Origin of the sequence: Rubrobacter aplysinae, assembly GCF_001029505.1 — a bacterium.
In the GTDB taxonomy this organism is placed as follows: Bacteria; Actinomycetota; Rubrobacteria; order Rubrobacterales; family Rubrobacteraceae; genus Rubrobacter_A; species Rubrobacter_A aplysinae.
Map to the genome: position 1 here is coordinate 1 of NZ_LEKH01000009.1, position 57,671 is coordinate 57,671.

Consider the following 57,671-nt stretch of genomic DNA (forward strand, 5'->3'; position numbering starts at 1 on the left):
ACCAAGAAGACTCTAGTAGAGGCGATGGGCGCAGCGCTATCCGCAATTACTGCTGCAGAGGCCCTGGGCTTTTTCGAGCACGCAGGGTACCGGCAAACTGCGGTTCATCTACTGTGAAACGCGCTGTTAAAACACCGTATCTGTACTTGATGCATCTTTTAAGTTCTCGGATACTGCGGGTATGGATATTGGATACGCGCAGGTATCGACCGGCGATCAGTCTCTTGAGTTGCAGAAGGAAGCGTTAGAGAACGTCGGCGTCGAGGAACGGTACATCTACACTGACGTTACCGGAGGAGCCAACTTCGAGCGGCCCGGCCTCGAAAGAGCCAGGGATCAGCTCCGCGAAGGCGACACCCTGGTGGTCTGGAGGCTGGACCGGCTGGGGAGATCTCTCAAGGACCTGATTGAGACGGTCAACGAGCTGGCCGACCGTGGCATCGGGTTCAAGAGTCTTACGGAGGCTATAGACACGACCACCTCTGGAGGCAGGCTCGTCTTTCACATCTTCGGAGCGCTGGCTGAGTTCGAGCGGGAGATCATCCGCGAGAGGACTATGGCCGGGCTCAACACGGCTAGGGCGCGCGGTCGCTACGGAGGGCGGCCAAAGGCCATGGATGATAAGAAGGTCAGGATGGCGAAGTCCATGCTCGTCGATCAGTTCAATACTGTGGCCGACGTGTGCGAGGCGCTTGGGGTGTCCCGCTCCACGCTGTATAAGTATGTAGGTCCGGGAGGTACCGGACCGGTTCACTGGCGCGAAGATTCATCTGAGGAATCTGGAGACAAGGGAGACTCAACATGACCATGATGACCGCCACTACGGTACCTACGGTAGCGGAGCCCGAGACCTCGACCGTGACCGGCACGCGGACGATGCCACCCTACAACGTAGTGCTCTTGAATGACGACGATCACAGCGTGGACTATGTAATAAGGATGCTAGGGGATCTGTTCGGGCACTCGCGCGAAAGAGGAGTTAGGATAGCACAGGAGGTACACACCACCGGCAGAGCTATCGTTGCGACCACCGATCTGGAAGAGGCGGAGCTCAAGCGGGAGCAGATCCACGGCTACGGCCCCGATCCGATGATCGAACGTTGCAAGGGATCTATGTCTGCGGAATCCACCTCCGGCTGACCAGTGGGAACTACCCATAGGTACTCTACACCTTCTTTTGGGCCTCCTTGAAGAGCCTGAAGGAATAGCTACGTGGATGCTGTTGAGGCTACGGATAGAGCCGCTCCAGGTCCGTTGGATGGGCCTAGAAATGGTACGAGCGGGCGAATTCCAGTACAACAATACGTGGTAAACCTTCTTCCCCATTCTCAAGATGCTAGCAGAGCGTGCGCGATATGCCCCAGATACTCTTCCTTGTTTGACACCGTATACGGTATTAAGATGTTGACACCATAAAAGGTGTCAAAAGCGCGTCATGAGCAGCGACTCGGAGGAGAAGTCATGGAGGACCGTCTACTACAAGAACGCTTCGGGCAAGGTTCCAGTGAGGGAGTTCATCGAGGAGCAGGACGCGAAGACTCAGGAGCGTATTCGAGCCGATCTCGGACGGCTGCGGAGGTTTGGAACGGCTCTGGGTTTTCCGTATGTACGCAAGCTCGAAGGCAGGGAATTTTGGGAGCTCAGGACACGGGTCGGCGGTGAAGTCTAACGGACTTTTTACTTCGCTTACTCGGGGAGGAAATTCGTGCTTTTGCACGCTTTCCAGAAGAAGAGTCAGAAGACCCCGCAGAAGGAGCTGGATACTGCGGAGGCGAGGATGAAGGATTACATAGAGCGCCACAACAAGAGCCGCAGGAGGAAACAATGATCGCAGGAAACCCCCGGGACGACATAAATCCGGAAGTAGAAGAAGACGTAGAGGGGCACTTCGAGGGCCTTTACGAGCGGGACGAAGAGTTCCGTAGGGCGTGGGATTCGAGAAGGCTGCAGCGCGAGCTGGGCGACAGGCTCCTACAGCGCAGGCTCGAACTCGGGTACTCCCAGCGAGAGCTGGCCGAGAAGGTGGGGACGAGCCAGAACCGGATCTACCTCATAGAAAGCGGTGAGGCTAACCCGACCCTCGATACCCTCGGCAGGCTAGCCGAGATCCTGGATGCACGTCTGACGGTGGATCTCAACGCACCCGCCTCATGACCTCCGTCTCCGAGGGTAAGTCGCTGCTTTACACTACCGTCGGAGGCTTGGATGTGTAGCGTCCTAGAACCCGTCTATCTGGACAAGGTCAGGAACTTGGATTCGGGAAGGGAGTACGGTAATGCGAGGAGCGCCCACGGGCTATCTATGCGCCCCTCCCCTGCCTCTTCCCGCAGATCCCCGTTTTCCGCACATCGGTAGCCTCATGCTTTCCGTACCACTCTTGCAAACTTTTTCTGGTACGAGTCTCCCAACCTTATTTAGCCTACTGCGGATCCGCATTAGGAGCATGAGAGCAAAAACTCGTAACGTAAGGAGTGTCCGTTACGAGTCACGCCTAGTGGTGGCATTGACGCTCAATGTGTCCAGTTGGTAGACGGATATGGTTTCGTTCGCTCACTCGCTGCCATCTACCTACCCTCCTAGACACGGAGCGCGATGGTAAGCACGGCCGCCGCGGCGAGGCTGGCTACGACCCGCAGATGGTTCCATGCGGTCCACTTCCTCACGTACTCGTTCCAGCGATCCATAGCCTCGGCACTTTCGGGGTTCAACGCTGCGAGCCTATTATTGAGCGGGACATTGCGCGCGGCCGTTACCCCGATGGTGCCTACTAGGTAGAGTATTCCTCCTGCGAGTACCAGGGCCGCTGACTGCTCGCCCAAGGAGAGCACCGCCCACACGATCAGCACGAGGCAGGCTGCGGCCGTCCCGAACAGTGTCATCATGAAGGGAGGAGTGACGGCCAGGATGTTGATCGACTGCATAGCGGCGATCCCCTGCGCGGGCGGTAGCCGCTTGAGCGCAGGCATCACGAAGCTGGAGAAGGCGAAGAGGACCCCCGCGTTTAGCCCGCAGCCAAGTGCCGAGAGGAGTGTCAGTACAAAGAGAAAGCCATCTATCATCTGAACCTCCGGGTTAGCCGAGTGCGACAACAAAGCACGCAAGCGCCAGCAGCAGTGCCATCGGTCCCCACAAGAATCTCTCCCAGGGACTAGACGAGGCGAAGTTCGCGACCGCGCTGAGGGTCATCATGGCGACGAGTGCCCAAGTCCCCAGCGGGGGATATCGAAAGGCGGACTGGCTTCCCAATACCCGGCCCGACCGAGGATGACGAGGAAGCGGCGACCAAGAGCACCACGTACGAGACGGCACTTGCGATCCGGAGCCTTGGCGGCAGCACCCTCATGAACACCGCCCCGTCGCCCTCGAAAACGAGCTCATGGGCCATCCCTCGGTCGCCGAGGCAGCCGTCATCGCCGTCGCCCACCCGCGCTGGCAAGAGCGTCCGCTGGCCGTGACAGTGCTCAAGGAGGGCGAGAGTGCGACGGCGGAGGACCTGCTCTCCCACCTCTCGAAAACCTTCCCGAAGTGGTCGCTGCCAGACGCCGTCGAGTTCGTCGCTGAGATACCGCGCACCTCCACCGGTAAGTTCAAGAAGCTCGCCCTGCGAGAGCAGTTCGAGGGCTATGCATTGCCCGATGCCGAACGATAACAACCTCGAGAGCAGCCCAGCTCATCCAGTGTAGCTTCTGTTTATAGTGTGCTCAGCGTCGTCCACTACTCCCCTTTCTCCCCTTCCCGGAGCTTCCCGGAGATAGGCCACCTGCGATGCTAGTCATTCGACCGCTCTATACAGAACGCTCTACCGTCTTCGGCTGCCCCGGTACCGCAGAGAGACAAGAAGACCAAGGCCGCCAAGGGCTCCTGCGAAGAGCAATAACATGGCGTCAGGCACGCTTCCGAGGCCCATACCCCCGGTATCCGGCATCACGATGGCTTCGCTGGACTCACCCGTGCCCGCCCCCGAGCCCTGGAGGCCCAGGCTCGCGAGCATCGCGTCGTGGATATGCGTATTTTCGTAGACTCCCACGAGGCTCTCTCCGCCCGGACCCATAGCAGTTACGGGCACGTCCTCGGCGCTATGGTTGGCGGTGGTCCAGTCCACGAGGAACTCCGCATCGGAGTTGGCCACGGGGAAGGGTCCATCTTCGGCCGTGCGTCCCTCACCCGATTCGTTAGGATAATCCGGGTCGTCCTGGATCTCGTTCGTGTCTTCGATGGCTAGGCCGCCGGTCTCGTGATCGGCGGTAACTATTACCAGCGTGTCGGGGTGGCTCTCGGCGTAGGACTTCGCAACGCCGACAGCGCCATCAAGAGCCTGCCCGGCCTCTACCGTAAGCGGAGCATTGCTCTGGTGGGCCATCTCGTCTATGCCCTCACCCTCGACCATGAGGAAAAAGCCCTCCGGGTTCTGTGAAAGCGTGCCGATGGCTTTCTCCGTCATCTCTGGCAGCGGCACCGAAGGATCATAGGAGGCACCTTCGTCTTCCGGCCCTGCCTGGAACATCTCCTCGTTTGCGAAAAGTCCGAGAAGCTTCGAGCCAGAAGCAGACTGCAGACTCTGAGCGTCCGTGATGTACTCGTAGCCAAGCCCCTGCGCCTGCTCGACCAGGTTACCCTCTTCTCCGGCGCTCTTCTCCTCCGGGTCCGCCGCCGGCTCGTCCGGGAAAGCTCCCGCGTTCCCCTCCGGATACCAGTAGTCCTCACCACCGCCGAGGATCACGTCTGGCTTGCTCCCGGTCAGGTACTGGCGGGCGATCTCGCTTTGCTTATCCCGGTCTTCTACGTGGGCACCGAACGAGGCCGGGGTAGCATCGGTTACCTGGCTGTCGGTAACCACCCCGGTAGCCTTACCCGCGGCCCCGGCTTTTTCGAGCACGCTGGGCACCGTGTTCCCGTTCTCATCCACGCCCACGGCGCCGTTGAAGGTCTTTACCCCGGTTGCTATGGCCGTACCCCCGGCTGCGGAATCTGTAACGAATGCCTCCGGGTCGCGCGGCGTGGTCTCGGACCTTCCAGCATAGGGCATGGAGTCCATGGCCAACTGTCCTTCGGTACCGACCGTCGAGTAGCGTATGAGATCCCGATGGGATGTGCCCATCCCGTCACCCACGAACACGATGACATTTTTCGCGGTCCCGGTAGGAGTATCAGCGACATTACCGACCTCATCGGCTTCATCAGCCTGTGCGAGGCGCTCTGAAGGGCCGGTCAGCATCAATATGCAGAAAACGCAGAAAGCCAGACCGAACAGAAATCCGGTAACTCTTATAGCATGAAGCAAAACTGCTCCTCCCTTAGCAATCCCCAAATCAACCCGGCCGCCATAAGCCACTACGATAGTATGCTCTTTGAGAACACCGGGCACAAGTATAAGAGTGCCTGACGGCGCAAGCAATTCTGAAACGCTGAGGATTACCGAGGATCTAGCGTGTCAAATACAGTGGCTTCTAGCCTGCTCACAGGTCTGTGGTGGATAATCCGTGCTTGCTGCTTTAGCGGCTCTAGAGACATCCATACTCTCGTGCTAGAGGCTAACGGGGTAACAAGGTTAGGCCCAAAGATAGCGCGTCTATACTTATACTCACCATTCCTGCTCTCTGGTAATCTCCCGCATGTATTAGGAGAAAAGCAAGCTTTGCGGAAAATCTACCGGAGGGGAGGGTGAGAATATGAGCCAGGAGGAAGGCTCTAGAAGAGAGGCTCTGGAAGAGCCCTACATACCGGCCTCACAATCGTTGCCGGAGATCACGGTCAAGGCCATCGCGCTCTGCATACTGCTATCGGCGCTTCTGGCCGCGGCCAACGCCTACCTCGGACTGAAGGTTGGCCTCACCGTCTCGGCCTCTATACCGGCAGCCGTGATCTCGATGGCCGTGCTGCGCTTCTTCCGTGAGCACAACATCCTGGAGAACAACATCGTCCAGACCTCCGCCTCCGCCGGGGAGGCGCTCGCTGCAGGCGTGATCTTCACCCTGCCCGCGCTGGTCCTGCTCGGCTACTGGCAGAGCTTCGAGTTCCTGCCGGTTGCGGCCATCGCGCTGTGTGGCGGGGTACTCGGCGTAATATTCACCATCCCTTTGAGGCGGGCCCTGATCATAAACGCCCGGTTGCGCTTCCCAGAAGGTGTCGCAACCGGTGAAGTTCTCAAGTCCGGCACCGAGGGAGGCCAGGGAGCGAGAAATGTTGCCCTGGCCGGGGTGGCGGCCGCGCTGCTGAACCTGTGCCAGACGGGCTTTGGGGTAGTCTCCTCTACGGTGGCGGGCGGCTTCTCCGCCGGACGGGCCGTCTTCGGCGTCGGCAGCGGTCTCGGGGTGGCGCTACTCGGGGTCGGCTACATAGTCGGGATCAACATAGCCGTGCTCGTTTTCCTCGGCGGAGCGGTGGCCTGGCTGGTAGGGATCCCGCTCTACACCGCGTTCGCAGACCCGGCTGCCATATCCGAGCTTACGGGTGGCGCGGGGGGCTATGCCGCAGCAGAGGCTATCTGGAGCGAGCGCATCCGCTACCTCGGCGTCGGCGCCATGGCCGTCGGCGGGGTGTGGGCCCTGGTCTCCGTATTCCGCCCCGTGATCGACGGCGTCCGCTCCTCCATTGAGGCGGTACGCCGGGCTCGCCGGGGCGAGGATACCGGCCTCGCGCGCACCGACCGCGACACCCCGATAAACATCCTCCTCTACGGGACGCTCGCGCTTACCGTGCCGATCTTCCTGGTATTCTTGCTCGTCGTCGACCCCGCCGCCCTCGGCATCGGCGGTGGCTCCTACGCGTTGGTCATCATCTTCGGCGTGGTCTTCGCCTTCGTCGCCGGCTTTCTGTTCTCCTCTGTCGCCGGCTACATGGCGGGCCTCGTAGGCTCCTCGAACAACCCGATCTCCGGCGTGACCATAGCAACGGTGCTCGCGGTGTCCCTGATACTACTCGCCTTGCTCGGCGGCCAGATAGACCTCGGCGTCGACAGCTCCGAGGCAACCGCAGCGGCGGCGACAGCAATCCTGGTCGCTGGCGTGGTCTGCTGCGCCGCGGCCATAGCCGGGGACAACATGCAGGACTTGAAGGCCGGAAACATAGTCGGGGCCACGCCCTTCAAGCAGCAGATAGTGCAGATAGTCGGCGTCGTGACGGCGGCCCTGTGCATAGCCCCGATACTCGCCGTCCTGTACCAGGCCTACGGCCTCGGAGACTCGCTCCCGAGAGCTGGCATGGACCCCTCACAGGCCCTGCAGGCCCCCCAGGCCACGCTCATGGCCTCGGTCTCGCGCGGAGTGCTAGGCGGCGGGCTTCCGTGGGGGATGTTCGCGGTTGGTGCTGCGCTCGCGGCGGCGATCATAGCCGTGGACCAGACGCTTGCCCAGCGTGGGGCGAACTTCCGCACCCCGGTACTCGCCGTGGCGGTCGGGCTGTACCTCCCGCTTGAGCTGTCGGTCCCGATCTTTATCGGGGGCCTGGTCTCCTACCTGGTGGGACGCAGGCTCGCGGACCGGGGAGAGACTAGCACCTCCCGCGGCGGCATCCTGTTCGCCTCCGGACTTATAACGGGCGAGGCACTCATGGGCATCCTGCTAGCGATTCCATTCGCCGCCGCCCAGAGCGCGGAGATACTCCTCATAGCGCCTGACACCCCGGCCTTTACGCTCATCGCCAATGTGCTCGGCGTCGCCCTGTTCGCAGTCTTCGCGTTCTGGCTGTACCGCGTGGCAACGGGCAGGCGTTGAGAATTTTCCGAGTGGAAACAAAGTATCTCCGAGGTGAAGCATCTTGTGAAATAGCTTGGGTATTCTTAAGAAAGCGGACGGCAGAGGCAATGGAAATGGGAGCATGCCGTAAATTTCAGGGACAGTGATTACGTGCATGGTGCCCTGGCTAAGGGTTAACGACGCGCCGCGTTCAGGCTCCGTGCCTAATGCACTTGCCTCCCTACGGAGCGATCTACACTAATGACGCGAAACGCGAGCCACTTGCTATGGGAGATTCGGTTACGGTCAACTTGGCTGGACCACGGCCTGCCCGATTACTATTGTGTCTTTCATGCTATCCTGCCGGTCTTGGGGAGCCAAGCGAAGGAGGGTTTCGAGATGCCCGGCAACAACGAGATATGTAGTATGGAAGCCGTCGAGCTCAGGGGTCGTATACGAAACAAGGAACTCTCGCCGGTTGAGGCTGTGGAGGCGGTGCTCGACCGAATGGAGAAACTAGACCCCACTCTCCACGCCTTCTGCACGCCAACCCCTGAGAGGGCCCGCGAGCAGGCTCGACGCGTGGAGGACGAGATTCACCGGGGCGAAGATGCCGGGCCGCTCGCTGGAGTGCCCGTGGGCATAAAGGACCTCGTGGCCACGAAAGGCGTTCGTACGGTCATGAGCTCGCACGCATACAAAGACTTCATACCCGGGGAAGACGACGTCGCGGTCGAACGCCTCAAGGACGCTGGCGCGATAGTCTTGGGCAAGACCAACGTCCCGGAGTTCGGCTACAGCGGCGTGGGTCACAATCCGGTATTCGAAACTACTACCAACCCGTGGGACACGAACCTTACGCCTGGCGGATCCAGCGCCGGTTCCGGGGCCGCGGTGGCCTCTGGCATGGGACCTATAGCGGTGGGTAGCGACGGCGGCGGCTCGGTCCGTATCCCGAGCAGCTTCTGCGGACTCTACGGCATGAAGCCTTCGATGGGGCGGGTCCCCCTGTACCCTGGCTGTCGCGACCAGCAGTTCCCCGGTCTCTCCAGCTGGGAGTCCTTGGAGCACATAGGCCCGATGAGCCGCACCGTCCGTGATGGCGCGCTGATGCTTTCCGTGATGGCTGGCCCGGACGATCGGGATCGTCACAGCCTGCCCGAGCCTCACTTCGACTGGATAGAGACGCTACAGGGAGACTTACGTGGGCTGAAGGTAGCCTACAGCCCGAACCTGGGCTACGCTCCGGTCGATCCGTGCGTGCGCGAGGTGGTCGGAAAGGCCGCGAAGGTGTTCGAGGAGGATCTCGACTGTACCGTCGAGGAGGCTAACCCGGGCTTCGACGACCCTTACGATGCCTTCTGGGGGCTGGTCGCCCTGGATACGGACCTCGCGGGTATGCGCGAGATGGCCAGCGAGCTTGGAGACAGGATGTCGCCGCATCTCGTGGATTTCCTGGAGCAGGACTGGAAGGCGGAAGATCTCACGAATGCCGTGATGAAACGTAAGGCCGTCTACAACAAAATGTGGCGTTTCATGAGTGACTACGACCTGCTCCTCACCCCCACACTACCCGTACCGCCGTTCGAGACCGGCATCCAGGGGCCTGGAGTAATAGACGGGCACGAGGTCGAGCCACTCTACTGGCTCTCTCTTACCTTCCCGATCAATATGACAGGCCAGCCCGCCGCCACCGTGCCTGCGGGGTTCACCCCCGAGGGACTGCCGGTCGGGATGCAGATCGTGGGGCGGCACCTGGACGACCCGCTGGTACTGAGAGCCTCTGCCGCCTTTGAGAAGGCAAGGCCCTGGGCAGATCGCTGGCCGTCGCTGCTCGATGAGGTGAGAGCGTAGGAACCCGCGGGGCTCTCGGTAGGGGCTTGCGAATGATATCCAGCAGGCACCCGGGGTCGCCGAGTACGGTAGGAAAGGTTACCTGACACTCGTTCTCGACGGCCTGTCTGGGATGCAAAAATTCGCGGCATGGCCGGGACCCGGAGGTCCAGAGAAAGGATTTTAGTATGGCTTATGAAACGGGCTTTGGAGCAGTCCCGGAGAATCTGGGTGCGATACGGCAGGGCCGCCTCCACCATCCTGGTGACCATGTCGAGCCCTCGGGCCGCACTATTTTGAAAGGCGGTAAGGTGATCGACCCCGCAAACGGGGTCGAGGACGAGTTGGACGTCGCATTCCGGGAGTCCCGCATCGAGGAGGTTGCCGGAGAGGTGAGGCCGGGACCCGGCGACCGCGTCTACGACGTGAGGGGGCTGCAGGTGTGGCCCGGGCTCATAGACATGCACTTACACCTCGGCGACCTTTTCGAGGCGAGCTCTTCCCCAATCTTTGAATCCGTAGCCGACGGAGTTACGGTTGCCCTCTCACCAGGAGCCGGCAACTCTTTCATGTCACCGGCTTTACTAGGCGCCGAGGTAGACCGTGGCGTGCCGCTCGACATGGGTCTTTATCTCGGAGGGCCCAACGTAATGGGAAGTCGGCTCTCTGTGGATGAGCTAGTCCCCCTGTTCCAGGGTGATCTTTCTGAAGAGGTCGCTTCAGAGAAAATGACGCGCAACCCTGTTGCTTACGCGACCGCTCCCCTGACAGTGGGCCTCAAGGATCACATGGGTCACTTCATTGCAGATGACGAGACTTTGGATAGTCTATTCGAGGTCGCATCGCGCGCCGGGCTGGTCTTCATGAGTCATGCCCAAGATCCCGAGCACGGCGAGCGGCTGGTCGAGCTTTCCAATGGCCGGCCGCTACATCTTACACACTGCACCGCGGCGGGTTCGGGCAGTCATGGCGACGCTAGAGAGGGGATGCAACGCTTCATAGAGATGATGAAGCAGGACCATATCTCGGGTGATCTGATGACCGCCCACCTACGGCCGGGGCTGGGAAACCGCGAGGGCATCCTAATAGATGCCGGCGCGCAGCAGCTCGCCCACGAGGCTCTGGCGGATGGCACCGTCGAGGTGCTTATCTCCGATGGACAGTGTGACGCGACGATGAAGGGCTTTGGAGATACCCGGGACAATGTGCCCGCGCTACTGGAGCTGGTAGAGCAAGGCGTCTTATCATCTTCTCGCTCTGTAGCGACGATGACGAGCAATGTGACCAGACTGCTCGCAGACCTGACTCATCAGGAGTGGTGGACCAAAGAACTTGGCCATCTGGGCAACGGTGCGCGAGCCAATATTACCGTCGTAGACCCATTCGACAAGATGCCCACCTTCGTCTTCGTAAATGGCTCTATGGCAGCCATGGAGGGTCGGCCCATTAGAGAAGCGAGCGGCGCGGGTGGCTGGGTCACGAAGTTCGGTATTCTGGAGCGTACCGGGGTAGGCGATCTCTCCGCCTTTCGCTACGAGACCGGATAAACACGAAAGGTACTCGGTCTAGCGTACGATCGTTTCGGAGCTTGGCAGTCCCAGGGACCTCCCGACAGCGAGCAACTGGGCCTCGTTTCCCGGTCGGGCCGCTACCTGAACAGGACCGTCCTCCGTGGGCACCGCAAGGGCGGGCCAGCCGAGTTCGTTGTAGAGAGGCGTGTGCCGCAGGAGCCTCAAGCTGGTTATGAACTCATCGTGCTCAAAGTCCGAGAGTGCAGATTCGAGCAGAGGCGCGGCCCCGTCTAGCAGAGGACCTACTAGCACTTCCGCTCCCTCCACGGCCTGTAAGAACCTGCTACGCCAGGCTTCGATCGTTTGGCGCGCCTGGTCCGCGCCATCGAAGGAGAGGTCGAATTTCCAGCGTAGATCCTTGCCGTAGCGTTCCGGATCCGCTTCGTAACGCTTCCCATGAACCTCCCAGACCTGCTCTCGGAATAGGGTCCAGTGTTCCGCTGGTAAGTCCGGCACCTCTAGATCGACGCCAATACGGCTCACCCGGAGATCGGAGGGGTCGGGCAGCTCGTCTAGCCCTAGTACCTGCTGTAGATCTTCGATACCCGCAGCCAGGTAGCCTAGAGAGTCATATGACGCCGCGAGAGGGAAGATACCTCCCATCGGCGCGGCACCGTTGGTGAGCTTTAATCCGTATACACCGCAACACGCGGCCGGTATACGTACGGAGCCACTAGTATCTGTACCTACGGCTAGTCTGCAGACGCCCGCCGAAACGGCCGCGGCTGAGCCTCCGCTAGATCCTCCGGCTGTTCGAGATCTATCTCGAGGGGTGAAGATTGCCCCATAGTGTGGATTGTAGCCACTCACGCCGTAGGCGAACTCGTTCAGGTTGGTCTTGCCGAGGACTATAGCTCCCTCGGCCTCCAGAGCGTCGACTGCGGGCGCGTTGCGCTCCGGTACATGGTCGGCGAAGATCTTCGAACCGTATGTGGTCCTAAGCCCTGCAGTATCCACCAGGTCCTTTACGCCTATCAGGAGGCCGGAGAGTCGTCCGCCCCGTGGAGCTTTCGCCTGAGCTAAAACCCGGTCCCGGTCCACCTCTATGAAGGCGCCGAGATCGGGGTCCATGAGATCTAGCGCCGCCAGAGCCTCATTCTGCGACATAGCCATCCTCCCTGTTCGACTCTCTCCGACTTCTCCGCCCCACCGAGGCGCGCTCAGTCTTCTGAGTCTAAACGATTGCTTGTTCTTACGCTGTCCGCTACATTTCCCGCTAAGGTTCTCTGGGATTGTCGTCTTGGCAAGTACCACTAGGGGCCGGGCGGAGGGAGCGTCAATATTCGGTGACGCGTGATCTACGAAGGGCACTTGCCGCTTCTAAAGTGTGATCGGCGCGTGAGGGAGGGGCAAGATGAGAGGTAGAACACGGATATTTCCGGAATTTCTTGCGGTTGTAGCCGCTGGCTTCATCCTGTACGGGGTCATGCTGGCCTTGGAAGGACCGCTCGGGCGGAGTTCACCGCTCTTCTCGTTCGAGACTTGGTTGGCAAAGGCTCCAGACAATCTTCTATACCGGCTGCTCTGGCTCCTTGGCGATGTCTCTGAGGCTGAGTTTTACGCTGGTGTGTTTGGCGGCGTAGGTCTCCTGGCCTTCGCCTTTATCGCTTACCGGCTTGACCAGGCTGGCTCTAGATGGAGAGGATTCCCCATATCCTACGGTACTGGACTGTGGCCCTGGGTCCTGGCCGCCTCGTCTCTGGGGCTCATCATTTCCGTGTTTTTGTTCGGCGGTTTCCTCTCCGGTGGGTGGGTCCCGACATTCGTGCCGTTTGTCAGCGTGCCCGCCGGTGTCGTCTTCATCTATGGTAGAGGGTGGAAGAACGTTTTTACGGGCGGCATTCTGGGAGGCCTGGTCACGTTCCCCATCGCCTACCTGACCATCCAGTATCTTCTGGCACCCTTTGGGCTCCCGCCAGTGATAGGGGCCGTGACCGGTATGTGGCTCGGGGCGATCATCGTCTTCGAGCTTTGCCGCTTCCTGCCCTGGATGACCCGCGAAGATGCCCCCATCGAAGGTGATGATATCCCGGAGACGGAGGCGGGGGCGAGCGTCCAGGAATCTTCTCCGCTCAATGTCCCGGGTACAAGAGGCTGGTTCGGTCGGAGAGTGCTCGCTGAGTTCTCCGAAGCCCAGCTCTATGGCAACGAGTTAGCCTCGGCCGGCTTGATCCTGGGCACCCTCCTAACCTGGGCGCTCAACCCCCTGCACCCGGCGCTAGGGTCCGGCCTCCTTCCCGCTATCATCCTAAGCCAGGTGCTCACCGCCGCCATCGGCCTTCTGCTTTACTACGGCGGATGGCAGAGCAACGAGTGGTACCCGACGTTCGTGCCCGTTGTGAGCGTGGCCCCCGCAGCGGTCTTGACTTACGGTGGAAGTATGCAAAGCATAATCGCCGGCGCCGTGCTTGGAGCTATCGCCGGACCTCCGGTAGCGCAAGCCATCATAAAGCGGTTACCCGATCACTGGCACCTCTTCATTGGTAACACGTTCTCGATGGCAATCTGCACGCTAATCATAATCCCGATACTCGGGCTCCTGCCAGGGTTCGAAGTAGTGTCAGCTTAACTGACGCCGGAATAGCGCATGGGAGTCTATGCTTGCCAATGTCAAAACCGGGTTGTTATAGGACGCGTCGTCTCGTAGGCTTGGATGGCCTGCAACACGAGCGCATCGGCATACCTGGTTCCTGCAATCTGTAGCCCCATCGGGAGCCTGTCCAAGAATCCGCAGAGTACGGTGGCTGTCGGCTAATGGCTCAGGTTGAGTGGGTATGAGAACGGGGTCCACTTTGTCCAGCGTTCTCCTGCTTCTTCTGGGCCGGGCGACTCGACACCGGTATCGAACGCCAGGAGCAGGACAGTGGGGATTAGCAAGAGGTCGTAGTAGCGCGGGAGGAATCGCCCTCAGGACCGTGAGTTCTCCGCGGCGCTCGCCTGCATTCAGATACTCCAGGACGGAGCAGTTCTCGTCTTGACCCGCGATTTCTATCTACCTCGTTCGCCTAAGGCGTGCTCAAAAACTCTTGCCAGCTGGAGAACGCCCAGCTCGTTCTTGTACCTTCCTACTATCTGCAAGCCCACGGGCAATCCCTCGAGCGTAAAGCCACAGGGAACCGAGATCGCGGGTAACCCGGTAACCGTGATGTAGTAACAGGAACGCATCCAGTCTATATACGTTTCTAGCTCCACGCCGTTTATCTCGGTAACGTAGCGTTGTTCTATGTCGAAAGGCGGGACCTGTGTGGTAGGCAGGATGAGGAATTCGTATTTCTCCATGAACTCGCGCGCCTTGTGGTAGAGGCTCCCGCGCAAGCGCTCGGCTTCTCCCACCTGACGCCCACTGAGTCGACGGCCTTCCTCTATGTTCCAGACGACGGTATCCTTGAGCGCCTCCCGATTACCATCGAGCAGATGTCCGTACGAGAGCTCGAATTGCCAGGCTCTCCAGACCTTGAACACCTCATCTGCGCCGGAGAGGTCTGGCTCGGCCTCCTCGACAACGCACCCGATACTCTCGAAGACCCCGCGCTTGGACTCAAAGCTATCCGTCACCCGGGAGTCGAACGGCAAACCTCCAAGATTCCTGCTCCACGCTATACGCGTGCCGCCAAAGTCGCGTTCGAGCAGGCTTCCAGAGCCTTTAACGGTCTCGCTGATGGATAGTGGCGCGCGGATGTCCGGACCCGAGATGGCTTCCAGAACCAGCGCCACGTCTCCGACGGTACGGCCCATCGGGCCGTCAACCGAGAGCGGCGACCAGGGGGCATCCGAGGGCCAGGTGGGCACCGTACCTGGTGACGGTCGCAAGCCGACCACGTTACAGAAGGCGGCGGGGTTCCGGAGCGAGCCGCCCATGTCGCTACCGTCGGCGAGCGGGATCATGTCACAGGCGAGGGCGGCCGCCGCCCCGCCACTCGACCCGCCGCACGTTTTGGAGAGGTCGTATGGGTTCCTGGTCTCACCAAAAACTTCGTTGAAGGTCTGCGAGCCCGCGCCGAACTCGGGGGTGTTGGTCTTGCCGATGGTAATGGCCCCCGCCCCTCTCATCCTCTGTACTATGAGGGCGTCCTCTTCCGGAACGAAGTCCTTGAAGACCTGCGAGCCGTAGGTGGTCCGGATCCCCCTGGTAGGGAATAGATCCTTGTGGGCCACCGGCAGCCCGTGGAGCGGACCAACGTCTTCGCCCCGGCCAAGCGCCTCGTCCGCAGCCCGAGCATCACTCATGGCCCGCTCGGGGACCAGGGTGACTATGGCGTTGACCCGGGGGTTGAGCCGCTCTATGCGTTCCAAGTACGCCCCCATGACCTCGACCGCGGAAAGCTCTCGGCTCCGTAGACGGTGGGCCAACTCCACGGCGGTAAGGGGGCATATCTCGGACACCCGCCCGGCATCCTTTTCTCCCGTAACACTGGGGATGCTGGATCCCGGCTCCCTAGACGGCTTAGACAACCCCCAAATACTCCTCGGCGAGCGCGACGTAGAACCGGATACCCTCCAGATACTTCTCCACGTCTATCCACTCGTCGGGCTGATGGGCCATGCCGGGCTCGCCCGGGCCGTAGATCAGCGTCGGTAAACCTAGTTGGGGGACGTAGACAGAGGCATCCGTGTAGTATTTGGCGCCCTCTGGGGTGAGATGCTGACCGAGACGCCTCTTTGCGGTATCCAGACACAGTCCTATAAAAGGATCGTCTTCGGGAGTGGACACCGGGGCCATGTCGTTAACCACCCTGACCTCGTAAGAAGCCCCCGTACTGCTACATACCTCCGCAAGCGCCCGTTCGATCTCCGAGAGCACCTCTTCGTGGCTCTGGCCCGGCACCGTACGGAGGTCCAGGGTCGCGCTACACCCGTCGGCGACCACGTTGGCCTTGACGCCGCCCTCTATGGTCCCGACGTTGATGGTCGGTCCTCCGAGTAGCGGATGCTCCTCGTGGCTGAAGGAGTGGCCCTCCAGCCAGTTGAGAAAGTGCCTCATCTTATCAATGGCGTTGACGCCGTTCTCCGGCATCGAGCCGTGGGCCGTCCTACCGGAGATCGAGACCTCCACCCACAGCGTCCCCTTGTGGGCGACGAAGGCGCCGTTTGCGCTGGGCTCGCCCACGACTAGCGCCGTGGCGTCGTCCATCTGACCCTTTTTCACCACCTCATGGGCGCCGAGGCCGTCCACCTCCTCGCCGACGGTGCCGACGAACCGCAGCTCCCCCCCGAGCCGGGTGCCGGAACGCCGCAGATATTCGAGGGCGAGCACCATGGCCGCGACGCCGCCTTTCATATCCGTGGTGCCGCGGCCGTACATCCTACCCTTGGCAGACTCTCCGCCAAGAGGCTCGTGCTCCCAGCTAGCGTTCCCTAAAGGCACGGTGTCGAAGTGTCCGCTGTATACGAGTACCCGGCCCTCTATGGAGGCCTCACCGGGAAGACTGGCCAGTAGGTTCGTGCGACCTTTCTGCACTTCATGCATCTCGGCGGTCACCCCGGCCGCCGCGAGACGCTCCTCGATCTTCTCGGCTACCGCGTGCTCGTCGCCTGGCGGGTTGATGCTCTCTGTCTGGACCAGCGACTGGAGAAACGAGACTGCTTCATCTCTATCAAGTATGTCGAATACTCTTTGCAATTACGGTAGCCCCCTTCACGATATTAGCGGCAATTAGCGGCAGCCAGGTGGCTCTGGATTCTAGAGCTTCGCCGTGTCCGGTGTCTGCTTCTCCAGATATTCCTGATCGTCGCTGGCATCCACGTATTCGTCCACGGTAACTTTATCCTGGGGCGACGTAAGATACGTCAGGGCGATCACGACCACGATATTCGCCAACAGCCCCATGATGCCCGCGTTGATCTCGAACGGGGCGGCCACGCCGGAGAATTGGAAGAAGTAGTTGATGGCTACCCCCACCGCCAGTCCGGTGGCGATCGCCACGGGGGTGGCGCGCCGCCAGTAGAGGGCGCTGTAGACGCCCGGAGCGAACTGCACTATAGAGCCGTAGGCCCCGAGCAGGAGAGCTATGAGCCCCTGACCGCCGAAGATGGTCACGAGATAGGCCAGTGCTCCTATGAACACGACCAGCAGCCGCATCGTCCTGAGCGTAGCCCTTTCGGACATGTTGGGCCTGGTGGTTTTGACGACGCCGTCGTGGAACTCCAGGGCCGCGCTGTGGGTAATGGCGTCGGCCGAGGACATGGCGGCGGCGAGCGCCCCCGCCCCGACCAGCCCGTAGAGCCATCCCGGAAGCTCTAGCACGGTCGTGATCAGGTACGGGAGCACGTTGTCCGGGTTACCGTCGAGCTGGGCGTTCGTGACTACCCCGACGGCCGCGAAACCCACGAGCAGGAGCGGCACGACGAACAGGGCGAAGATCGGGTATGCGAGGACCGTCTTCTTTGCGGTCTTCGCGTCTGTCGCGTAGGACTTTGAGAACAGGTGGGGCCACATGATAAGCCCTACGCCGGAGACCAGGATGATCGTCGTGTACGCCACGGGGGACATCGTGGACCCCTCCGCGCCGAGCAGCAGGAAGTCTGGCTTCTCTCGGGCGACGCTGGCGAACATCTCCCCGACCCCGCCGTGGAGCTGGTAGACGATGGTAAGCCCAACCGTCCAGGCTATTACGATCATGAGCACGCCCTGGAACACGTCCGACCACGCCGCCGCCCTCAGCCCTCCGGTCGCCACGTACAGCACCACTATGCCGTAAGCGGCGAGGGCGCCGAGCCATATCGGCACTCTGTCTTCGGTCATGACGTTGAAGATGATCGCCATCCCGGTCATCTGGGTGGCCAGATACTGGATGAACGCGAGCAGGGCGATGACCCCGATCAGCATGGAAAGCGCCTTCAACCGGTATCTTCCGTAGAAGAACCCGGTAAGAGAGTACAGGCCGTGCTTGCGGCCTATGGCCCCTATCTTCGGTGCCAGGATATACCAGGGGATGATGGCGAAGGCGGTGTAGGTCAGTATATAGAGCGCCGGAGCCCCCATCGAATACGACCAGCCGGGCGCCCCGAGAAAAGAGAAGGCGCTGAAGATAGCGCCCCCCATCAAGAACCACATAACAATGAGGCCGAGCCCCCGGCCCGCGGTGGTGAACTCGCTGACCGAGGCCCTGCTGTGCCCCCTGCCAGCAAGAAGACCTACGGCCATGGCAATTACCAGGTAGATGACCATTATGATGAGAGCTATCTGCCAGTTGGGCATGGCTGGTCCTCCTACCTATCCGGGTCCATAAGGTACATGAGCAAGAGTAACGAGAAGACGACGAGTATCCACAGCACGACCCAGAAGAAGACGAACGGCAGACCGAAAACAAAGGGCTCGACCCTGTTTGCAAGCGAGAAAATCGGAAAAATGGTCGGCAAAAAAGCTAGCACCATGACAACTATAAAGATCGTCTGGAACCTTCTACGGCTCATCTGCACCTCCCCATTGGCCTGTAACCTCTCTGTGTCTCTACGTGCCTCTACCCGCTAGGAAAGATCCGGGATCTTTCCTAGCCCTAGCCAGGGCACGAAACTCGACTAAAGTTAGCGGCGGCAACTCTCCCCATTCGTCCAAGCTAACACTAAGGTATATAAGCTATCAAGCGTGATCTGGTATTTTCTATCAGCCCTTGGCGACCATTATCTCGCCCTCTTCGAGGCTCTCCGCCCCCCCCCGGCCTACCATCGCCTTTGCTATGGCTCAGACTTGGATCTACCGGGCACTAGCATTCCTTACCAGGTAGGCTCGGCGGCGAGGATGGCTTCTGCTCCTTTGGTGTTCACCGGAGGGGAGAAGCGGGCGCCCTGGACGTAGTCAAACTCCATCTCGGACAGGAGCCGTAACTGCCCCGGAGTATCCACTCCCTCCGCGAGTACCTCCAGCCCCAGCTCGTGGGCCACGGTGAGCACGGTACGGGCGAATTCCACCGATTTTCCGGCTTCGGGGCGTATGTCGTTCACGAAAGAGCGATCTATCTTCAAGATGTCTATCGGCATCCGGTGCAAGAAGTCTAGAGAGGTTCTGCCGGTCCCGAAGTTTCCTACGATCAGCAGTACCCCGAGCAACTTGAGGCGTTCGAGGACTTGCATTGCTAGCTCGGACTCTTCGACGGCTACCTTCTCTGACACTTCGATCATCAGCGCGTGTGCGGGGAGACCGCTCCTTTCCAGTATGCCTGCGACCTCTTCAGGAAGGCTTTGGCGCAAGAAGGTGCCGGCAGGGAGCTTGAGGCTAACCTTCGGCGGAAAGTGGTTAGAGAAGCGCCCCCGCCACGAGAGTGCCCGCCGGCACGCCTTCTCTAGCGTGAGCAGATCCAGCTCCTGGATGAGCCCGTTGCGCTGTGCCATAGTCGCGAACTCTCCAGGGGGTAGTAAGCCTCGCTCGGGATGGTCCCACCATGCAGCGGCTTCAAAACCTACCACTCCGCCGGTCGCGAGCCACACGATTGGCTGATAGTGCAGGCTTAACTCGTCTCTCGCGACCGCTTTCCTGAGATCCGTCTCCATCCTGAGCATGGAGACTGGTCTCGCGCGCATCGAGGGCTCGAAGATGGCCGGGCGTCCCTCTCCGGCTTCCTTTGAGCGGAACATCGCCGTGTCGGCGTCTCTCAATATCTCCTCGACGGTCCGGTATCCGGAGCAATCCGGGAGAATGCCGATGGAGGGTGTCGTATACAGCTCGTGTCCGTGGAGCATTACGGGCTTTTTGAAAGCCTTCTGTATGCGCTCGACCACGATGTCCGCCACCTGGTGACTTACCTCCCCAGCTCTGTCTACGGTTTCCGTGACGCCCAGGACCAGAACGAACTCGTCGCCCCCGAGGCGGGCCACCATATCTTCGCTTCCGGGACGCACGCAGGCCAACAGTCGCTGCGCCACCACCTCCAAAAGCTCATCCCCTATGTGGTGGCCCAGGGAGTCGTTGACGTTCTTGAACCGGTCCAGATCCAGGAAGATCACGGCAAAGGATCTGGCGGCGTCGCTTGTGGCATTCGGGTGGTGCTTGGAGAGCCGGTGCTCCAACAGCGCCCGGTTTGGTAGACCTGTTAGAGGATCGTGGGTAGCATCGTAGCGCGCCTGTTCCTCGGCGCGGCGGGTTTGCTGCAAAGCGCCCATTAGACGAACGCGAAATTGCCAGAGCAGGAGCAACACTATCGCCGCAGCGGCCATCAGCGTCGAGGCGCCAAATACGAACTCAAAAGCTGAGATCTCTGCCCCGGATGATCTGGCCGCTAGTACCGGGCCCGCCACTACGACTACTACCACCGACACCCACGCCGCGACCATTAGCAGCTTGAAGATGCGCTCTCTAGCATAGGGGATGGCGAGCGCTGCAGCGACCAGCGAGGTGATGGCCGAGGTGGGGAGCAAGGCTGGCTGCAAGGGGACAAGCGCCAAGGAGGCACAGAGTATGGCTGCACAGACCAGGACGATCGCACTCTGTCGATTGTCCTGGCTCACTTGGCCTTTCGCCACCGTAGCTACCAAGGAGAATGCGAGGATCACGGCGCCGCTCAAACCAACCGTGAGATCACCCGTGTACAAGAACACCGCCGCGCAGAACAGTACGAAGGCCACGGAGAATAACTGCAGTGCCCCGAGAACTTGCCAGAGCTGGATGAGCTGTACCTCTGGGTGATCCGCCGGAGCGGTCCCCAGGTCGCCGCCTTCATTACTATTCCCCTCTGCCCAGCCGGCCATTCGCTCCCCGATCTACAGTGCTCTGCGATATGTGAGACGTCCCGGACGACGCCACGTTATCGCCCTGATCCACCTGATTAGCACCCGGCTTACCTCCCAAATCCAGTTTGAGAGCCTGGTTTGAGAGAACTAACCAAGAACCAACGGCTAGTCTCTGCGTACAATAGCCTCCCGGTAGCGTGCGGCACAAGCCTCATGCCAAATGATTACGCCACCTACCCGGTTACGGAGCATACGCTCATACCATTCAGCGGCGCTTCCCCACGAACCTTCCATCGAGCGGACCTCGGCTCCGAGCTCGACAAAGGTCTCGATCTCTTCGAGGATCATCCGCTCGGCTACATCTACCGCCTCGGGCAGCGAGGTGCAGGTGGTCTCCGGGTCTTGCTGGAGGACGATAACGAGGTTGTGGACCTCGCCGCTGGCAAGCTCCTTGTTCAAGGACACCATGTCATTGTGCCAGCAACAGATGTTGTGGGATGCCGCGCTCAGGCGCCTGACGCTCGGCTGTTCGAGAAGCCTTTTTGGCAATCGGACTCCATCCAATGCAGCGAGCACGAAAGTCAAGATGTCTAGCCCCCCGGTTACCGAGCGCATCTCTATGTACTCCGAAAGAGCCGGGCACTCCCCGCGGCGCTGGTAGGAGGTCTCCCTGATGCTGGCGAAGAAGAACTCCCGCATGACCGCCACCAGCCGCCGGTCTACTGGGTTTGCTATCCTCTCCTGGCGGCCGCGGGTCCGCAAACGCTCCAACAGATCCGCTAGCGCGCCGTAGAGACCTTCTCCCCCATCTGGATCATTGGCGCGGATAGCAGCGGGATTAGTAGACTCAGTCACCGGTAAAGAGCTCTGCCGCATCAGGCGCAGATATGCCCGGTCTAGCTCGGCCAGTCGCTCCCACTGTACCGGATTATCCGTGGAATCCCACCGGTCGTCGCGCAGCAGCAACCAGGCGCACCAGTCTGCCACTAACCGCGCGTCCCCTGGACCCGAGGCCTCCGGGTGCAACAGGCTCACTAGAGCTCCTATGTCCATGGCCGAAAAGCGACGCCGCTCGAGCTCGGAGTGAAACACGCCGTGCTCGTCAGCCCACTGCATGTGCCTTTTCTGAACCAGCTCTGCGTACGGCCCGGAACGCACCGGGAACGGGACCCCGATCTGCGGAACCTCAACGGGGCCGTACCCCCTCTGCTCGTGCCGCTGGACGCCTCTGTACTCCTGCATGGCCTTACCTACCTTTCTGACCACCGGCGCCTCACTGGACCCAATCGTTGGTTAACTGGAAGCCAAGGCGAGCCAGAGGTGCCTGTGGTCATCGAGTTGACATCGACGATACGAGTATGTACCAGTGTGGGCTGGTGTCTACGGGTACACTAGGGCCACGGCTATGTAGGCTCGGGTGATACGAGCTCGTCTGGTTACACTGATACTCTTCGTGCCGAAGACCTGTGCAGGCGGGCTTTTCTCGTTAAGACACTCCTACCAGGTACTAAAGCGCAGGTCCGTAAGCTCCGAAAGAACCGATGAAGAACCGATAACGAATAGATAAAGCCCCCAACCGCATCTCGTGAGTCCATGACCTTGTAACTACTATGACCCCAGAGAGTGGTCTTGAAAGATATAACCTGATATACGTCGTTGTGATCGCTTTTTAGCTATTTAGCTAGTCCAGTTGAGGAGTGTGAGGGCTTCTGAGTATGGAGGAAGTGGGGCGCACATCCGCCAATAACCTGGGTCGCCTCGGAGATTTGGCGTCCAATAGATCCGCCTCGCCGGTAGAGAGCACCTTGCAGATAGCCAGGGAACAGCTCGGGATGGACGTCTCCTTCGTCTCCGAATTCGACGGAGACTGGCTCGCCTTCCGGGACTCAAAAGGTGATATGGATTCATTCGCAGGCGCTGGTACCGCAGGGGGTATGCCTCTCGAGGCGGCGTACTGCAAGCGTACCGCCCGCTCGGAGAGCCCCTACCTCATAACCAACGCGAAGACGGACGAGGTCGCCCGGGAGATGCCCGTAACCTGGGAGGCCGACGTAGGCTCTTACGTTGGCGTGCCCATAGTGTTCTCGGACGGAGAGGTGCACGGCACCTTCTGCACTATGAGCCACTCTCCGGCCCCCTCCATAAGGGACCGCGACATAGAGTTCATGAAGGTCCTGGCCCGCATAGCCGCAGAGCAGCTTGAGAGAGAGGCGATACAGGCCGAGAGAAAGCGCCTGGCCGCCGAGTCCTCGGGGCTCAGGGCCCTTGTCGCCGCCCTCAACGCCCGGGACGGCTACACCGCAGAGCACTCCGAAACCGTCGTGGAGCTCGCCTCGCAGGTCGCCGAACAGATGGGCCTCTCGCAGGCTGAGACAAGCGAAGTGCGCCAGGCGGCCCTGTTGCACGATGTCGGGAAGATAGCCGTACCCGATGAGATCCTGAGAAAGCCCGGCAAGCTCGATGAGCACGAGTGGGCGATAATGCGCCAGCATCCCGATACCGCAGAGAAGATCGTCTCCTCCATCCCCGAGCTGTCTCACCTGGCACCCGTGGTGAGGGCCGACCACGAGCGGTGGGATGGCACCGGCTACCCGCGGGGCCTCAGGGGAGAAGAGATCCCGCTGGCTAGCAGAATAGTCTTCGCCTGCGACACATGGGACGCCATGAGCACGAACCGTCCGTACCGCAAAGCTCTGGGTATCCGGGAGAGATTCGAGGAGCTGGAGAACGCCTCGGGTGGACAGCTCGACCCCGACGTAGTCACGGCTCTGAAGCCGGTACTAGCGGAGTACGGCTTCCTCGATCCAGAGTAGTCCTTTGAGCTTCGAGACAGCTCTTTGACTATTTTTGAACCATAGTCGTTTGAAGCATACCCGGGGAAACACTGAATCAGCTCTTCAATCAAGCGGGCAGGAAGACATACTTTCTGGAGCTATATTGGTAGACACTGTTCAAGCGGGATCTCAAGGCTGTTAGCAGGCGTTCACACCGGGCGTTTGCTTGTTGGACTTCCGCTAACGTAATCTGGTGGCGGCTAACATCTTGCTATTTCAGTAGGCTAGTAGGTCGACCGTCTTGTCTATACTATCCACCGGCGTGGCCCCGGCGGAGACTAGATGCTCTAGCAACCGCGTACCCTTTCCACTGGTGTAGTCTTTCCGGCTAACCCACAGCGGTAGACCGTTACGGACCAGCGCGACCGGGACGCCGGTTCTTTGGGCTTCGGAGGCGGCCTCGAGGTTGCGGAGATTACCGTCGCCGACGGGCATGTCGCAGACGACCACGAGCCGGACGCTTTTTGCGGCCGCCACGTTTGCCTCGTGGGCCTCCTGTGGGATCGGCGCGTAGGACTCGGCCTCGATCAGGGGAGCCCCGAGCGAGCGGGCCACGGCGTGGTCCGTATCGCCGATGCTCAGGACGCCGGCCGAGAACGGCACCCCCTCCTCGTGCAGCCGCCGCATCAAGCCGGCCCCCGATCCGCCGCCGCAGACGACGTGTACCTCCGGGGACTCTTGCTGATCCCGGAATACGCCGACCGGCTGTATCTGGAGCGCGCCGGTACGGGGCGAGATCGAAAGCTCCACCTCCGCGCCGAAGGCGCTCTCTACCTCCTCTGGCCTGAGCGCCACGCTCGGCGGGCCGGCGGCGCGGATCCTGCCTCTATCCAGAACCACCACCCGGCGGGCGTAGCGGGCGGCCAGGTTGAGGTCGTGGACGACCATGAGTACCGTCCTGCCGCCGGCGTTCAGCCTGAGAAGCGTCTGCATGAACTCGACCTGGTGGCGGATGTCCAGGTGGTTCGTCGGCTCGTCGAGGAGCAGCACCCCCGGCTCCTGTGCCAGCGCCCGCGCCAGGGTTACGAGCTGACGCTCCCCACCCGAAAGCCCGCTCATCCTGCGCTCCCTGAACCCCCACACCCCGACCTCCCGCATCGCCTCCTCGACGACCCGCGGCCCCTCGGGGTCGGAGAGGAGCCGCCCGGTCCGCGGCGTGCGGCCGAGCTCGACGATTTCCCGTGCCGTGTAGTCGAAGGCCGGGGAGCCCTCCTGGGAGACCACCGCGACCCGCCGGGCAAAGGCTTTAGGCTTCCAGGCTTCCACCTGCCGCCCGTCGAGCAGCACCGCCCCGAGCCGCGGCTCGAGAGCCCGGGCCATCGCCCGGAGCAGGGTGCTCTTGCCGCTACCGTTTGGGCCGACGACGGCGAGAAACGAGCCTTTGGGGAGCTCCAGGGTAACGCCGTGGAGCTTGTCGTCCGCGCCGTAGCCGACCCTGAGGCCCCGAACCTCAAGCGTCATTTCGGGGTTCTCGGGGGTTCGTGGGTTACCGGGCTTCTCAGAGGTCACGCTTGCGGCTCCGGCGCAGGAGGTACAGGAAAAACGGCGCGCCGCAGAGGGCTGTCACGATGCCGACCGGGATCTCGGAAGACGACACGCTCCGAGCCGCGGCGTCGGCCAGGATCACGAACGCAGCGCCCCAGAGGCCGGAGACCGGGATCAGGAGCCCGTGACGGGGGCCGACCAGCAGGCGGGCGACGTGCGGCACGATCAGGCCCACAAACCCGATCACTCCGCTCACCGCTACCGCCGCCGAGGCCGCGAGCGCCGCGAAGCCCACGCACAGCATCTTGAGCCGCTCCACCCGCAGCCCGAGATATCCGGCCTCCTCCTCTCCCAGTGAAAACACGTCCAGGTCCCGGGCCAGGACGAGCAGCCCGGCCGCGGCGATCACCAGGTACGGCGCGGCGGATACGACCCTATCCCAGTCCGCCGCGGAGAAGGACCCCAGAAGCCAGAACAGGACGCCTGAGATCTCCTCGCTGTCCAGCGTGAGGATGAGAAAAGAGTACACCGCTCCCGCGAACGCCCCGACCGCGAGCCCGACGAGGAGCAGGTTCGCGACCGGAAACCTCCCGCCCTGCCGGGCCAGAGCCACGACCGTGAACGCGGCCCCGATTCCCCCGACGAACGCCGCGAGCGGCACGGCCGAGAGCCCGGCAAAGCTCGCCGAGAGCCCGAGGGCCGTCGCGAGCACCGCCCCCAAAGCGGCCCCCGGCGAGATGCCGACGATGTAGGGGTCGGCCATCGGGTTGCGGAAAAGCCCCTGCATCGCCGCCCCGCTAACGCCGAGACCGCAGCCCACCAGCGCGGCCAGGACTATCCGGGGCAGCCGGATGTCGAGCACTATCGCCCTTGAGGACTCCTCCCCGCCGCCGAGCAAGGCCCCCACGACCTGCGCCGGCGAGAGCCAGGCCGGCCCGATGCCAAGGGCGAGCACCCCGGCCGCGGCCACGGCGCACACGGAGCCGAGCACCCAGGCCGGGTAGACGCCGTTCTTACCACCGCTCTTGGTACCTTTTTTACCGCCGCTCACTCCGGGCTCACAGTATCGCGTGGTTCGCCAGGGCGGCCAGGGAGAGGAGGGCCACGACCTCCCCGGCCTCGGAGAGCGCGCCGTAGGTGTCGCCGGAGAGCCCGCCGAGGACACCGGACATCCAGCGCGCCAGCAGGTGCGTCGTCGCGAAGACCACGACCAGGACGAGCGCGCCCCAGAGCGGGAGCAGGACGGCCCCGATCAGGAGCGCGCTCACCGTCGCGACGACGAAGTACCGGCTGCGGACCTGCTCGTGGAAGTTGCGTCCCATGCCGCCCTCGCGGGCCGCCGGGAAAAAGAAGATGCCGTAGATGTCTGACCAGCGGCCCATTACCGGCGCGAGCAGCGCCCCGGCCCACCAGGCCCCGCCGAGGCTGTAGATCGCCGCTATCTTCAGGAGTACGGCCGATATCAGGGCCAGAGACCCCATCGTGCCGATGCGGCTGTCCTTCATGATCTCGTGCTTCTGCTCCCGCGAACGCCAGGAGAACAAGGCGTCCGCGCTGTCGGCGAGCCCATCTAGGTGCAAGCCCCAGGTCACGACCATCCAGGCCACGACCACCGCCACCGCCCGCACGGGCTCCCCGAATACAAACCCGGCCGCCAGCCCTGCTCCCGCCCCACAGGCCCCGATAAGCAGCCCGACCAGCGGAAACGCCGCCATCGCTCGGGCCACGGAAGCCTCCTTCATCGGCGGCAGTCCGGGAACCGGAAACGCCGTCAGAAAGCGGACCGCCTCCCCGAGGGGCTGTAGCGGTCCCCAGCGGTTTCTACTGCCGGACTTCGGACTATCCGGCATCTGTCTCCTCACCTGTCTCACCAGTGGAAGGGCTCCTAACCGGAGAAGCTCGCCGTGTGTCTGCCTCGTGTGCCTCGTATAGGGGCGGCACCTCGTTCATGGTTCTCAGGATGGCCGCCGAAGGATAGATGTCGAGGGCGGTAACGCCGCCGAGGTCCGTGCGGAACCGCCAGTGCTCGCTGAAAGGGACGCCGAGCAGGTGGCACAGGAGGAGCCGGATCGGGGCTCCGTGCGTGACCACCAGCGCCCGGCCTCCGGCATGTTCCCGGAGCAGGTCCTCCCAGGCGGCCCCGACGCGCTCCCACAGGTCTGCCCCGCTCTCTCCGCCGTGGGCTTGGCTGTTCCAGAAATCTCCGAAGCGCCGCCGAGCCTGCTCGCCGTACCGGGCGGAGACCTCGTCGTGGGTCAGGCCCTCCCAGACGCCGTGATCCACCTCCCGCCACCGCTCGTCCCGCTCCCGCCTCTCGCCTTCCACTAGGTCGGCGAGGCCGTCGGTGCGGGAGAGCCCGGACGAGACCACCGCCGTGTACACGCCGCGCTGTAGCCGGGCGGCGGCCGCCTCCGCCCGTGCCCGGCCGAACCGTGTCAGGGGCCGGTCTGAGCGGCTCTGGTAGCGGCCCTCCCGGTTCCAGTCCGTCTGGGTGTGGCGTACCAGCTTTACGTGCGTGTGAGCGGAGCCCTCTCCCACTCGTATCATCCCCCGCCGGTCGTGGACTCCCCATCGAAGGCCTCCGGATGGATAACCTCCGCGATCTCGCGCACGCCGTCCACGATCCTGGGCCCGGGCCGGGTAACGAGGTCGTCGTTTATCACGAAGACCTTGTCCTGCTCAACGGCCGTGAGCGAAGAGTACTGTTGGCGGCTCTTTATACCTTTCACGGTGGCGCCGGAGCTCTCGCCGGCCAGATAGTATCGCGGGTCATCCTCCAGTATCTTCTCGACCGAGTACTGCGGGTATGCTTGCCCGGCGTCGGCGGCGATGTTCTCTCCCCCGGCGAGGTTGATGGCGTCGTTTACGAAGCTGCCCGGACCGGCGGTGAACAGCGGGTCGTAGCCGACCTCGTAGAACATCTCGGGCTCCGGCAAGCCTTCCACCTCCGACCGGAGATCGTCCAGCTCGCTCCGGAGCCGCTCCTCTACGGCCTCTGCCTGATCTTCGTTGCCGACGACTTCCCCGACCGTACCGATGCTCTGTATGGCCTCGTCCACGCTCGTCGGGTTGATAACCACCACCTTCGCCCCCGTCCTGTCTTGCAGGCTCTCGGCCTGATCTTCCGTGGTCGAGTCGTAGGAGAGGAACAGGAGGTCCGTCTGCAGGGAGGCGATCTTCTCCGCGTTCACCTCGTTGTAGTTACCGACTTCCTCTATGCTCTCGACCTCTTCCGGATAGTCGCCGGCCTCGGAGACGCCGACCACCCGATCCCCGGCCCCGACCTCGAACAGCGTCTCGGTAACGCTCGGCACCATGGAGGCGATCTCCTCCGGCTCCTGGCCGATCCGGACCTGCCGATCCAGCGAGTCTTCTATGGTAACCGGAAAGGAGGCGCTGGCCGTGGTGCCGCCGCCCGCCCCGCCGGAACCACCGCTAGTGGCGCCCGAGGAGCCGCTACCAGAATCGTCATTAGAATCGCCACCAGAGCCCTGGCCGCAAGCGGCTGCCACCAGTACCATTGCCGCCACGACGAATATCGCCGGCAACGTTGCGCCCGGCTTCGCGTTAGGCCTCTCACCAACTCTACGCAAGAAAATCCTTTCGAGCTTGCAAAAATTTCCGCAGAAGTTGCGGTAACGTTGGCGCTATCCCTCGGACTCTGCCGTACTTACCTTGCGCCTCTTTCGCCGCTCTGAGCGCCCCGCTCCGGAGGCGGCCCGCAGAACATTCGAGAGGCGTTAGAGCTAGCCTGCGGATGCCGAGTGCTGCTCGGCGCGCGGAAATCGGTCTCTGCACGTGTACCTCCTTCGGAGTCCTCGCTCCGGTTGGGCAGCTTGGGGCGTTGGAACAGTCTCCTGACTCCCGGATCCCCGCTTTCCCCGCGCCTTCCCGCCCGCTTGGGGCAGTGGCTACCGTCGAGGCTAGCTCCCCGGATACAGTGGCGGGACCGTGCCGGACTCTCACCGGCTTCCTGGACTCCGCCGCCCGCTGTCTGTGTACTTCTGTGTATCTCTATGTAGCGCGCGTCCACCGCACGCTACCATTGCTCGTCTATTAGCCGCGTAATGATAGCCAAGTCCGAATTACACTTCAAACCGGGTTAGCTTTGTTCCAGCACACAACCCTCGACGTCGGGGTCTCCTAGAGGCGCGTCAGCGGGCTCCTGCCAAAGTACACCCTTTCCCCAGCAGCATAGAAGGTTGGACCGGGTTAGCCTCGGTCTGGTACTCATCTCTAGGAGTATCAGGAGCGGATCCGGCGAATACCGAGACTATCAGCGAGTGCCCCGGAGCACGCGAACTCCCTCATCATCTTCCGCAGTGACCACCCCAGTGAGCCCGCCAGAGGCGGCGTGTACAGCCAGCATGTCCGTCTCCGGGGCGCTATCTGACGAGGGAGATCCGACCGGCAGGAAAGGCGCTACGCGGACAGGCATCATCACGGGTGTCGGCACGTTTAAACGAGCGAGCTTTCATGCACTGCCGTTACTGGTTCCACGGTTTCACTTAGCTTTTGTCCTCGTGGTGTCGGTGGTTATCATCGAGTTGTTCGCCAACGGATGGGTGATGTGGCGACTAGCAGGCTATGTAGCCAGAAAGGGCAGTATGTAGGGGTACGTCGGTCAGCAGCTCTCTGCCTGACTTGCCGCCATCAATTCCGACGGTTGGTTTTTTGGGCGTTGCCGCGCCTAACCGCTGGCGTGACCACGCAAGTGCTAGACTTTACCCTACAATAAAGCAACGAGTGTTGAGGTGAAGCTATGAGCGACGACCGGTGCGACCTGCTGTGCATAGACGCTCCCCGGGCCGAGGCCATCCGGGAGAAGCTGCTCGGAGAGGAGCGGGCGCAAGAATCTGCGGAGGCGGCGCGGGCTCTTTCGGACCCCACACGGCTGACGTTGGCCGGGGCGTTAGGAGAGGCCGGTGGCGTTGGCGGGGAGCTTTGCGTCTGTGATCTGGCCTGGATCTCGGGCCGCGCCCAGAATCTAGTCTCCCATCACATGAGGACCCTGCGTTCTCTGGGGCTGGTTCGTTCTCGTAGGGATGGCAAGCTCGTCATGTACCGGCTGACCGGGCGTGGCCAGGCCCTGCTCGGCGCCGTTATCGGCGAGGAGCCGGAAGGCCGGGCGTCCGAGGAAGAGGTGAGCGTGTGAAGGACAAGAAGAGTCTTACCGTCTTTCAGCCCGACGAGTCACCGGAGACAGGAGGTGCCCCTGCTCAGGAGGCGGGGAGAGGCCCCGCGCAGGAGCCTGTTTCCTCTTGCACCGACGACTGCTGTGCGCCCTACGGCGATGGAGGAGTAGGTGGCGGAGCAGGAGGATCGGAGAGTGCCAACCGCACAGTGGTGCGGGTAGAGGGGATGGACTGCGCCAGTTGCGCCGTGACCGTCGAGCGGCGGGTCGGCTCTCTTTCCGGCGTGAGCCGGGCCACCGTGAACTTCGCAGCCGGGAGACTCGACGCATACCACGACGACTCCGTAAGTGTGGAGCGGCTAGAGCAGGCCGTTAGAGGCGCCGGCTACGACGTGGGAAGGAGTGCGGAGTCAGAGCAGATATCGTTCTGGCGTACGCGGAGGTTTCTATTTACCGTGGCCTCCGCGCTCCTGTTCGCGCTCGGGGCCGTTCTGCAGCTAGCCGGAGCTCCAGAGATCGCCCGGATCCTCCCCTACACCGCGGCGATCATGGTCGGCGGGCTGCCCATCTTCCGGGCGGCCGTATCCGCCGTGCGCGCCCGGCATCTGGACATGAACGTCTTGATGAGCGCGGCGGCTATCGGGGCAGCCGGTATCGGGGCCTGGGGCGAGGCGGCGCTGGTAGTAGTCCTGTTCGCCGCCGGTAACGCTTTGCAGACCTTCTCCATAGACCGTACCCGGGGTGCAGTGCGCGGGCTAATGCGCCTGACCCCCGACGAGGTGCTGGTTCGCCGTGAGGGAGCGGAGAGGCTGGTACCCGCAGACGAGGTGGGCGCGAGAGAGTTGGTGGTCGTGAGGCCCGGCGAGAGGCTGGCCGTGGACGGAGAGGTCCTGGAGGGCCGGACCACGGTGGACGAGGCCCCGGTAACCGGCGAGAGCGTCCCCGTGGAGAAAGCCGCCGGAGACGAGGTATTTTCCGGCAGCCTGAACGGTTCAGGCGGGATCGTGGTGCGCACCACTAGGGAGGCCAGGGATTCCACCCTGCAGCGGATAGCCCGGATGGTCGAGGAGGCTCAGAGCACCCGGGCGCCGGCCGAGCAGTTCGTGGACCGTTTCTCTCGCATCTACACGCCGCTGGTGGTGGCTGCGGCGGCCGCCGTCACGGTCATACCGACCGCGCTCGGGGGAGAGTTCGGTACCTGGTTCTACCGGGGGCTCGCGCTCCTGATCATCGCCTGTCCTTGCTCGCTGGTGATCTCCACCCCCGTAACGGTCGTCTCCGGCATCGGCGCGGCCTCCAAGAGGGGCATCTTGATAAAGGGCGGCGCGGTGCTCGAAGCCGCCGGTAGGCTAAAAGCTCTTGTCTTCGACAAGACCGGCACCCTCACCGAGGGCCGGCCCGTGGTCTCGAACGTCCAGGCCACGGCGGGCATGGGACGAGACGAGGCCCTCCGTATCGCCGGGGCTCTGGAGCGCCGTTCGGAGCACCCGCTGGCCCACGCCATCCTCTCCGCCGCCGGAGACGGGGGACTTCCCGAAGTGTCGGGCTTCACCACTACCTCCGGGCGCGGAGCCGAGGGCGAGATAGGAGGCCGGCGCTACCTGATCGGCAGCCCCCGGCTCTTCGCCGAAGAGGGCATATCGCTCAAAGAGGCCAGCGAAGCTCTCACGAGGGTAGAAAACGCCGGCGAGACGCCGGTGATACTCGGTGATGAGGATGGCCCGCTCGCGGTATTCGGGCTCTCCGACGCCATCCGTTCCGACACCCTGGAGGCGCTACAGACTCTGCGTTCCGCCGGCCTTGAGGAACTGGTAATGCTCACTGGGGATTCCGAGGCCCCGGCCAAGAGGGTCGCTAGTGAGCTCGGTCTAGACTACCGGGCCTCTCTCTTGCCGGACCAGAAGGTTGCGGCGGTACGAGAGCTCGTGACCAGGAACGGCGCCACGGGTATGGTAGGCGACGGCATAAACGACGCCCCGGCGCTCGCCACCTCATCCGTGGGCTTCGCCATGGGCACGGCGGGCACCGATGTCGCGCTTGAGACCGCGGATATTGCGCTAATGCAGGACGACCTGCGCAAGCTCGCCGCAGCGGTCCGGCTCTCGCGGTCTGCTGAAAGGATAATCAAGCAAAACATACTCATCTCGATACTCATAAAGGGCGTATTCGTGTTGCTCGCCCCGTTCGGGCTGGTGACGCTGTGGCTGGCGGTGCTGGCCGATATGGGTACCTCTCTAGCGGTTACGCTAAACGGCTTGAGGCTGTTCGGCGCCGATCTCACAGAGGGCACTACCTCGTCGGAGACCACCCGCACGGATACGAATAAGAGGAACCCATGATCGGTACTTAGCTCACCGAAAACTACGTAGTTGCCGAGGTTATAGGTGTACCCTCAACGGCTCGCCATCCCTTTTGGTAGACGTCTCGCCCCTATGCTCTCGCCCTACCTCACCTCACGCGTAGAGAGGTTCGGCGACTACATAGTGGATATTGGGCCCCCTCCCGCCCCACTCGATGGCCAGATGCCAAAATTTACCGAGTAACCATCATGATTAAAGTAATATTTACTACAACAAGTGGTGATCCAATGTATATGTAAACTACCCAGTCACAAACCGCTGTTCTAGTCTTGCGCTTTCCATCCTCCTATAAATAGTAATCAACGGGTGAAGAGGAGCATTGCTTGTGGTGGAGGTTCCAGTATTCCCGGTGCAAGAGTTGAGTTACAGACCCAGGGTGCCCGTCACCCACAATTCTACCGTTTATCTTCGTGAGCGGTATAACCCCACCCGCTGTACTAGTTCCGAAGATCTCGTCCGCCTCCTGCACCTCATCCGCCGGGACTGCTCTTTTATCGACCGGGATGCCGAGTCTCTCCGCAAGTTCGATGACGACCTTGCGCGTAACGCCTTCGAGAACGCCACGGTCCGGCGTGGCAAGCACCCCGTCTTTTACCACAAAGACGTTAAATCCGGGCCCTTCTACGATATTGTTCTCACCATCAATGAGGATGGTCGTTTCACCCTCGCGCTCGTAGGCGCTGAATAGACCCGCTACCAAGTCCAGCCAATGATAGTTCTTTACGGTAGGATCAACGGATTCCGGCTGTATGCGTTGTACGGGGCTAACGGTGGCGTGCAGACCAGCCTTCTGCTTTTCGGGATCAGCTATCCAAATAAAGGGTACGGCGAAAGCGAAAAATTTGTTGACACACTCGCGGGGATCCCGTGAGCCGTAGGGTGGCGTACCACGGGTACAGATCATCTCCACGTAAGCTCTGCGGAAACCGGTAAGGCGTACGCATTCAAAGAGCACCTCTCGAATCTCTGCCCGCTCGTGTGGTGGGTGTAAGCGCAGCTTATCCATGCTGCGCTCAAAGCGATCGAGATGATCCTCAAGACGGAAGAAGCTACCCTGCCACACGTGTACCACGTCATAGGTCGCGTCCGAGCGCAGAAACCCCCAGTCGAGTATTGGCACGCACGCTTGAGCGATGGGGACGAACCGGCCGTTGACGAACGCTACCCCATCATCATAGTTTCCTCTGTCTTCTCCCGAGGGCTGTCCGAAGCTCTCCATCACCCCTGTCCCTCCATCAGATACTGGCAGTTGCCCCTAGCGTACGGTGGCGGCCCTAGCACGGCGGGTCAATATACGGTTCAGCCATTGTCACAGCTATCATCCACTGGGCATGAGTTGGAAAGCAGGCCCTAATCTCCGGTCTACGCGCTGCCGGACAGAGGCAGTACGTAGGCCACCAGGAGAAAAACTATGGCTCCGACGCACGAGACGCCCGCTACCAGGGCGTAGCGCAGGGTTCTCCGTAGCTGGGCTGAAGACTGCTTGTTCTTCGAGACGGCCAGCAGCGAATCGCGGAAGGCTATACTCTCGGCATCTGGCTTGCTCAAGAAGTCCGCGATGAAAAGCGCGAGGAAGCTCGCTATCCAGCCGGGGATCACGGGCTCCAGGTAGACCGGGAGGTCCACGCCGCCGAAAGTCTGCGAGGCCTCGAAGGCGAAGACCGTCACGAAACCCGCCAGCAGGCTGGCCAGGGCTCCCCACTTGGTTATCTTCCTGTAATAGATGCTCAAAAACGCCAGGGGGCCCCAGGAGGCCGCGAAGAGGGTGGCTGCGAATATGCCGATGTCCAGTACCGCCGTGGGAGAGAAGAACACGACCACGAGCACGATAACGCCCACACCGAGCATCACCAGACGGTTGAAGAGCAGGCCCGAGCCAGACTCCGCCTCCTGCTCTGTGGAGGTCTGTGTGGAGCCCCTCCTAAAGGCCGGCAGGATGTCGTTCACCGCGCTAAAGCCTATGAGCGACAGGAAGGTGGAGGCCGAAGACAGCCCGGCCGCCACGATACCGGTTACTATGATTACCCCGAGCCAGATGGGGAGTACGTTTTGCGCGGCCCAGATGTACACGAGCTCGGTCGGGGCGATATTGGGATTGAAAACGTTTACCGTCGCCGCCCCCATGGCCATGAACATGTAGATAAAGAGGATGGCTATCATCGAGGCGAACCCGGACCTGATCGCCACTTGCTCACTCCGGGCCATCAGGTAACGGCTGCTCTGCCAGGGGCTGGTTGCGACGATAATCCCCCATAAGAGACCAAGCACCACCCACAGGAAGATACCCTCGGACGGGGTCGCAAACTGCGCGTTGGGCCCGCTGGTTACCCCACCCCAGTCCAGCATCCCCGGCTTTGCTCCGAGGCCGCTCAGTGAGTCTATAACGGCCGAGGGGCCACCCACTTCCGCCGCCAGGAAAACGGCTCCCAGCACGGCCGCCACGGTAAACAAACAGAACATTATGGTGTCTGTAATCAACACCCCCGGAGAACCAGAGAAGAAAGTAAACGAGGTAAAGCCTATCCAGAAGATCAACAACGCGGCCCAGAAGCTAATCCCCAGTATGTCCGAGATTATGAGGCTTACGCCCTGGGTCACGGCTATCAGATAGAAGCTTATCCCCGCAACCACGGTAACGCCGGCCGCCGCCCTCACCGCACCAGAGTTAAAGCGCCTCCCGAAAAACTCCGGTACGGTCAAAGCCTCAGAGCGCCGCAGGTAACGCCCGAAGAATACCGCGCCAACGACGTAGCCCGCCGCGTTGAACGCCGCCATCGTCAGCAATAGAAGAGGATAGCCGGAGTAGGCGAAACCGGCCTCGCCCAGGAACCCGACCGTGCTTAAATAAGAAGCTATAAGGGAGCCCGTTATCAGGAGTACCGGAGCATTGCGGGCGGCTACATAGTAGTCCGCCTTATTGCTAATCCTGGCACCGACGAACACCCCGATCGCGATGTAGATCAGGAAGCTTACGATAACGGCAACGGTAAAGACCATTCCCTAATCCCCCCTGGAGTACTCCCGTGAAAGGGCAACATAAGTGATCACGACAAAGATGAGCGGTGTTAGACCGTAAAAGAATGCAAAGACCAAAGCAGAAATCAAACCGTTCTCCTATCTTCCCCACAGGCATTTATAGCTCCGGCGCGTAACACTGCGTTTGCCAGAAATGCCAGGAAATGAGCCTCACCCATGCCTCCCCTTCCGCTCGCGTCCCCGAATCCCCTACTACTAGATCAGGCATTATGCTCAATACGACGCGCGATGCGCAACCATCCCGATGGATAAATTCGTGTCTCACGGCCTGTTTTAGGGTCCGACAGACGCAGACGCTTCCCTCGGGAGTGCGGCCGTAGTTCGGGGCAAGCGAGTTATGTAACCCGTCTCATCTACGAATAGTCCAGTTTCGCCATTACGTGCTTGATCACGGTGTAGTCCTCCAAAGAGTAGGCGGACATGTCGTTGCCGTAGCCGGACTGCTTGATGCCCCCGTGCGGCATCTCGGAGGCGAGGTTGGTGTGCTCGTTGACCCATACCGTACCGGAGCGTAGCCTGCGCGCCGTCTCCAGGGCCCGGCCCACCCTCTCGGACCATACGGAGGCCGTAAGACCGTACGAGAGCCCGTTGGCCAGCCGTAGAGCCTCCTCGTCGCTACCGAAGCTCTGGACCGTGATCAGGGGCCCGAAGGCCTCTTTCCGTACTATCTCGGCGTCCTGCCCCACGTCCGCCACGACGCTGGGCGCGTAGAAGAAGCCCGGCCCATCGGACGGCTCACAGCCGGCTAGCACGCTGGCCCCCTCCTCTACCGCGCGCTCGGCGAAACCGGCCACCTTGTCCCGGTGCGCGGCAGAGACCAGCGGCCCCATGTCCACGTCCCCACCGGAGAGCGGGTCGCCGAGGGAGATCTCCCCGACCTTCGATAGCAGCTCGGAGACGAACTCCTCGTAGACCCGCTCGTGTACCAGGACCCTGGCCGCCGCCGTACAGTCCTGGCCACTGTTGTAGAAGGACGATCCGCATATTCCGGCGGCCGCGGTCTGTATCTCCGCGTCGTCGAAGACCAGCGCCGGAGCCTTGCCCCCGAGCTCCAGGTGGGCCTTTTTGACCGTCTCCGCCGCCGCCGCGGCCACCTTCTTGCCGGTGCCCATGTCTCCCGTCAGGGAGACCATGTCGACGCCCGGGTGGCCCACCAGGCCGGTCCCGACGGGATCTCCCCTGCCCGTCAGCACGTTAAACACCCCCGGGGGGAAGATGTCCGCGGCGAGCTCGGCCACCCGGAGCGCGCTCAAGGGGGTAAGCTCGGAGGGCTTCAGGACGACGGTGTTCCCCGCCGCGAGGGCCGGGCCTATCTTCCAGGCCAGCATCAGCAGCGGGTAGTTCCAGGGGGCGATGGAGGCGACGACGCCGACGGGCTCGCGCCGGATCATGCTGGTAAAGCCCCGGGCGTACTCGCCGGCGGACTTCCCCTCCGGCACGCGCGCCGCGCCGGCGAAGAACCTCAGGTTATCCGCCGAGAACTCTACATCTCCCATCGCCACCGGCCACGGCTTGCCCACGTTCATGGACTCCAGCCGGGCAAGCTCCTCGCCGTTACCCTCGATGCGATCCGCGAGGGTCAGCAGCATCCGGGAGCGCTCGGCGGGCGTCGTGTCGAACCACGTCTTCTCGAATGCCTCCCGGGCGCTCTCGACGGCGCGATCCACCTCCCTCCGGGTCCCGCTCGGCACCTCCGCGATGATCTCACCAGTGCTGGGGTTTAATGCGGGGTCGGTTTCATCCCCCGTGGCGGACAACCACCCACCGCCCACGAACGCTCCGGACTCAAAGGTTTTCTGCTGCACTCTCGTCTCCTTAGATTCTTAGGGTTCCAACCGCTGGCCGAGCTCCCGGATGACCTCTGGTACCAGGTCGATGTCCTCCGCCGTAGTCCTGAAGTTCACGAAGCACACCCGCAGGCAGGCGTGACCATTCACCGCCGCCGGCGCGAGGAAGACCCTTCCGTCGCGCATCATCTCTTCCGCGAGCCGGAGGTTATGGTTGTCGAGGTCCTCGGCTCCCTCCGGAATGTGGCGGAAGCAGAGGGTAGAGAGCATGGGCTCGTGCAGGAGCTCGAAGTCCGGGAGTGCCCGGAGCATCCCGGCGAGCCGGCGGGCGTTGTCCAGGGTGCGTTCGATCCAGATCCGGTACTGCCCGGCCCCGTGGACCCGCAGCGCCATCCAGAGCCTCAGGGAGCGCAGCGGCCGCGAGTACTCCAGAGTGCGGTCCACCGGGTTCGCCACGTCCCCCTCGTGCAGCATGTACCGTTCCTCGTGGCCAAAGGCCGCCCGTAGACGCCCGGTCTCCCGCAGGAGGACGACGCTACAGCTCTTCTGCACCCCGAGCCACTTGTGCGCGTCGAGGGTGGCGGAGTCGGCGCGATCCAGACCCTCGAAGAGCGGCGCCGCGCTCGGCGCGGCCGCCCCCGGCAGCCCGTAGGCGCCGTCTACGTGCAGCCACACTCCGTGGCGGGAGCACACGTCGGCGATGGAGCCCAGCGGGTCCACCGCCCCCGTTAGCGTCGTACCCGCCGTCGCCACCGCCGCCACGGGCGTGATCCCGTCCGCAACGTCCGAGGAGAGCGCCCGTTCGAGAGCGTCGGGCCGCAGGCGGTGCCGGTCGTCGGCGGGGATGGCGCGGACCGCCGAGCTTCCCAGACCACACACCTCCACGGCCCGGACCACGGAGTGGTGGGACTCCTCGGAGCAGTACACCGCCGCCCGGCCCCCGACCCCGTTCGCGCGAGTGCCCGGCATCGCCGCCTCGCGCGCGGCGAGCAGCGCCGTGAGGTTCGAGGTCATGCCGCCGCTGGTGAACGCACCCTCGGCGAGCGGGAAGCCCACGAGCTCCGCGACCCAGTGCAGGGCCTGGTCCTCGATAAGGTCCGCCCCACCCGCCGTGACGGCGAGGTTAACGTCGTAGGTGGCAGCCAGGGCAGAGGCCAGCACCCCGACCTCAAGCCCGGTAGAGCCGATGTAGCCTAGATAAAGCGGCCGGGAGGGCGAGACGCTGGCGTCCAGCACGCGCGCGGCGTCCCGGAGGGCCACCTCGGCGTCGCCGGAGCCCTCGGGCAACGACGCCCTCAGGCGAGCCGCCAGGGACTCGTCCAGCTCGGGCTCCGAGGCGCGGGGATGGTCGAAAGACTCCCAGGCCTCTGAGATGACCCGCTCCAGGCTACCCAGCACGCCCTCGCGGTCGGCCAGCGCCGGTAGCTCCTCCTGCTCGTGCTGGGGACCCTCCCCCAGACGCCGCTCCCTGTCTCGGTCGCTCACTTATCCTCCCTCTGGGGGAAACCGGCGTTCGCCCCCTCTCCGACGGCGGCGAAGACCTCGGGGCGTCGGCGCTTTAGCAGGCTCCCCACGAGCAGGCCCACGAGACCGCCGCCGAACAGTATTACCGGAAGTACCACGGCCATCGTGTTCAGGGGTGCGTCGGTGGCGCCCGTGATGAGCACGTTGAAGTTCGTCACCCCGAGGATGAGCACGACCGTCAGTAGTACACCGGCTATGGCCGGGGCCACCGCGGAGGACCAGCGGCTCAACCCGGTTTCCGGACGGCGCCTGAAGTACCCGATCACCGCGAAGGACGTTATGGACATGAGAAGCAGCACGCCTAGGGCGCCGAGGTTGGTCAGCCAGGTAAACAGCGTCAGTACGGGATCCGCCGCGGCTAGGGCGAAGATGAGGACTATCGTGAGCGCGAGCGCGGACTGTGCCAGCGAGGCCACCCAGGGCGCACCGGAACCGGCGCGCACGCTGCCGAACGCCCTCGGGACCACGCCCTCGCGCCCCAGCGCGAACATGTAGCGGGCCACCGCATTGTGGAAGGAGAGTAGCGCCGCGAAAAGGCTGGTGGCGAACAGAAGAGACGCGGAGGTGCCCCAGATCTGGCCGAGCCGTTCGGCGCCGGCCACGAACAGCACGGTCGTCGGGTCGGGCTCGCCGCCCGCCGTGAACCCGGCCTCCACCATCGCGCCGGGGTCTACCATCGTGGCCGGACCCGCGGCTATGCCCAACAGCCAGCTAGAGAACGCGTAGAAGACAGCGATGAGCCCGACGGCGATGAATGTCGCCCGCGCCACGGTGCGTCGTGGATCCCGGACCTCCTCGCTGTAGATCGCCGCCGACTCGAAGCCGACGAACGAGGCGGCGCAGAAGGTGAGCGTCGCACCCGCGGCCGCGCCGAAGGCTATCGTCGGATCGAAGCCGAGCAGGCTAAAGCCCTGGGGTCCGGGCTCGGCCAGTATCGAGAGGTCGAACAGGGCTACTATTAGCACCTCCAGCACCAGCACCACGGCCAGCACGCGGGCGTTGAGGTCTATCCGCAATACCCCGAGCGTGGCTATGATGCCGATGCACATTAAACACCACAGCCACCAGGGGGCCGTGATGCCGAGGATGCTGGACATGGAGGAGCCGAAGGCGACGCCGAACAGCCCGTAGATGCCGAGCTGCATGCTGTTGTACGCGATCAGGGCCACGAAGGCCGCCCCGACGCCGTACACCTTGCCGAGCCCCTTGGAGACGTAGGAGTAGAACGCCCCCGCGTTGGTGACGTGACGGCTCATGGCCGCGTATCCGATCGCGAAGAGGGCCAGGATTATGCCCAGCGGTATGAACATGAACGGCACGGCGCGGTTGCCCGTCACCAGGTAGGTCGCGGCCTGTCCGCCGGCGACGGCGGTCAACGGCGCCGAGGCCGCGACGATGAAGAACACGAGGTCCGGCACCCCCAGCGCCCGCCGCTGCAGCCCTCCACTTCCCGTCTCCCCGCCACTCCTAGGCGTCTTCGATTCCGTGGCTGACAATATACTCTCCCTTTCCCTTAGACCTTCACCAAGCCGCACCAGTCCCGGACGAAGAGCCCGAGCGCCTGCGCGGTCTCGACGACGGAGCCGAGCGAAACCCGCTCGTCTATGCCGTGTATCTGCTCGGCCCGGGGGCCGAAGCACACCGCCGGTATCCCCTCCCGCACGAAGTGGCGGGCGTCCGTCGTGGCGGTGGTCGGTATCAGCGGCGGCCGCTCCCCGTGCAGCCGCTGGTAGGCCCCGGCCAGCGCATCCGCCACGGGCACCTCTCCACCGAGAACAAACCCCTCGCAGGAGAAGCCGTCGTAACGGACGCGGGGCGGGTTCTCCGCCAGGCGCGGAGAGTTCCGCGCGGCCTCGGCGACGGTCTCCTCGACCAGGGTGCGCAGCTCTCCGGGGTCCTGGCGCGGGTAGAGGCCGAGCCGGTACGAAACCGTGCAGGAGGCCGCGACGGTCGAGGGCCAGTCGCCGCCCGAGATCACACCCGGGTTCAGGTTGATGGGGTGCTCAAACGTGTCGTACGGGGCCGGCGGGTCCTCGTTAAGCCTCTCCTCCAGCCGTCTTAGCGCCTGCAGCACGTCTCCGGCGGCCTCTATGGCGTTGAACCCGAGCCGGCTGGCGCGGGCCGCGTGGGCCGGGACACCCGCGACGTCCACGTGGAACCACAGCACGCCGACCTGGGCAATGGTTATGTGGTCGGGGTGCGGCTCTGTAATGACGCAGGCATCTGCCCGCGAGCCGTCGAGCAAGCACTGCAAGGTGCCGTGACCCGTGCACTCCTCCTCCACGACCGACTGGAGCTGGACGGGGGCCGCGGGCGCATACCCGGCCCGGCCGAGCGCCCGCACCACGCCGGTCATCGTGGCCAGCCCGGCTTTCATGTCCCCGGCACCGCGGCCGTACAACCAGTCGCCGTCGCGCACCGCCTCGAACGGCGGGTGGGTCCAGAGGCTCTCCTCGGCGGGCGGTACCACGTCTATGTGGCCGTTCAGGATCAATGAGCGGCCCCCGTCCGTGACGGGCTCCCAGTCGGCGACGACGTTGCGTTTGCCCTCGACCTCCCAGCCAAACGGCGAGGCCCCCGGCGCGGCGCGCAGGGCCTCCTCGTCGAGCGGCACGTCGCGGGTATCCAGGCCGCACTCGGCGAACGCGGCCTGTATCAGGCGTTGTCCGGCCTCCTCGTCGCCCAGCGTGGTCGGGGCCTCGACGAGCCGGGCCAGCAGATCCTCCATCCAGCCCCTCTCGGCGGAGACCGCGTCGAGGACGGCCTCGTCGCTCACCTCGTTCATCCCACGCTGCCCTCCAGGATCTGGAGCGTCTTCAGCTCGGAGTAGAAGTCCAGGGCGTAGTCGCCGCCCTCGCGGCCGATGCCGGAGATGTCCATGCCGCCAAAGGGCGCGGTGAGGTCGCGGACGAGGAAGGTGTTGACCCACACTATGCCCGCGCGCACCTGCCGGCCCACGCGGTCGGCCCGGCCGAGCGAGGTGGTGTAGAGGACGCCCGAGAGGCCGTACTCGGTGGAGTTCGCGAGCGCCACGGCCTCCTCCTCCTCGGAGAAGGTCTGGAAGGTCAGCACGGGGCCGAAGACCTCGCTCTGAACGATCTCGGCGTCGTTCGAGGTCGGCTCGATCAGGGTCGGCTCGTAGAAGAGCGGGCCCGCCTCTGATCGCCGGCCGCCGCGGACTATCCTGTGGCCCTCGGCGCGGGCGCGCTCGACGAAGCCCTCGACACGTTGCAGGTGCTCGGGATGGATGAGCGGCGAGATGGTGGTCGAGTCCTCGCGGGGGTCGCCGAGCACCTGCTCGTCCAGATAGCGGTGGAACTTCTCCAGAAACTCGTCGGCGACGGACTCCTGCACTATTAGGCGCGTCCCTGCCAGACACACCTGCCCGGAGTCATCGTACTGGCCGGCGGCCTTGCGGGCCGCTGCGTCGAGGTCCGCGTCCTCGAAGACGATTAGCGGCCCCTTTCCTCCCATCTCGGCGGTGAACGGCACGAGATTTCGGGCTGCTGCGACCCCGATCTGACGCCCCGCCTCGGGAGAGCCCGTGAAGGAGACACGCTTTAGCAGCGGGTGGGAGACCAGCGAGGCCCCGACCTCCTCGCCGTAGCCTTGGAGCACGTTGAACACTCCGGGCGGGAACCCGGCCTCGGCGGCGAGCTCGGCGAGTATCGAGCACGAGAGCGGCGACCACTCGGCGGGCTTTAGCACGACGGTACAGCCTGCGGCGAGCGCCGGGGCCGTCTTCCAGGTCGAGAGCATGAAAGGCGCGTTCCAGGGCGTGATCACGGCCGCGGGTCCGGCGGGCATCCGCTGCACCCGGTTCCAGGTGCCTAAAGAGTGCCAGTCGCGCTCCTCGTAGGCGGTGGCGAGATCCGCATAGGAGCGGAAGTTTTTAGCGCCGCGCGAGATCACCCGCGCCCGCAACGACCTTAGGAGCATCGCCATGTCGGCGTTCTCGACCGCGGCGAGCCGCTCCACGTTCTCGTCTATAAGGTCGGCCAGCCGGTGGATGTACCCGGCGCGTCCGGCGGGCCCGAGCGCGGCCCACCCGGGGAACGCCTCGTTCGCGGCCTGGACCGCTTGGTCCGCCTCCCTCTCGCCGCCGCGCGATACCTCGGCGATCACACCGGCGTCTATCGGGGAGACGTCCTCGAAGCGGGACTGGCTGGCAACCCGCTCCCCGCCGATGAAGTGGTCCGGGGAGACCTCGACACCGGCGACCTCTACCCGCCCAGTAACGGAGCTCACGCGAAGTCCTTTACTACTTCGAGGTCGTCCACGGTGTAGCCGAAGGTGAGCCTGTAGCCCCGGTCTACCTCTACCGGGGCCAGGGTATGGTGCTCTTCGCCGGGGGCCGGGTAGAGGTTCAGCGTGGCCGGCCCGGTCATTACCTTGGACACCTCCCGATCCCGGCTTACGGCGCGGACCAGCTCGTGTACCTGGGGCTCGTCGTGGCGTCCGGCGGTCAGGCGCGGGAAGTAACGCATGTTTACGATGGGCGGATCGTTGTGCTTTGGCCCCCCCTCACTCTCGCCCTCTATGGTTAGCGTCATGTCGGACATGGCTCGTCCGTTTGCCGAGCAGGTCGCGCCGTGACGGGCTCCGGGGCGGAGGCCGGGATCGGCGGTGAGACTCGTGCCGAAGGTCCGGGTCATCCAGATCTCGCCTAGCTTTTTGGGGAAGCCCTGGATCCAACCCCGCGCCAGCGCGAAGTCCTGGTCCACCCAGATAAACGGGCAGGTCGTGACCTCCTCGCCGTCCAGCAGGGCGTTGATCACGATAAAGTATTCCCGGTAATGCGATCGCACTGGATCCAGCAGCTCCTCACCGCCCTCCGAGCACGACTGCCAGTCCGCGCAGACGGCGGCGCAGCGCCCTGCGTCCGGATGGGGCTCCAGTCCCTCGGGCAGCACCGCCAGAACCGCGTCCGGGTCTGCCCAGTAGTCCACTACCAAAAAGTCGCCGACGTAGTGCCAGGGTGGCGGCTGGGTGATACTGGCCCGGCCGGTGGCGGTTCTGGGTACGGTAAAGCCCTGCAGGCTGCTCATCAGATAACCTCCGTGGGTAGCGATTGACCTTGCATCTCCAGGCTCTCGCGCTCGGACTCGACCGCGGCGTCGTCGAAGCGGAAGTAGGAGCGGGGCGGTAGCGGACCCCAGGTATTGGACGAGTAGCGGTTGTCGGGCCAGACTCGCGGCTCGCGCTCGGCCTCTAGCTGCTCCATGTCACAGTACAGCTCGACGAAGCATTCCTCCTCGACGATGCGCACGTAGGAGGCGATGTTGCCGCCGACGCCGTGGCGCACGGGGCCCCAGCCGAGCCACCTTCCGTGACGCCCGAGATGGTCCAGGGCGACCCGCATCTGGCCGACGTCCACGACGTCGAAGGCGAGATGGTGGAAGTGGCTGTAGCCCTTGTCCACCAGAGCCATCACGTGATGGTCACCGTTTATGTTGAACCACACGCCGCCGCTGCCGAGCCAGTCGGTAACCTCCATGCCGAGAACCTGCGTATAGAACTCGACCCCGGTGGAGATCTCCGCCGTCAGAAAGTTGACGTGCCCGAGCTTGCGGGGGTGTCCCACGGCCTGATCCCGGGCCGGGCGCGCCTGCGGCGTCCAGCGTGACTCCGGCTCCCGGTAGGGCAGCACGAGCACGCCGTTGCCCTCCGGGTCCGAGACCCGGAGCCCGCCGTCACGCTCCTCGTATCCAACCCCGAGCCCCTCGAAGTGGCTCCGGGCGTCCTCCAGGGTGCACGAGCGCCGCAGCTCGTAGGCGACGTGCTCGACTCCGGGGGCGTCGCCCACGAGGAGCTCCAGAGAGAAGGGCTCGTCGTCGCAGGCGAGCCGCACGCGGTGATCGTCGCGTTCGCGCTCGACGAGCCCGAACTCCCTGCACCAGCGGTGGGAAGCGTCTTCGAGGCCGGTGATGCGCAGGCTGACGTGATCTATGCGGCGGAGTGAGATCACGCTTTGACCCGCACGGGCAGCCGCTTGATACCGTTGAAGAAGTTGGAGCGCAGGCGCTCGGGCGGACCGGCAAGCTCCAAATCTACGGTGCGCTTGAGAAGCTCCTCGAAGGCCACGCGAACCTCCAGGCGCGCCAGGTGGGCGCCCAGACAGAAATGCTTGCCCCCGGGGCCGAAGGTCATGTGCCCCACGTGCCGGCTCGGCTCCCGGCCGATGTCGAAGGTGCCCGGGTCCTCGAAGACGGTCTCGTCGTAGTTGCCCGAGGTGAACCAGGTCGTGACCTTGGCGCCGGCCGGTATCTCCGTGCCCGCAAGCTCCGTGTCACAGGTCGTGGTGCGCCGGAAGTGGTGTACCGGGGTAGCCCAGCGCAACATCTCCTCGGCGGCCGACGAGTGCAGCGAGGGGTCCTGACGCAACCGTTCGAGCTGCTCCGGATGCTCCAGCAGGGCGAGCAACCCGTGGGTGATGGTGTGACGGGTGGTCTCGTTACCGGCGGTCGCCAGCAACACGAAGTTCACGTCGTACTCCCGCTGGGTGAGGCCCCCGAACGCGAGCTGGGTTATGATGTCGTTCCTCTGGTCGTGCCGACGCTCCTCGGCGATCTTGCGCCCGAACTCGAACATCTCCTGCGCCGCCGGGCTGGAGAAAGGCAGGAGGCGATGCGCATCGTCTTCAAAAGTATGGGCGTACTCGGGGTCCTGGCCGCCGAGAATTCGGTCGCCAAGCTCGATAATGTAGCGGCGCTCCTCTTGCGGTACGCCCAGGATCTCGGCAAAGACCTGCATGGGGATCTCCGAGGAGATCTGCTCGACAAAGTCGAACTCGCCCCTGGGTAGCGCCAGGTCCAGTACCTCCTGGGTGACCCTACGGACCTGATTCTCCCACTCCTTCACCGCCCGCGGGGCGAAGCGGCTCTTGATGAGCCCCCGGATCTCGTCGTGGCGCGGCGGGTCCAGGTCGATCATGGACTTCCGGGCCTCGATCTGGTCCGGTTCGAGATCCTCTAGCGAGGTCCCGCCGACCTCACTGGAGTAGATGTCCCAGTGCCGGTGAACCTCGCGGATGTCCTCGTAGCGGGTCACGGCCCAGAAGCCGGGGCCGTCTGGCTCGGGGTTGAAGCAGACCGGGGCCTCCTGGCGTAAGGTGCGGAACCACTCGTAGGGGACCCGCTCGACGAAGGCGTCGGGGTCCGAGAGGTCTATATCCTCCAGCGGTACGGTCTCGGGTACACCCGTCTTGTCTGTCATTCACTAACCTCCTACAGGTGGTGCAGGTACTCTGTTATCTCCCAGTCCGAGACCCACGTGCGGTGACGCTCGGCCTCGAAGCGCTTGACGGTGAGGAACGTGTCCACTATCTCCGTCCCCATCGCTTCCCGCAGCACCTCGTCCGCCTCTAGCGCGTCCAACGCCTCTTCCAGGGTGTGGGGCAGCGGCGCGCCGGCCTGCTCCTCGCTCAGGGTGTAGGCGTCGCCGCCCACCGGGGGGCCGAGCGGCAGCTTCTCGCGTACGCCGTGCAGACCGGCGAACAGTATTGCGGCGACGACGAGGTAGGGGTTTGCGCTACCATCTCCCACCCGGACCTCGACCCGCGTGGCCCCGCCGCGCTCGGGCGGCACCCGGACGAACGACGTGCGGTTGTCCCAGCCCCAGTTGACGTTGGTGGGCGCCAGAGAGTCTGGTACGAGCCGCCGGTACGCGTTGATAGTCGGGTTCAGGAAAGCCGTCAGCCCCGTACCGTGGGCCAGAATCCCGGCGATGAAATGGCGGAGCTCCTCCGACACGCCATTCTCGTCTTCACCGTCGGCGAAAGCGTTATCCCCTTCTCGCCCGAGAGAGAAATGGACGTGGAAGCCAGAGCCGCCCTGATCGTTGAACGGCTTGCCCATAAAGGTGGCCATGAGGCCGTTGAGCGCGGCGACGTCCTTTACCGCCGCCTTGAGGCGGAAGGCGCGGTCGGAGACCGTAAGAGCCTCGCCGTGGTCCAGGTTGATCTCGTACTGCGAGTTCATGAACTCGTGGAAAGCGGCGAAGGTACCCATGCCCGAGTCGGATAGCGACTCGGCGATCCGGCGCACCACCCCTTGCGGGTCCGCCTGCGGCCCCACCGTGTACACCATGCTCAGGTTGTCCACGTAGCGGCACATCCCGTTCGGCGACTCCGGGTCGGGCCTGCACAAAAAGAACTCCATCTCCGGCGCCACGACCGGCGACAGGCCGAGCTCTTCGAAGCCTGCTATAGCCCGTCTGACCGCCCCACGCGGGTTGGGCGGCTCGGGATGGTCCCCGACCGGGTACAGGTCGGCGATGCAGCATGCCAGGCCCGGCTCCCAGGGGACGAGCGTCATCGTCGAGAGGTCGGGGTACGCGATGAGATCTGGGTAGCCTTCCTCCCCGCCCCGCACGGGAGTATGCCGCAGGTCGGTGCCCATGACCGACGAGCAGAAACCCAGCCCGTGCTCTATGGCGCGCTCGAACTCCTTTACCGGCACGTCCTTGCCGCGGGGCACGCCGTGCAGGTCTGCGTAGAGCACGCGCACGGAGCTCACGTCATGCTCCGAAAACTCCGGGTAACGTGCCGTTATCCCTTCCTTTTGAACCACCGTTACTCCTTTCCGCCGGCGTCGCCGGCTGATTTCCCGGTACGGTGCGCCGCCACGATGGAAGCGAAGGCGTCGAAAAGCTCGAAGGCGTCGCCGCGGGCGGCTTGTTTGCGCTGATGCGTCGCTTCTAAGAGAGGCCGCCAGTCATCGATCCCCATCTCCGCCAGACGCTCGGTGTCTAGCCCCGCCCAGCCGGAGACTATCTCCACGGTGCTCTCCGGGTGGAACTGGACCCCGAGATGAGGACCTATCCTGAACGCCTGAACGGCCGTATCCGTCCGTGCGATCTCCGCCGCGTCCGGGGGCGTGGTAAAGCTGTCGTAGTGCCACTCCAGCCAGGGTCCGGCGGGAACGGTGGACGGGTCGTCGGTCTGGATCTCACACCATCCGAGCTCCGGCTCTGGCGAGCGCTCCACGCGACCGCCGAGCACCGTGGATAACACCTCCCCGCCAAAGCACAGGCCGAGCACCGGGACCTCGCCATCCACGGCCCGCCGGATTAGCTCTATCTCTCTTACGACCGCGGGCACGTGTACGTCGTTGGGGTTACAGGCCGAACCGAGAGACGCCACGAAAGCATAGTCGGTGGGATCCGGCGCCTCGCTCTCGTCGTAGGAAAGCTGAACCTCGAAAGCAATGCCGCGCTCGTGCAGCCAGTCCTCCAGTATCCCCGGCGGCGTTATGTCACCGTGCTGGCGAATAAGAACGGGCTTCCCCGTGTTCACCTTTCCACCTCCAACACAGTCCTTTTTCCCTGAGCCGGCTTTTCCGTGACACGGGCCGGAAAAACGGCTAACCCACGACTAACCCGAGGCCTGCCCGAGCCCGCGGCGGCTTCTAGATGCGCCATTCGAGACTACCTTTCCAGCATCTTTTCGGCCTCGTCCTCGGGGACGGCCAGCGCAACATGCAGCGTGTTGGCCGAGGTCTGCGGCTGCTCGCCGGCCTCCGAGAGGTCAACCTTCCACTCCTCCACGGTATTGGACAAGCGGCCTATCCCGTCTATCTCTACCTCTACGGTGTCGCCGGGCTCCATCGGCCGGGAGTTTGCCGGCGTGCCGGTCAAGAGAACGTCTCCGGGCTCCAGGGTTATGAGACGGCAAACGTCCGCGAGCTGGTAGGCGACGCTGAAAAGCAGGTCGTCAGACCCGCCCTCCTGGACCATCTCACCGTTCAGATACGTCCTAAGGGTGAAAGAGGTGGGATCGAACTCGTCCGCGCCCACCAGCTCGGGGCCGAGCGGGAGGAAACCGTCCTGCCCTTTCACGCGGAGCATCGAACCCCGATCCGCGTGGCGGAAGTCGTGCAGCCCCACGTCGTTGGCACAGGTGTACCCGGCCACGTATGACAAAGCATCCTCTACACCGACGCCCCGCATGTGCCTGCCGACCACGACGGCCAGCTCTCCCTCGTAGTTGAGAAAACGGGTCCCTTCCGGACGCCTCAAAGCCTCGCGGTGACCGTTGAGAGCCGTCAGGGGCTTCAGAAAGTACGAGGGTTCCGCCGGCGGGTTTGCCTCGTACTCCTCTACCCGGCTCCGGTAGGTAAGGTGGACGGCCATGATCTTGGTCGGCTCCACGGGCGCCAGATACCGCGCCTCACCCTCTGGTATCCGCTCGCCCGACTCCAGCACTATCTCGTCGCCTTCCACACGGCCCCACACGGTTTCGGCGTTATAGAGCACGCGCACGTTGCGGCCCGCCCTCATATCCTCGTTAAATCCCATGTCGGCTACTCCCCTGTACTCCTTGGCTTTCCTTAATGTATAAATTATTCATTCTCTGCTGACGTGTCAAGTTGGTTACAGGAGAAATTTGCACAATGTATCCAGAATTCGTATTATTTATCCATGTATAGAGCCTCACACCCCCCCGAAGATGGGCAGCATCTCCGGATCGACTCTGTGGTGGATCTTGCTTACGGGCGCATCCGGGCCGTGGTTCTTAGCGGCGAGTTGGCTCCGGGCACTAAGCTCAGGCAGGTGGAGCTTGCCGAGCGGTTGGGGATCTCGCGGACTCCGGTACGGGAGGCGCTCCTCCGGCTATCTGCCGAAGGGCTGGTAGAGCCACTTGCAAACCGGGGGTTTCGTGTCGCGGATCTAGGCATAGATGCGGTGCTGCGACGTCTGGAGGTCAGAGCCATTCTGGAGCCGCGCATAGCGGGGCTCGCCGCCGAGCGCAGGACCGAGCGTGATCTGGAAAATCTTGACGCAGCCATCGTACGTGAGGAGCAGGCTACCAACGGGATAGCCGCGCACGATGCGAGTCGTGAGTTCCACGTCGAGCTTGCACGAGCTGCCCACAACGACGAACTGCTCCGGGTCCTGGAGTCCCTTTGGTTAGTGGAGGTCGGACGTCGGTTGCTTTCGCGACGCTGGGTGGTCTCTGAGTGGCCCGCCGAGGACATAGAAGACCACCGTGTGATCATGGAGGCCGTGGCAGATCAGAAGGTCGAAGAGGCGGCACGCCTTGTAGCTGAGCATGTCAGTGGCGCCGTGGATCACTGGGATTCTGATCTCTACGTGAGCGAGACATCTCCTGGCCCACCGGACGTCACAGACGGTGCTCACTAGAATCTAGTGCATGTTATGGGCTTCCGAGGAGAAGCCCGGTAGCTTGTGGGGCCTCAAACGCCTCAAACGTGTGAGGGCGATGAAGTTTAGTCCCTCTACTATCTCGAAAAGCCTCCTGTAGTCCCCGATCAACCTCCGAAAACATGGCGCCAGGCAAAACCCCCGTCGGCAAAATCGCGTTCTACCAGCCATCTTATCAGCAAGAACTCAAAGCGTGGAGCCGAGCATCCAGCGCGACCGATAGTCCCGAGCCCCTCTCTGATTGAGCTGTCACAGATTCCGCAGCTGCAACTCGCACTCCGCACTCCTCCACACATCTGTCCCAAGATTCCTCTCCATTTGCCCCTAGAGGCTCTCTCGGTATCCTTTTCTTCTGTGAGTCACATGTGTAACTCGTGGTACACACAGCAACTCATCGTGACCGTACTATAAATAAAGCAATATAATACTAAAGAACGGGAAGGAAAAGTAGAAAAGAGCAGGGACGAAAAAACATCACATACCATCAGGGGAAAAACGTATAGTGCAAACATGGCGCAGATTTTCAGGGGAGACATCACCAACATAGACGTAGAGTTCATGGTGGGGAGAAAGATAGAAGCGATTACCCTCGGGATCAACAACCGCGCTAGGAGCATCGATGAAGCGGCTATATTCCTCAAAGGGCAGAGATTCAAGAGTCGACACGATCTCGGAGAAATCTCCCGGGTCTATAACATCCTTAGGGATGAGATCTAGAGAGAGGGAGTGCTCTTCTAAGGTAGAGCTATTGTAGGGTTCCCCACGTTCCTCCGTGGCCCTCACCTCTCCCGAACCGCCGTTACGTCTAGGGAAGTCATCCTCCTGAGACTCTGGGGTATTATGCGACAGAGGAGTTTCGGGCTCTCCTACCACAGGGTCGTTTTCTTGAGGAAGATCGCGGGAGGATGCAGGCGGGAGATCAAGATCGTAGCCGTTTTCGATGGCTTTACGCAACCAGCCCGCGGGGTTACGGACGTTACGCTGATGAGGTAGAGCCTCGACGTATTGCATTATCCTCCCAGGCCCATATGAGGCCACCATTGTCTCCGCAGTATCGGCGGACATGCCTTCGGCCTTGAGGCGTTGTATGCAGAAGATCTCATCTTTGCTCAGGGACTCGGACTGTATCGCGCGTCGTTCCTGGTAAGAACTGGAGATCTTGTACACTGCATACTCTTTATCATTGCTTTTCCGGTAGCTGACATCCTCTAGAAACTCCTGAGCCATCAGCTCGGAGTGAGCCGGGGCAAGCTTCTCCTTTATCTTCGAGGCATACCGGTAGTCACTGAGAGGTATACGGTCTTTCAAAGAGAACAGCTCGGCCTCCCAGGTACGACGCCCAGCTCGCTTCTTGTCTATAAGGCGGTACAAGCGCTTGGCGATCGGGCTCGACAATGACCAATAGAACCTGCTGTCGATGTTTTTGAGGTAGTTCGCCTGGTAGGACTCCAGAAAGTAGTTACTAAGGAGCACCGCATTGCGGTCTGTTCTATGACCGTCGGGATCCTCATACTCTGCAAGCTTCACCTGCGAAAGTAGGCTGAAGCTGTCCGAGATATAGCGCTTTTTACCTCCATGATAGAAAGCATTGTGGCTCTCGATGGTAGTAGAGGACATACGGAGCAGGGAGTCCCTGACTTGCCGATAATCTCTACCGGAATGTCCTCTCCCCATGAGCTCGACCAGCTCGTAGATCGAGAAGCTTAACCACCCGTTCGCTGGAAGGCCGCGCTCGTCGATGAGTTGCAGGAGCGCAACGTACACGTCCTGGTCAAAACGGCCTGGTAATCCCCTCCCCATCGCTGCTCTGACTACCCAGGACTGCTCGAGGATGTGCCCCTCCCGAGTACGAAGTTCGTTCTCATACTGAAGAACTCCGGTACCCGCGTTACGGTCACCGACCCGAAAGTATGGGTGTTCCTCGAAGTTTCCCTCCGCAGGCACAAGACTCTTGCTGGTTCTGTGCTGTCTTCTGGGCTGCTGGCTCATCAATATTCTCCCAATATTCCTTCTTTCTGTTGTTTAACAAAACAATAAACAAGACAACATGTCTAACAGAGAGCGGAGCGTGATCTGAGAAAAAGGTTGATTTGCAGGAAAAAGCCAACGAGTTTTTCCTTAGTTGCACGGTATTGTTTCCTTAGTTGCACGGTATTGCTTCCCTAACTGACCGGTAAATTTCCTTGGTTGCACGGTATCGTTTCCCCGAGTGCACGGTATCGACGGCCAAAAGTACCGTGCACTCAGGGAAATCTGAGTATGAAGCAATTTTCTTCCTTAGTTGCACGGTATTAGGTTTATGCAGGCCTCGATCTGAGGTTGAGACATTGGCTTTTAAACGCCCTCCACTGATGTTGGAAATCTGCCGCAAAACGATGTTCTGACCAAGAAAGCCCCTTTCCGGTAAAGGCCCATGTGGGCATTTGAGTCGTATATTCGTAAGGAAACCCGTTTATATGTACATTTAACCTTTAGTTAAAGCTTAGTCTTGAAGATTATTTCCTGCAGCTCTGGAAACTCCTCCGTGATAGGTGCAAGAAGGCACGACGGATAACAGGAACGGAGTATATTCTCTTCCTTAGTTGCACGGTAGCAGCCCTCAAAGGCGATCGTTGTATAGGTAGAACTTCCTTAGTAGCACGGTAGTTTGGAGACGATTTGGATTCAGGAGATAGCCAGGTGAGTTTGCAGGAACGCGCCAACGTCGAAACAGCGATCTGGTCCCACAGGCCCACCCAGAAGAGTTGATAGAGGCAGTTTAAAAACTGGATCCAGAACTTCGGAGGAGATGGTCGCCAGGCCGGTACGTGACTCTATAAGTGCCATCTAACCGCTATCTTGGAGTAAAATTCTACGCTCAGAGAGACAGTGGGTAATGTGTCAAACGATACACTTCCATCAGTACAGAATTACGTAAAAACATAAAAACGGCAACGGATTGTCGGGTTGGGGATTATGGTCTTTGGAGGAAGACTCTGCTTGCTCCGGAAGATTAAGCTTCTATTAGGTGGACATTAGAGCTTTTCAGAGCATAGAGTTCGGTGCAGAGCGACAGGAGCACGAAGAGTATGAGAGAGCGCGCGATATCCAGTGGGTCTACCTCGGTGCCCGGCAGCAGAAGCGGCAGGGCGAACGGTAAGTAGGCAACCGTCGTAACCATGAGGAGGTCTATCGGGCCGAAACAGAGGGCCGCGCTGCCTCTGGCCGCCTGCGCCAATCTCCCTCGATCCCAATCTCGCCACGCTCTACGTTGCCTAGCGGTCGTTCTCACACCGACCTCCTATCTTGACTCCTGGTGAGCACCCGGCGAAAGATCAAGCCACTCAATCACCCTGACTCGTGTTCTGGCTCCGCACTCTGAGGGCGAGCCAGACGAGGGTTACGCCCGCACCAAGCGCGAAGATGCCGATCAGCCATGCGAGCGATAGCAGCCCCACACCCGGCAGGATGCCGAGGATCACACCGAGCAGCACCAGGAGTGCACCACTGGAGATCATGGCCCACATCTTCTCGATCTCGCTCCTGAGCAAAATGGCGGTAGCTATCCGCAATGCTCCGCCGAAGATGGCCCAAAGGGCTACGATGTAGAGCAGAAAGACTGCGGAGAGTCCGGGCCAGAGGAGCGCCAGCAGGCCCACTAAAACCCCGAGCAGTCCCTCTGCCAGGAGCAGAGTCCGCCGCTTACCCTTGACCAAACGTAACCCCGCTACCACGGTAAAGGCCCCATCAACCACCGCGTAGGCGCCGAAAATCACTACCAGCACCGCTAGCGTGAGACTTGGCAAGATGATGGTCACGAGACCGAACAGGATGGCAGCGACGCCTCTCAAGGCCAGCGCCCACCAGCTTCTCGAGAGCGCCGGTGACACCGCTCTCCCCCACGACTGGCTCATACGTCGTCCTCCTCATGTTTACCCTCGTGTTTACTAACAGGAATGTCTTTGGGGACCTCCTCGACCTAGATGATCTCGAAGCTGGAGTCGTGGGGTCCTTTTGAGACCGTCGTGAGGCCGAGGTTGATTCAATTCACTTTGCGAAATGGTATTATCGTCCCCTCTCTCCAGGCTCATGCTCCCGAAATCGGGCCCGGATCGCATACAGTCGCCTCCGAGCACTAAATGGTGCCGTCTGGGAGGCTGTGCCGATGACGATCCTCGTGGATGCGCCTCTGCATCTTGCATAATGTGGAAATTGTCTCACGACTGACAACTCCTGTAACCACCAGCCTGAAAATCTTGTCCTTCTTACCCTCGCGTTACCCTACCGTGATAAGGCTCTGGTCAGTCTACAACATAGATCACAATTGTTGACCCAGCGCTGGGTATCCTGCATGTTCAAAGAAACCCCTGGCATCCTGGGCGGTGACCGCATCGAGAGCAGTGCCCATAGCCTCAACCACGGCTCCTCTGGTCCTGGCCTCTATCCTTCTCAAGATCCCTTTCACCTTGGCGAAAGCTTCTTCTATGGGATTGAGGTCCGGCGAGTAGGCTGGCAAGTATAAAAGCTCGCAGCCCGCATTCTCGATCAGCTCTCTAACATTCTCGACCTTGAAGCCCTCTGGCCTACTACAGACCAGGCTCGCAAGGGCGAGAGGGAGATGTTTGCCCCCATCTCATCCACGAACACCAGCCTCTTGGGATCTATCTCTGCAGCTACGCTCATTCTCCAGGCTGCCCTTTGGAACTCATCTCGTTCCACCGCCCCCACAGTCCGTTTTTTTGACTGAAGCCAAGCCTCTTCAGAAGCCGTTTGACCGTGGAGATACTCAGAGACTGGCCTGCAACCTTCTCAAGGAACAGGCGCCTCTCGGCTATGGTTGCCGCCGACCGCTCCTTGATGTCCTCTTCTAAAAGCTTGCGGGTAGTCTCATTGGTTTTCGGTACTCTGCCGCTGCCCTTTTTCGGTTCGAGCGAGTCCCCTCGGTCGGCGAGTCTCATGTAGCGCTTGACGGTTGGGAGACTGACGCTAAAGAGGCGAGCCGTGGCAGACTTGGAGGTACCCGCGCGGACGGTCTCTACAATCCTAGTGCGCAGGTCTTCGGAGTAAGGTCTCATGTAGTCCATACTCGTCCACGCGTCCATCTGGGTCAACCCCTATGAACTTTGCTGTAGGATGACGACCTTTGCAGGCTCTAGCTCGGCGCGCACCCCGGATGGGTCGACGCCGCGGCTCTCTAGCTCGGCTTGCAGAGGCTCCGTGTCCGGAACCGGCAACGGTCCCTCCATCTGGATGACGAGCATGTCTTCGCTGGTTGTTACTTCGACCGCCGTCCAACCGACTTCCTTGCCAAACGCGCCCGCCGCCTCCAGCGCCCTGGCCTCGCGTGAGGTGTCGCGGGCAATGGAGATGGAGCTCGTGGTTAGAGGCACGCTTACGATTACTATCATCGCGGCGATGACGAGGATAGCGTTGCGGCGGTTGATTGTTCTCTGCCCCGAGTTCGCGTCGGGCGCGATAAGCCGCTGGACGCCGTAGATCGCCATTACCACCGTCCCGCTCCCGAGGATCGCGGCCACGTTCGTCAGAAACAAAAGGAGCGCCCCGAGGGATTGTCCGAACTCGCCCGACTCGAGGGTCAAACCGGCCACGGACAGCGGAGGGACGAGCGAGATGGCGATGGCCACGCCCGGCAATGTGTCGGACACGTCACTCCGCACCAGGGCCACGGACCCTACGGCCCCGGTGGCGAGCGCCGCGAGCAGGTCTATAAGCCTCGGGGCGACGCGCCCGGCGACCTGGGAGTTCGTTGCGGCGGCGACATCGTTGACTACTATCAGACCGAGCAGCCATCCGATGGCGATAGCTGCTAGGGCACCGCCCGCGACGAGGAGCAGCGAGCGGATCAGGTTCAGCCGATCCGCGAGCACGACCGAGAGGACCGTGCCGAGAACCGGGGTCATCAAGGGCGCGACGATCATGGCGCCGATCACCGTCGCGGCAGAGTCGGCCACGACGCCGGCGGCGGCGATGATCGCCGACAGTGTGATCAGGATCCAGAACCTGCTCAGCCTGTGGCGGACGTCCGGCCCGTGGAAGAACACCGAATTGCGCATGTGCTCGAGGTCGTTCATCAACACCGCCTCCGTGTCGGGTTGCGCCATAGAAATTTCGGGATATATCTTCCCATCGTCTAGTGGAAAGTGTCGCCCATGCTCTTTATCGCACAACGAGAACTGCTGACTATGGCAAAAGACGAAGTTCGCGGGCGCGCTCTATGGTCGCCCGGATGATACGTCGAGCTTGCGGTGGATCGAGCACAACTGTCTCTTAGTCGTGTTCACCGACAAGCAAAAGAGTCGGCCACCTCTTGCCGCTGAAGATGGCGGTCCAGAAGATCGGGTACTTCCCGCTCTATCTCATTCAACCCCTGGCCCGGCACGGCGCACCGGATTCTCGAACGCGGCTTGCATCCAGTGCGGTCCAGCATCGAGAGTAGGCAGACACCGGAGCCCCGGCACTCCTCTACAAGTGCGCGAGCTTCTTCGAAGAGGAAATGAGACTCGGCCCAGTCGCCCACCCAAGGCCAGCCGAGTCGGCGCGTACGTAGGCGAGGCATGCGCGTGCACGATGTTCGTTCTTAACTACGGTCTGGGTGAGCTCGATGCCGCGCTCGAGCTCCCTTGCTACTTCCGTAGCGTTCAAAGCCAGAACCAGGCCGAGCGCCACGCGCGGCATGCCAGCGAGTTGGGATTCACCGAAGCTGTGGGCCGAGGTTTGATCCAGAGCGTCGAGCACGAGCCGCCCCTCCCGCAGCGCCCTCACCGCAATTCCATCTCCGGTTACTATGAGTGACAGGTATCTAGCGACGATAAACGTAACTGCCGGGAAAGTCGAGCGAGACTTGGGACAGTCATAGGCACTCCTCCAGCTGATTCCTCAAACCCTTTGCCACTAATTGTTGAGTTTTTGAATACCGTTGGTTTTCACTCCGTTACTGTCGCTACACTGGCTCCGCCCGAGGCGTCTAACAGAGCTTGGTGGCTCCCCTGTCGGTCATGAGGGTCTGGCAGGTCATGTACTTCGCGTCTCCGCTGGCTAGAAACGTGACTATCGGGGCGGCATCTGTATCCGGGTCTCCGAAACGTCCCAGGGGGATGTCCCCGAGAGCCTGCTCGTACATCTGTGACGCGGACTCCCGCCAGTTTCTTACACCCCCGGTCATCGTTATCGGGCAGACGACGTTGATCCGGGCCCCGTCTGCGTCCCCCTCGTTCGCCACGAAGCGGCTCAGGCCGCGGATGACCTCCTTGGTCGCTGCGTATGCCGCCTGCGTGGGCTGGGCCCAGAGGCCGGTCCCGGAGCCGAAGTTGATCACCGCCCCGCCGGTCCTGGCTAGCTCGGGATATGCGGCCTGCATAAACTTCACTATCGCTTTGAAATCTGCCCACCCTAGTTGCCTGTGTGCCATGAAGCATTATCTATTCTATCCGGATGGACTTTGGAGCACCAGCCGCATCACCTCTTGTTACAAACAGACAGCTCCACCCATTTCCTGCATACCAGATCTTGCGCATCAGCTATAGCTCCTAGCGGGATACCGCCAGCGTCCACTACCACTGACCTCTAGGTCCCCCACTTACACGCGGCTACTCTTTTCTACTGGTGTAG

Annotated in this window: 47 protein-coding genes, 2 pseudogenes and 1 riboswitch; of the genes and pseudogenes, 14 read left to right on the forward strand and 35 right to left on the reverse strand. The window is 62.2% G+C overall.

Features of this window, described 5'->3' with window-relative positions; translation table 11 throughout:
• Positions 1–181: 181 nt before the first annotated feature.
• The 5 genes and pseudogenes from ABD53_RS10075 to ABD53_RS10090 all read left to right on the forward strand — a co-directional run bounded on the left by ABD53_RS10075 (position 182) and on the right by ABD53_RS10090 (position 2,154).
• The gene (locus tag ABD53_RS10075) at positions 182–805 is read left to right on the forward strand and encodes a recombinase family protein (protein ID WP_084709502.1); all 624 of its coding nucleotides are present in this window, start codon (positions 182–184) and stop codon (positions 803–805) included.
• Positions 802–1,140, forward strand: a complete 339-nt coding sequence (locus ABD53_RS10080; protein WP_235401525.1) for an ATP-dependent Clp protease adaptor ClpS — start codon at positions 802–804, stop codon at positions 1,138–1,140. The genes ABD53_RS10075 and ABD53_RS10080 overlap by 4 nt, the downstream gene beginning before the upstream one ends.
• A gap of 16 nt (positions 1,141–1,156) precedes the next feature.
• Positions 1,157–1,312 (forward strand): Clp protease N-terminal domain-containing protein, encoded by a 156-nt coding sequence (locus tag ABD53_RS18005; RefSeq protein WP_407690112.1) that lies wholly within the window; start codon positions 1,157–1,159, stop codon positions 1,310–1,312.
• Positions 1,313–1,435: 123 nt separating this feature from the next.
• Positions 1,436–1,828: pseudogene (locus ABD53_RS17710) on the forward strand (type II toxin-antitoxin system RelE/ParE family toxin).
• On the forward strand, positions 1,825–2,154 hold the full coding sequence (locus tag ABD53_RS10090; RefSeq protein ID WP_053057922.1) for a helix-turn-helix domain-containing protein: 330 nt from the start codon (positions 1,825–1,827) through the stop codon (positions 2,152–2,154). The pseudogene ABD53_RS17710 and the gene ABD53_RS10090 overlap by 4 nt, the downstream one beginning before the upstream one ends.
• 422 nt (positions 2,155–2,576) lie before the next feature.
• Here ABD53_RS10090 and ABD53_RS10095 read toward each other — a convergent pair whose 3' ends face one another.
• The gene (locus ABD53_RS10095) at positions 2,577–3,059 is read right to left on the reverse strand and encodes an anthrone oxygenase family protein (protein ID WP_047865673.1); all 483 of its coding nucleotides are present in this window, start codon (positions 3,057–3,059) and stop codon (positions 2,577–2,579) included.
• A gap of 314 nt (positions 3,060–3,373) precedes the next feature.
• Between ABD53_RS10095 and ABD53_RS10100 the strand changes: the two are divergent.
• Positions 3,374–3,649 (forward strand): annotated as a pseudogene (locus ABD53_RS10100) (AMP-binding enzyme); the annotation flags it as partial.
• Positions 3,650–3,799: 150 nt separating this feature from the next.
• Here ABD53_RS10100 and ABD53_RS10105 read toward each other — a convergent pair.
• Complete coding sequence (locus ABD53_RS10105; RefSeq protein ID WP_084709522.1) at positions 3,800–5,215, reverse strand: alkaline phosphatase; 1,416 nt, start codon at positions 5,213–5,215, stop codon at positions 3,800–3,802.
• Between the two features lie 454 nt (positions 5,216–5,669).
• Here ABD53_RS10105 and ABD53_RS10110 point away from each other — a divergent pair, with 454 nt between their 5' ends.
• The 3 genes from ABD53_RS10110 (at position 5,670) to ABD53_RS10120 (ending at position 11,053) form a co-directional block, all read left to right on the forward strand.
• The gene (locus ABD53_RS10110) at positions 5,670–7,712 is read left to right on the forward strand and encodes an OPT family oligopeptide transporter (protein WP_047865675.1); all 2,043 of its coding nucleotides are present in this window, start codon (positions 5,670–5,672) and stop codon (positions 7,710–7,712) included.
• 360 nt (positions 7,713–8,072) lie between these two features.
• On the forward strand, positions 8,073–9,527 hold the full coding sequence (locus tag ABD53_RS10115) for an amidase (protein WP_084709504.1): 1,455 nt from the start codon (positions 8,073–8,075) through the stop codon (positions 9,525–9,527).
• Between the two features lie 167 nt (positions 9,528–9,694).
• The gene (locus tag ABD53_RS10120) at positions 9,695–11,053 is read left to right on the forward strand and encodes an amidohydrolase family protein (RefSeq protein ID WP_053057924.1); all 1,359 of its coding nucleotides are present in this window, start codon (positions 9,695–9,697) and stop codon (positions 11,051–11,053) included.
• Positions 11,054–11,071: 18 nt separating this feature from the next.
• Here the strand turns inward: ABD53_RS10120 and ABD53_RS16000 are convergent, their stop codons facing one another.
• Complete coding sequence (locus ABD53_RS16000; RefSeq protein ID WP_053057925.1) at positions 11,072–12,184, reverse strand: amidase; 1,113 nt, start codon at positions 12,182–12,184, stop codon at positions 11,072–11,074.
• Between the two features lie 247 nt (positions 12,185–12,431).
• Here ABD53_RS16000 and ABD53_RS10130 point away from each other — a divergent pair, with 247 nt between their 5' ends.
• Positions 12,432–13,646, forward strand: a complete 1,215-nt coding sequence (locus tag ABD53_RS10130) for a hypothetical protein (RefSeq protein WP_047865676.1) — start codon at positions 12,432–12,434, stop codon at positions 13,644–13,646.
• Positions 13,647–14,065: 419 nt separating this feature from the next.
• Here ABD53_RS10130 and ABD53_RS10135 read toward each other — a convergent pair whose 3' ends face one another.
• The 6 genes from ABD53_RS10135 to ABD53_RS10160 form a co-directional block, all read right to left on the reverse strand.
• Complete coding sequence (locus tag ABD53_RS10135) at positions 14,066–15,460, reverse strand: amidase (protein ID WP_047865677.1); 1,395 nt, start codon at positions 15,458–15,460, stop codon at positions 14,066–14,068.
• Between the two features lie 61 nt (positions 15,461–15,521).
• The gene (locus ABD53_RS10140) at positions 15,522–16,697 is read right to left on the reverse strand and encodes a M20 family metallopeptidase (RefSeq protein ID WP_047865678.1); all 1,176 of its coding nucleotides are present in this window, start codon (positions 16,695–16,697) and stop codon (positions 15,522–15,524) included.
• 60 nt (positions 16,698–16,757) lie between these two features.
• Positions 16,758–18,275: a sodium:solute symporter family protein gene (locus tag ABD53_RS10145; RefSeq protein WP_047865679.1), complete on the reverse strand. Its 1,518-nt coding sequence runs from the start codon at positions 18,273–18,275 to the stop codon at positions 16,758–16,760.
• A gap of 11 nt (positions 18,276–18,286) precedes the next feature.
• Positions 18,287–18,490, reverse strand: a complete 204-nt coding sequence (locus ABD53_RS10150; RefSeq protein ID WP_047865680.1) for a hypothetical protein — start codon at positions 18,488–18,490, stop codon at positions 18,287–18,289.
• Between the two features lie 300 nt (positions 18,491–18,790).
• On the reverse strand, positions 18,791–20,758 hold the full coding sequence (locus ABD53_RS10155; protein WP_053057926.1) for a putative bifunctional diguanylate cyclase/phosphodiesterase: 1,968 nt from the start codon (positions 20,756–20,758) through the stop codon (positions 18,791–18,793).
• 147 nt (positions 20,759–20,905) lie between these two features.
• Positions 20,906–21,982 carry a terpene synthase family protein gene (locus ABD53_RS10160; RefSeq protein WP_047865681.1) on the reverse strand — a complete coding sequence of 359 codons (1,077 nt, stop codon included), beginning with the start codon at positions 21,980–21,982 and terminating at the stop codon, positions 20,906–20,908.
• 524 nt (positions 21,983–22,506) lie between these two features.
• Between ABD53_RS10160 and ABD53_RS16005 the strand changes: the two genes are divergently transcribed.
• Positions 22,507–23,553, forward strand: coding sequence for an HD domain-containing phosphohydrolase (locus tag ABD53_RS16005; protein WP_160309672.1), 1,047 nt, complete (start codon positions 22,507–22,509; stop codon positions 23,551–23,553).
• 237 nt (positions 23,554–23,790) lie between these two features.
• On the opposite strand, the gene ABD53_RS10170 is transcribed toward ABD53_RS16005, so the two are convergent.
• From ABD53_RS10170 to ABD53_RS10190, 5 genes are read right to left on the reverse strand one after another with little or no spacing between them, the layout of a single operon-like run.
• Positions 23,791–25,083 carry an ABC transporter ATP-binding protein gene (locus tag ABD53_RS10170; RefSeq protein ID WP_053057928.1) on the reverse strand — a complete coding sequence of 431 codons (1,293 nt, stop codon included), beginning with the start codon at positions 25,081–25,083 and terminating at the stop codon, positions 23,791–23,793.
• Positions 25,073–26,110 carry a FecCD family ABC transporter permease gene (locus ABD53_RS10175; protein ID WP_047865682.1) on the reverse strand — a complete coding sequence of 346 codons (1,038 nt, stop codon included), beginning with the start codon at positions 26,108–26,110 and terminating at the stop codon, positions 25,073–25,075. The genes ABD53_RS10170 and ABD53_RS10175 overlap by 11 nt, the downstream gene beginning before the upstream one ends.
• A 7-nt stretch (positions 26,111–26,117) precedes the next feature.
• Positions 26,118–26,909: an adenosylcobinamide-GDP ribazoletransferase gene (gene cobS / locus ABD53_RS10180; protein WP_047865683.1), complete on the reverse strand. Its 792-nt coding sequence runs from the start codon at positions 26,907–26,909 to the stop codon at positions 26,118–26,120.
• Entirely contained in the window at positions 26,899–27,597 is a 699-nt protein-coding gene (locus tag ABD53_RS10185; protein ID WP_160309673.1) for a histidine phosphatase family protein, read from the reverse strand. The genes cobS and ABD53_RS10185 overlap by 11 nt, the downstream gene beginning before the upstream one ends.
• Positions 27,598–27,602: 5 nt before the next feature.
• Positions 27,603–28,607 carry an ABC transporter substrate-binding protein gene (locus tag ABD53_RS10190; RefSeq protein WP_047865684.1) on the reverse strand — a complete coding sequence of 335 codons (1,005 nt, stop codon included), beginning with the start codon at positions 28,605–28,607 and terminating at the stop codon, positions 27,603–27,605.
• 302 nt (positions 28,608–28,909) lie between these two features.
• Positions 28,910–29,035, reverse strand: a riboswitch (cobalamin riboswitch).
• Positions 29,036–29,821: 786 nt separating this feature from the next.
• Between ABD53_RS10190 and ABD53_RS10195 the strand changes: the two genes are divergently transcribed.
• On the forward strand, positions 29,822–30,214 hold the full coding sequence (locus ABD53_RS10195; RefSeq protein WP_047865685.1) for an ArsR/SmtB family transcription factor: 393 nt from the start codon (positions 29,822–29,824) through the stop codon (positions 30,212–30,214).
• Between the two features lie 191 nt (positions 30,215–30,405).
• Complete coding sequence (locus ABD53_RS10200; RefSeq protein WP_268778280.1) at positions 30,406–32,532, forward strand: heavy metal translocating P-type ATPase; 2,127 nt, start codon at positions 30,406–30,408, stop codon at positions 32,530–32,532.
• A gap of 307 nt (positions 32,533–32,839) precedes the next feature.
• Here ABD53_RS10200 and ABD53_RS10205 read toward each other — a convergent pair whose 3' ends face one another.
• The 13 genes from ABD53_RS10205 to ABD53_RS10265 form a co-directional block, all read right to left on the reverse strand.
• Entirely contained in the window at positions 32,840–33,772 is a 933-nt protein-coding gene (locus tag ABD53_RS10205; protein WP_047865756.1) for an aminotransferase class IV, read from the reverse strand.
• 143 nt (positions 33,773–33,915) lie between these two features.
• Positions 33,916–35,550 (reverse strand): sodium:solute symporter family protein, encoded by a 1,635-nt coding sequence (locus ABD53_RS10210; RefSeq protein ID WP_047865686.1) that lies wholly within the window; start codon positions 35,548–35,550, stop codon positions 33,916–33,918.
• Positions 35,551–35,942: 392 nt separating this feature from the next.
• Positions 35,943–37,394 carry an aminobutyraldehyde dehydrogenase gene (locus tag ABD53_RS10215; protein ID WP_084709507.1) on the reverse strand — a complete coding sequence of 484 codons (1,452 nt, stop codon included), beginning with the start codon at positions 37,392–37,394 and terminating at the stop codon, positions 35,943–35,945.
• 18 nt (positions 37,395–37,412) lie between these two features.
• Positions 37,413–38,861 carry a pyridoxal phosphate-dependent decarboxylase family protein gene (locus ABD53_RS10220; RefSeq protein ID WP_084709508.1) on the reverse strand — a complete coding sequence of 483 codons (1,449 nt, stop codon included), beginning with the start codon at positions 38,859–38,861 and terminating at the stop codon, positions 37,413–37,415.
• Positions 38,858–40,396, reverse strand: coding sequence for an APC family permease (locus tag ABD53_RS10225; RefSeq protein WP_047865687.1), 1,539 nt, complete (start codon positions 40,394–40,396; stop codon positions 38,858–38,860). The genes ABD53_RS10220 and ABD53_RS10225 overlap by 4 nt, the downstream gene beginning before the upstream one ends.
• A gap of 17 nt (positions 40,397–40,413) precedes the next feature.
• A complete protein-coding gene (locus tag ABD53_RS10230) occupies positions 40,414–41,685 on the reverse strand; it encodes an ArgE/DapE family deacylase (RefSeq protein ID WP_053057931.1) in 1,272 nt (423 codons plus the stop codon).
• Positions 41,682–43,148 (reverse strand): aldehyde dehydrogenase, encoded by a 1,467-nt coding sequence (locus ABD53_RS10235; protein ID WP_047865688.1) that lies wholly within the window; start codon positions 43,146–43,148, stop codon positions 41,682–41,684. The genes ABD53_RS10230 and ABD53_RS10235 overlap by 4 nt, the downstream gene beginning before the upstream one ends.
• Positions 43,145–43,948, reverse strand: a complete 804-nt coding sequence (locus ABD53_RS10240; RefSeq protein ID WP_047865689.1) for an acetoacetate decarboxylase family protein — start codon at positions 43,946–43,948, stop codon at positions 43,145–43,147. The genes ABD53_RS10235 and ABD53_RS10240 overlap by 4 nt, the downstream gene beginning before the upstream one ends.
• Positions 43,948–44,868 carry a VOC family protein gene (locus tag ABD53_RS10245; RefSeq protein ID WP_047865690.1) on the reverse strand — a complete coding sequence of 307 codons (921 nt, stop codon included), beginning with the start codon at positions 44,866–44,868 and terminating at the stop codon, positions 43,948–43,950. Before ABD53_RS10245 ends, ABD53_RS10240 begins: the two co-directional genes overlap by 1 nt.
• A complete protein-coding gene (locus ABD53_RS10250; protein WP_047865691.1) occupies positions 44,865–46,115 on the reverse strand; it encodes a cytochrome P450 in 1,251 nt (416 codons plus the stop codon). Before ABD53_RS10250 ends, ABD53_RS10245 begins: the two co-directional genes overlap by 4 nt.
• A gap of 11 nt (positions 46,116–46,126) precedes the next feature.
• Entirely contained in the window at positions 46,127–47,470 is a 1,344-nt protein-coding gene (locus ABD53_RS10255) for a glutamine synthetase family protein (RefSeq protein WP_053057932.1), read from the reverse strand.
• Positions 47,471–47,472: 2 nt separating this feature from the next.
• A complete protein-coding gene (locus ABD53_RS10260) occupies positions 47,473–48,195 on the reverse strand; it encodes a type 1 glutamine amidotransferase (RefSeq protein ID WP_053057933.1) in 723 nt (240 codons plus the stop codon).
• Positions 48,196–48,326: 131 nt separating this feature from the next.
• Positions 48,327–49,196, reverse strand: coding sequence for a fumarylacetoacetate hydrolase family protein (locus ABD53_RS10265; RefSeq protein ID WP_152670724.1), 870 nt, complete (start codon positions 49,194–49,196; stop codon positions 48,327–48,329).
• Between the two features lie 177 nt (positions 49,197–49,373).
• Between ABD53_RS10265 and ABD53_RS10270 the strand changes: the two genes are divergently transcribed.
• Positions 49,374–50,042 (forward strand): GntR family transcriptional regulator, encoded by a 669-nt coding sequence (locus ABD53_RS10270; protein WP_053057934.1) that lies wholly within the window; start codon positions 49,374–49,376, stop codon positions 50,040–50,042.
• Between the two features lie 495 nt (positions 50,043–50,537).
• Here ABD53_RS10270 and ABD53_RS10275 read toward each other — a convergent pair whose 3' ends face one another.
• The 8 genes from ABD53_RS10275 to ABD53_RS10305 form a co-directional block, all read right to left on the reverse strand.
• Positions 50,538–52,052 (reverse strand): replication initiator protein A, encoded by a 1,515-nt coding sequence (locus ABD53_RS10275; protein ID WP_047865692.1) that lies wholly within the window; start codon positions 52,050–52,052, stop codon positions 50,538–50,540.
• A 1,003-nt stretch (positions 52,053–53,055) separates the two neighbouring features.
• Positions 53,056–53,280, reverse strand: coding sequence for a hypothetical protein (locus ABD53_RS10280; RefSeq protein WP_047865693.1), 225 nt, complete (start codon positions 53,278–53,280; stop codon positions 53,056–53,058).
• A gap of 106 nt (positions 53,281–53,386) precedes the next feature.
• The gene (locus ABD53_RS10285) at positions 53,387–53,956 is read right to left on the reverse strand and encodes an HdeD family acid-resistance protein (RefSeq protein WP_047865694.1); all 570 of its coding nucleotides are present in this window, start codon (positions 53,954–53,956) and stop codon (positions 53,387–53,389) included.
• Positions 53,957–54,360: 404 nt separating this feature from the next.
• Positions 54,361–54,639 (reverse strand): transposase, encoded by a 279-nt coding sequence (locus tag ABD53_RS18010; protein ID WP_084709510.1) that lies wholly within the window; start codon positions 54,637–54,639, stop codon positions 54,361–54,363.
• An 82-nt stretch (positions 54,640–54,721) separates the two neighbouring features.
• On the reverse strand, positions 54,722–55,144 hold the full coding sequence (locus tag ABD53_RS10290; protein WP_152670725.1) for a helix-turn-helix domain-containing protein: 423 nt from the start codon (positions 55,142–55,144) through the stop codon (positions 54,722–54,724).
• Positions 55,145–55,156: 12 nt separating this feature from the next.
• Positions 55,157–56,134: a DUF389 domain-containing protein gene (locus tag ABD53_RS10295; RefSeq protein WP_152670733.1), complete on the reverse strand. Its 978-nt coding sequence runs from the start codon at positions 56,132–56,134 to the stop codon at positions 55,157–55,159.
• A gap of 391 nt (positions 56,135–56,525) precedes the next feature.
• The gene (locus tag ABD53_RS10300; RefSeq protein WP_047865696.1) at positions 56,526–56,825 is read right to left on the reverse strand and encodes a hypothetical protein; all 300 of its coding nucleotides are present in this window, start codon (positions 56,823–56,825) and stop codon (positions 56,526–56,528) included.
• Positions 56,826–57,027: 202 nt separating this feature from the next.
• Positions 57,028–57,471 carry an SDR family NAD(P)-dependent oxidoreductase gene (locus ABD53_RS10305; protein WP_084709511.1) on the reverse strand — a complete coding sequence of 148 codons (444 nt, stop codon included), beginning with the start codon at positions 57,469–57,471 and terminating at the stop codon, positions 57,028–57,030.
• Positions 57,472–57,671 lie beyond the last annotated feature (200 nt).

Coding starts and splice junctions, on each gene's coding strand:
- ABD53_RS10075 (WP_084709502.1), top strand. CDS start 182: ATGGATATTGGATACGCGCAGGTATCGACCGGCGATCAGTCTCTTGAG.
- ABD53_RS10080 (WP_235401525.1), top strand. CDS start 802: ATGACCATGATGACCGCCACTACGGTACCTACGGTAGCGGAGCCCGAG.
- ABD53_RS10090 (WP_053057922.1), top strand. CDS start 1,825: ATGATCGCAGGAAACCCCCGGGACGACATAAATCCGGAAGTAGAAGAA.
- ABD53_RS10095 (WP_047865673.1), bottom strand. CDS start 3,059: ATGATAGATGGCTTTCTCTTTGTACTGACACTCCTCTCGGCACTTGGC.
- ABD53_RS10105 (WP_084709522.1), bottom strand. CDS start 5,215: ATGCTGACCGGCCCTTCAGAGCGCCTCGCACAGGCTGATGAAGCCGAT.
- ABD53_RS10110 (WP_047865675.1), top strand. CDS start 5,670: ATGAGCCAGGAGGAAGGCTCTAGAAGAGAGGCTCTGGAAGAGCCCTAC.
- ABD53_RS10115 (WP_084709504.1), top strand. CDS start 8,073: ATGCCCGGCAACAACGAGATATGTAGTATGGAAGCCGTCGAGCTCAGG.
- ABD53_RS10120 (WP_053057924.1), top strand. CDS start 9,695: ATGGCTTATGAAACGGGCTTTGGAGCAGTCCCGGAGAATCTGGGTGCG.
- ABD53_RS16000 (WP_053057925.1), bottom strand. CDS start 12,184: ATGTCGCAGAATGAGGCTCTGGCGGCGCTAGATCTCATGGACCCCGAT.
- ABD53_RS10130 (WP_047865676.1), top strand. CDS start 12,432: ATGAGAGGTAGAACACGGATATTTCCGGAATTTCTTGCGGTTGTAGCC.
- ABD53_RS10145 (WP_047865679.1), bottom strand. CDS start 18,275: ATGCCCAACTGGCAGATAGCTCTCATCATAATGGTCATCTACCTGGTA.
- ABD53_RS10150 (WP_047865680.1), bottom strand. CDS start 18,490: ATGAGCCGTAGAAGGTTCCAGACGATCTTTATAGTTGTCATGGTGCTA.
- ABD53_RS10155 (WP_053057926.1), bottom strand. CDS start 20,758: ATGGCCGGCTGGGCAGAGGGGAATAGTAATGAAGGCGGCGACCTGGGG.
- ABD53_RS10160 (WP_047865681.1), bottom strand. CDS start 21,982: ATGCAGGAGTACAGAGGCGTCCAGCGGCACGAGCAGAGGGGGTACGGC.
- cobS (WP_047865683.1), bottom strand. CDS start 26,909: ATGCCGGATAGTCCGAAGTCCGGCAGTAGAAACCGCTGGGGACCGCTA.
- ABD53_RS10195 (WP_047865685.1), top strand. CDS start 29,822: ATGAGCGACGACCGGTGCGACCTGCTGTGCATAGACGCTCCCCGGGCC.
- ABD53_RS10205 (WP_047865756.1), bottom strand. CDS start 33,772: ATGGAGAGCTTCGGACAGCCCTCGGGAGAAGACAGAGGAAACTATGAT.
- ABD53_RS10210 (WP_047865686.1), bottom strand. CDS start 35,550: ATGGTCTTTACCGTTGCCGTTATCGTAAGCTTCCTGATCTACATCGCG.
- ABD53_RS10230 (WP_053057931.1), bottom strand. CDS start 41,685: ATGAACGAGGTGAGCGACGAGGCCGTCCTCGACGCGGTCTCCGCCGAG.
- ABD53_RS10240 (WP_047865689.1), bottom strand. CDS start 43,948: ATGAGCAGCCTGCAGGGCTTTACCGTACCCAGAACCGCCACCGGCCGG.
- ABD53_RS10250 (WP_047865691.1), bottom strand. CDS start 46,115: ATGACAGACAAGACGGGTGTACCCGAGACCGTACCGCTGGAGGATATA.
- ABD53_RS10265 (WP_152670724.1), bottom strand. CDS start 49,196: ATGGGATTTAACGAGGATATGAGGGCGGGCCGCAACGTGCGCGTGCTC.
- ABD53_RS10275 (WP_047865692.1), bottom strand. CDS start 52,052: ATGAGCCAGCAGCCCAGAAGACAGCACAGAACCAGCAAGAGTCTTGTG.
- ABD53_RS10285 (WP_047865694.1), bottom strand. CDS start 53,956: ATGAGCCAGTCGTGGGGGAGAGCGGTGTCACCGGCGCTCTCGAGAAGC.
- ABD53_RS10290 (WP_152670725.1), bottom strand. CDS start 55,144: ATGGACGCGTGGACGAGTATGGACTACATGAGACCTTACTCCGAAGAC.
- ABD53_RS10295 (WP_152670733.1), bottom strand. CDS start 56,134: ATGAACGACCTCGAGCACATGCGCAATTCGGTGTTCTTCCACGGGCCG.
- ABD53_RS10305 (WP_084709511.1), bottom strand. CDS start 57,471: ATGGCACACAGGCAACTAGGGTGGGCAGATTTCAAAGCGATAGTGAAG.